The following is a 56,365-nucleotide window of genomic DNA, read 5'->3' on the forward strand; positions in this document are numbered from 1 at the left end:
AAGCCAAGCTGCAGTTACTGAATCGGGTGTGGGAGGCGGGCAGCAGCGACCGCTACTGGGCCGCACGCACCGCGCTGGCCGAACTGGAAACCCCGCGCCTGGGGCTGGACCACGACGCTGCCGCCTTCAAACAATGGCGCAAGCGGCTGGAGCGTGCCCAGGAGTCCGAAGAGCGCGCCTGGGAGGAGTTGTCGGGCACCTCGTTCTTCAGCCAGACCACGCGCAACGACCTGAGCGCCTTCGAGCTGGCCGAACTGCAGTCTGAACTGGCACGCTGCGCCCCCCTGGCCCGCTGCTGGCTGGTGCGCAAGAACCTGCGCGAGCACCCGCAGCGCAGGGCGTATCTGGTGTTTGTGGAACTGCCGGGCCTGGACGACGAAAGCCGCTACCACCTGTGCCGCGCGCTGGAGCGCAACCTGAGCCTGCCTGGCCCCGCGCTGGTGCTGTGGGCGGGCGAATCGCCCACGCTGCAAGAGATCCAGCGCTCGGCGTTCGAGCCCATCTATACGCGGTGAGGGGGCTCAGATCCGTGCGGTTGGGCGGAAGTCTGGGGTGTGTCCCCACGATGCTGGTCTTTGCAACTGGCGCGACCCAGGCCAGTGCCCCCGCGCAAGGGCCGCCCCGCCGCGCTGGGGGCGTCCCCCTCCGGGGGAAGGCGCCGAAGGCGACTCAGGGGGGCTTCAGGGTGGGACAATTGGGGGATGCATCCCAAAGTTCTTCTCGACGCCTGCGCCGAACTGGTCAGGCTCACCCTCACGTTTGAACACCCCGCCGACGCGGTGGTGTCACGATTTTTCCGCGACAACCGGGGCCTGGGGCCGCGCGAGCGCGCCACGCTGGCCGAGACGGTCTACACCGTGCTGCGCAAGAAGCTGCTGTTCGACCACATGGCACCCTCGGGGTCGGGCCCCAAGGAACGCCGTCTGGCCATCCTGGGCTTCTACGGCCCCCGCGATTTCCTCAAAGGCGCACTGACGGACCAGGAAAAGAACTGGCTGGACCAGTGTGACGCCGTCACGGTGGACGACCTGATGGAGCGCCATCGCCACAACCTGCCCGAATGGCTGGTCAAGCCCCTCAAGGACCAGCTGGGCGATGGTTTCTGGCCCCTGGTCGGCAGCCTGGCCCAGAGTGCGCCGCTGGATCTGCGTGTCAACGCCCTCAAGGACAAGCGCGCTGACGTGCAGAAAGAACTGGCCAAGGCGGGCATCAAGGCCCTGCCCACGCCGTATTCGCCCTGGGGGCTGCGCATTGATGACAAGCCCGCACTGACCAAGCTGGATGCCTTCACCCGTGGTGCCATCGAGGTGCAGGACGAGGGCTCGCAACTGCTGGCCCTGCTGCTGGATGCCAAGCGTGGCGAGATGGTGGTGGATTTTTGCGCCGGTGCGGGTGGCAAGACGCTGGCCATTGGCGCCAGCATGCGCAACACGGGTCGGCTGTATGCGTTTGACGTGTCGGGCCACCGGCTGGATGCGCTCAAGCCCCGCCTGGCGCGCAGTGGTTTGTCGAATGTGCACCCGGCCGCGATTGCGCACGAGCGCGACGAGCGCGTCAAGCGCCTGGCGGGCAAGATCGACCGCGTGCTGGTGGATGCGCCATGTTCCGGCCTGGGCACGCTGCGCCGCAACCCCGATCTCAAGTGGCGCCAGACGCCCAAGGCGGTCGAGGAACTGACGGTCAAACAGGCCTCCATCCTGGCCAGTGCGGCGCGCCTGCTCAAGCCCGGCGGTCGGCTGGTGTATGCCACCTGCAGCATCCTGCCCGAAGAAAACGAAGCGATTGCCGAAGCCTTCAGCGCCGCGCACCCGGATTTCGAACTGCTGGATGCGGGCGAACTGCTGGCGCAGCTCAAGGTCGAGGGTGCTACGGGGCTGTGCAGCGGGGGGGCATCGGGCAGTGGTTATCTGCGCCTGTGGCCCCACCTGCACCAGACGGATGGTTTTTTTGCTGCGGTCTGGAGCCGCAAGCGCTGAAAGCCGGGCGATCTGCACCAACTTTGGGATATGACCTGTTGGCGACAGATGGGCTGAGAACACGCTCTAAATCAGCGTAAATCCCATGGATACCCCCTGTTATTCAAGGGGGCGTCACTTTAAAATTGGAGACCTGCTTCGCTGGTGAGCGGGTTCTTTGTAGTAAGGCTTTTGTTGAATATGCTGTTACCCGATTGGGCTGTGCTTAACGCTGCCATTGACTGGCTGGGCCATGGGTTGTGGAACCTAGCCTGGTGGCAGATCGTGCTCTACACCCTGGCAACGACCCACATCACCATCGCGGCGGTCACGATCTTCCTGCACCGCGCCCAGGCCCACCGTGCGCTGGACCTGCATGCCATTCCCTCGCATTTCTTCCGTTTCTGGCTCTGGATCGGCACGGGCATGGTCACCAAGGAATGGGTGGCCATCCACCGCAAGCACCACGCCAAGTGCGAAACCGTGGACGACCCGCACAGCCCCCAGACGCGTGGGCTGGACACCGTGATGTGGCGTGGCGCTGAGCTGTACCGCGCCGAGTCCAAGAACATGGAAACCATGAAAAAATTCGGCCATGGCACGCCGGACGACTGGATAGAGCGCAACGTCTACACCCGGTTTGGCTGGCAAGGTGTGGGCCTGATGCTGGTGCTCGACCTGGCCTTGTTCGGCGCCTTGGGCGCTGCTGTGTGGGCCGTGCAGATGCTCTGGATTCCGTTCTGGGCCGCTGGCGTGGTCAATGGCGTGGGCCACTACTGGGGCTACCGCAATTTCGAGGCGCAGGATGCCAGTACCAACCTGTCGCCCTGGGGCATCATCATTGGTGGCGAAGAGCTGCACAACAACCACCACACCTACCCCACGTCGGCCAAGTTCTCGGTCAAGCCGTATGAATTTGACATTGGCTGGGTGTACATCAGCCTGATGAAAAAGGTGGGTTGGGCCACAGTGAAGAAGGTGCCGCCCAAGCTGCAACTGGGCGATGTGAAGCCGGTGGCCGACGAGAAAACGCTGGAGGCCCTGATCGCCAATCGCTACGAAGTCATGGCCGGTTATGCCCGTGGTGTGCGCCAGGCCTGCAAGGAAGAAATCGCTGCGCTCAAGGCCCGCCAGGCGGATGTCTCGGTGCTCCAGGCTGCCAAGCGCTGGCTGCCCCGTGATGCCGAGAAGGTGCCAGCCATCGCATTGCCGCAATTGGCCCAGGCGCGTGCTGCTCACCCCGCGCTCGACAAGATGGTCACCATGCGCGAGGAGCTGCGCCAGCTGTGGCTGAACACCTCCCAATCGCGCGAGCAGCTCACGGCCGACCTGCAGGCCTGGTGCCGCCGTGCGGAAGAAAGCGGGATTTCTGCATTGCGCGAGTTTTCGCTGCGGCTGCGGGCTGCGCAGGCCTGAGGCGGCGGCGCTCCGCACCGGATAAAAAAAGGCCTTGCCGCTTGGCAAGGCCTTTTTCTTTGGGGTCCATGCTCACCGCGCGGTGTGCCATGCGCCGTGATGCCCGGGGTTCTTCGCCGCTTTTTCAGGATGCCTGAGGGCCGCGCGCAGTCTCTGCAGGATTGTTGTCAGCCGCCCTGGTGCCTCGGATGTTGCTTCCACCAGCTGGAGGTGGGCGGGATGGTGCGAGGGGTTGTGCAGCTGGACCCAGGTGGCCTGTGTCCGTGCGTTCCATGGCAGGTGTTCGCCTGCCGTCAGCCGCGTGTGCGGCGGGGTGTGCAAGGCCCCACCACAGTCTGCCGGGGCCCAGCGCACGGCCACTTCCCCTTGAGATGCGTGCAGCGCGCTGCCAGGCGGCAAGCAGAGCCAGAGGCTCTGGCCAGGGCCCAGAGCAATTGGTGGCGGGGGTGTGGTGGGCGTGCGGGATGAAAACATGGTGCGGAGCTCCAGGAAAAAAGAGGACTGCGAGGAAGCCCAAGCGTAGAAAAAGCAGCCTGGATGCAACAGGTACACACACCGGAACAGAGAGGTAGAACAGCGTCGATTGCTGGGGTGCTGTTATGGTTGTGTGCGTGCTTTTCTGTATCTGTACCCGTCAGCGGCATTGGGGCACCATGTGCTGATCTGCCGCCGCGCCCGCGCTGTTGTGCGGCACCTACATCCCCTCCACGCCATGTCACAACATTCTTCCGATGCCCGGGACGCCCCGCTGTACCGCCGACTGGCGGCCTTGTACGAGCAGGCGATCGCTGCTGGCAGCCTCATGCCCGGTATGCGCATGCCATCGGTGCGCGAGCTGTGCCAGCGGCACCAGGTCAGCCTGACGACGGCGCTGCAGGTGCTGCGCCAGCTGGAATCCCAGGGCTGTGTGGAGGCGCGCGAGCGGGTGGGCTACTTTGTGCGCGAGTCGGGTGGCGTGGCGCTGCCCGGCGCCCGCGAGCCTGAGTTGCACGAGCCTCTGGGCCACGACCCACATGTGTTTGCAGGCATCAACGAGCGCATTTCCGGCTTTCTCGACAAGGCCCGCTGCGCTGGCCCCCTGCCGCTGGACCTGGGTAGCGCCATGCCTGCCCCCAGTCTGTTTGACGCGGCCGCGCTCAACCGCCTCGCCCACGGCCTGCTGCGCGAGCAGTCGGACATCCTGGTGTACGGCCCCTCGGCGCCCACCACCCACCCCGAGTTCCAGCAGGCCATGGCACGGCATGCGCTTACCTTTGGCGTGTGTGTGGCGCCTGCCGATATTGGTGCGACCCACGGCAATTCGGAGGCGGTGAACCTGGCGCTCGATGCGATTGCCGAGCCGGGCGACGTGATCGCGGTCGAATCGCCTACGTTCTTCGGCATCCTGCAGGCCATCGAGGTGCGCGGGCTGTGTGCGCTGGAAATTCCGAGTAGCCCGCACACTGGCATCTCGCTGGAGGCGCTGGAATTGGCTGCGCGCAACGAGCCGCGGCTCAAGGGCGTGGTGGTGGTGCCCCATCTGCAGATGCCTCTGGGCAGTGTGATGCCCGACACCCACAAGGAGCGCCTGGTGGCACTGTGTGTGGAGCATGGGCTGGCACTGATCGAGGACGACATCTACCGGGAGTTTGTGGAGTCCCCTCATGTGCTGCGGCCCGCCAAGGCCTGGGATCGCCAAGGCGATGCCGGCCAGGTGATCTACTGCGCGTCGCTCAGCAAGAGCTTTGCGCCGGGCCTGCGCCAGGGCTGGATGAGTGCGGGCCGCTGGCAGGCCCGTGTACAAATGATCAAGTTCGCCCGCACGCGCAACATGCAGACCTGGTCGCAGCTGCTGGCGGCGCGCAGTGTGGATTCGCCGGCCTACGAACGCCATATGCGCCGCATGCGGGCGCAGCTGCGCATCCAGCGTGAGCAGGCGGCGCGGGCGGTGTCGCGCTACTTTCCGGCAGGCACGCGCCTGAGCCTGCCGCCGGGTGGTCTGAGTCTGTGGCTGGAGCTGCCGGTCGGCATCTCTTCCACGCGCCTGTACGACGAAGCGCTGCAAAACGGCATCCGCGTGGCGCCAGGCCCCATGTTCTCCAACACGGGGCGGTATGAGCACTTTTTGCGCTTGAGCTGCGGCATGCCATTCACGGCCGAGGTGGAGGCGGGCTACCGCACGCTGGGCGCCCTGCTGGCGGTGCAGATGGCGGAGCTGCCCGTGCCGCGCAAGGCGGCCTGAGCATGTCTCATCGGAAGGTGGCCCTGCATTGCGTGCAGCGGGCATAAAAAAACCGCCCTGGAGGACGGTTTTTTTGAAGGCAAGGGGCCGAATTACTTCAGCTTCATTTCCTTGTACTCGACGTGCTTGCGAGCCTTGGGATCAAATTTCATGATCAGCATCTTCTCGGGCATCGTCTTCTTGTTCTTGGTCGTCGTGTAGAAGTGGCCGGTACCTGCAGTGGATTCCAGCTTGATCTTGTCGCGTCCGCCTTTGCTTGCCATGGTGCTACTCCTTAAGCCTGGCCACGGGCACGCAGGTCTGCGAGCACCGAGTCGATACCGTTCTTGTCGATCAAACGCAGGGCAGCGCTCGAAACACGCAGGCGCACCCAGCGGTTTTCGCTCTCGACCCAGAAACGGCGGTATTGCAGGTTCGGCAGGAACCGGCGCTTGGTTTTGTTGTTGGCGTGGGAAACATTGTTCCCAGTCATGGGCTTCTTGCCCGTTACGTCGCAGACGCGTGCCATGAGGACACTCCGATACTGATTAACGGCCGTTCGCTGGGCCCTGGGCAGTTGATTTGCCCAGGTTGGCTTGCGGCCTCACCTCGCCAGAAAGGGTGGCGGTAACCCGATTTGCCTGGTTTCAGGCGCCGCAAAAAACGGGCTGAATTCAGCAAAGCCGCAGATTATAGCCTGCAGCTTATTTTTTCATCAAGCTTCTTGTTCGAGGAAGCGCTGCGCGTCCAGGGCGGCCATGCAGCCCGTGCCCGCGCTGGTGATGGCCTGGCGGTACACATGGTCCTGCACATCGCCTGCGGCAAACACACCGGGCACGCTGGTCTGGGTGGCAAAACCCTTGAGCCCGCCCTGGGTGATGATGTAGCCGTTTTCCATCTCCAGCTGGCCCTGGAAGATCTCGGTGTTGGGTGCGTGGCCGATGGCAATGAAGCAGCCTTGCAGCTTGATGTCTTCCGTGCTGCCGTCCTTGGTGCTCTTGATGCGGATGCCCGTCACGCCCGTGTTGTCGCCCAGCACTTCATCCAGTGTGTTGAACAGCTTGAGTTCGATCTTGCCTGCGGCCACCTTTTCGTGGAGCTTGTCCACCAGGATGGGCTCGGCCTTGAACTTGTCGCGGCGGTGCACCAGCGTGACCTTGCGGGCGATGTTCGACAGGTACAGCGCTTCTTCCACGGCCGTGTTGCCGCCGCCCACCACGCACACATCCTGGTCGCGGTAGAAGAAACCATCGCAGGTGGCGCAGCCGGACACGCCCTTGCCCATGAACGCCTCTTCCGAGGGCAGGCCCAGGTACTTGGCCGATGCGCCGGTGGCCAGAATCAGCGCGTCGCAGGTGTAAGTGCCACTGTCACCGGTCAGGGTGAAGGGGCGCTTGCTGAAATCGACCTTGTTGATGTGGTCGAAGATGATCTGGGTCTTGAAGCGCTCGGCGTGCTCCAGAAAGCGCTGCATCAGGTCCGGGCCCTGCACGCCGTGCACGTCGGCGGGCCAGTTGTCCACCTCGGTCGTGGTCATCAGCTGGCCACCCTGGGCCATGCCGGTGATGAGCACCGGGTTCAGGTTGGCGCGGGCGGCGTACACCGCTGCGGTGTAGCCAGCGGGGCCAGAGCCCAGGATCAGAACTTTCGCGTGTTGGGTGGTGGACATGGTAAAAGCCTGTGTTTTGCGCCCGCTCCATGGGGCGCTGTTGGGGAAAGCTGGGGGCTGAGCCGCCGAGTATCAACCGGCGGATGCGGCTGCTCGCGGCCCCTTTTTCAATCACGGCGATTGTAAGAAGCGATTGATAACCCGTTGCGGCGCCGGTTGGGTCGCGCCCCTGAAAGGAGATGTCTGCATGTCCACGATGTTGTCCAACCTGGACCTGTTGCGCCGGGTGCCTTTGTTCTCGCTGCTGACGGTGGCGCAGGCGGAGGTGATCAGCGGCGCGGTGATCAAGCGCCGCTTCAAGCGCGGCGAGGCCCTGGTGGAGCAGGGGCAGAAGTCGAATGCCCTGTTCATCTTGCTCACGGGCCGTGCCCGGGTCATGACCTCGGACAGCCGGGGCCGCGAGGTGATCCTGGCCACGCTGGCCCAGGGCGACTACCTGGGCGAGATGAGCATCATTGACAACGAACCCCATTCGGCCACGGTGCGGGCCGAGGTGCAGACCGACGTGCTCATGCTGGGCCGCACCGAGTTTGCGCGCTGCCTGACCGAGAACGCGTCCATGTCGCTGGTGGTGATGCGCGGGCTGGTCAAGCGGCTGCGCCATGCCGATCGCAAGATTGAGTCACTGGCGTTACTGGATGTGTATGGGCGTGTCGCCCACGCGCTGCTGGACTTTGCGGTCTCCGACGCGCAGGGCCAGCTGGTGATCAAGGACAAAATCTCCCGGCAGGACCTGGCCAAGATGGTGGGCGCTTCCCGCGAGATGGTCAGCCGGGTCATGAAAGACCTGGAGGAGCGTGGCTTCATCGAGGCGCTGCCCAGCGGCGCCACCTTGCTCAAGGACCGGCTGAACGCGCTGGGCTGACAGCGGGGCGGGGCACCCGCGCCGGGCGCCTCGCCCGGCGCAATGCATGCGGTAAGCTCACCCCGCACGCTTATGACCTATTCCCTCAATACCCTGAATGCATCGGCAGCGGCCAAGTCGCCGCCGCGCACGGGCGCTGCCCGTTTTGGCCATGAGATTGGCCTTTTGGTGGGCTTGCTGGCCCTGGTTTTCTGGCTGCTGGCGCTGGTCAGCTATTCGGCCCAGGATGCGGCCTGGTCCACGTCGGGTGCGCAGGGCGCCCGTGGTGTGACCAACTGGGCGGGGCGCTTGGGGGCCTGGCTGGCAGATGGCAGCTATTTCGCGCTGGGCTTCTCGGTGTGGTGGTGCGTGGCGGCCGGCGTGTGTGCCTGGTTGTCCTCGCTGGCGCGCTGGATGCGGGGTGGCGAGTTAGTGGCGGGGGCGGCCAGCCCTCTGGTGCGTCGGGCCACTTTCTGGCTGGGCCTGGCGATGCTGATGGGGGCCAGCACTGCACTGGAGTGGTCGCGCCTGTACCGTTTTGAATCCTTCCTGCCCGGCCATGCCGGTGGGGTGCTGGGGTATCTGGTGGGGCCTGCCAGTGTGAAGTGGCTGGGTTTCACGGGGTCGGGCCTTCTGGCGATCGTGCTGGCAGTGGCCGGGGCGGCGCTGGTGTTCCGTTTCTCCTGGGGCCATGTGGCGGAGTTGCTGGGCGGTCGCATCGATGCCCTGGTGCAATCGCGCCTGGCCCAACGCGAAGTGGCCAAGGACGTGGCCGTGGGTCGCAAGGCAGCCCGCGAGCGCGAGGTGGTGGTGCTGGAAGAACGCACCGAGAGCGAGGTGCACCACCCCGAGCCCATCCAGATCATCGAGCCGGTGCTGGTGGACGTGCCCCAGAGCACCCGCGTGGTGAAGGAGCGCCAAAAGCCCTTGTTCACCGACATGCCCGACAGCAAGCTGCCCTTGGTGGATCTGCTCGACAGCGCCCAGCAGCGCCAGGAGACCGTGGCGCCCGAGACGCTGGAGATGACCAGCCGCCTGATCGAGAAAAAGCTCAAGGACTTTGGCGTGGAAGTGCGCGTGGTCGCGGCCATGCCCGGTCCGGTGATCACGCGCTACGAGATCGAGCCCGCCACGGGCGTGAAGGGCTCGCAGATTGTGGGCCTGGCCAAGGACCTGGCCCGCTCGCTCAGCTTGGTCTCGATCCGCGTGATCGAGACCATCCCTGGCAAGAACTTCATGGCGCTGGAGCTGCCCAACGCCAAGCGCCAGAGCATCAAGCTGTCGGAAATCCTCGGCTCGCAGGTCTACCACGAGGCCAAGAGCATGCTCACCATGGGCCTGGGCAAGGACATCGTGGGCAACCCGGTGGTGGCCGACCTGGCCAAGATGCCGCACGTGCTGGTGGCCGGTACCACGGGCTCGGGCAAGTCGGTGGGTATCAACGCGATGATCCTGTCACTGCTGTACAAGGCCGAGGCGCGCGACGTGCGCCTGCTGATGATCGACCCCAAGATGCTGGAAATGTCGGTCTACGAAGGCATCCCGCACCTGCTGGCGCCCGTGGTCACCGACATGAAGCAGGCGGCGCACGGCCTGAACTGGTGCGTGGCCGAGATGGAGCGCCGCTACAAGCTCATGTCCAAGCTGGGCGTGCGCAACCTGGCGGGCTACAACGTCAAGATCGACGAAGCCAAGGCGCGTGAGGAGTTCATCTACAACCCCTTCAGCCTGACGCCCGAGGAGCCCGAGCCGCTGCAGCGCCTGCCGCACATCGTGGTCATCATCGACGAGTTGGCCGACCTGATGATGGTGGTGGGCAAGAAGATCGAGGAGCTGATCGCGCGTCTGGCACAGAAGGCGCGGGCCGCGGGCATCCACCTGATCCTGGCCACCCAGCGTCCCAGCGTCGATGTGATCACAGGCCTGATCAAGGCCAACATCCCCACCCGCATTGCGTTCTCGGTGGGCTCCAAGATCGACAGCCGCACCATCCTGGACCAGATGGGCGCCGAAGCGCTGCTGGGCATGGGCGACATGCTCTACATGGCCAGCGGCACGGGCCTGCCGATCCGGGTGCATGGCGCCTTTGTGTCGGACGAAGAAGTACACCGTGTCGTCAGCTACCTCAAGCAACAAGGGGAGCCGGACTACATCGAGGGCGTGCTCGAAGGCGGAACTGTGGATGGCGACGGTGATCTGTCAGGGGACGGCGCTGGCGGCGAAGGGGGCGAGAAGGACCCCATGTACGACCAGGCCGTCGAGGTGGTGCTCAAGGACCGCAAGGCGAGCATCTCGTACGTGCAACGCAAGCTGCGCATTGGCTACAACCGCTCGGCGCGCCTGCTCGAAGACATGGAAAAAGCGGGCCTGGTCAGCGGCCTCACCGCCAGCGGCCAGCGCGAAGTGCTGGTCCCGAACCGCAGCGAATGACCGGCCGGGCCGCTGGATCCCCGGGCCGGCCGCACCCCACAGGAGTTTCTGTTGAAAAAGATCGCTACTGCAATTTTGATAGCTGTTGCCGCAGGCACAGCAAGCGCTGACGGCCTGAAAAGCCTGGAATCTTTCATGAAGGGCACGCAGACGGGCAAGGCCGACTTCACGCAGACCGTGACCTCGCCGCCGAAGGAAGGCCAGACCGCGCGCTCCAAGCAGTCGAGCGGCAGCTTTGAATTCCAGCGCCCCGGGCGTTTCAAGTTCGTCTACAAGAAGCCATTCGAGCAGACCATCGTGGCCGACGGGCAGACGCTGTGGCTGTACGACGTGGACCTGAACCAGGTCACGCAGCGCTCGCAGTCGCAGGCGCTGGGCAGCACGCCTGCTGCATTGCTGGCGTCGGCGCCCGACCTGTCGGCGCTCAAGGCTGAATTCACGCTCGAAGCGGCCCCCGACGCCGACGGCCTGCAGTGGGTGCTGGCCAGCCCCAAGGCCAAGGACGGCCAGCTCAAGAGTGTGCGCGTGGGTTTTTCGGGCGAGCAACTGGCCGCGCTCGACATCCTGGACAGCTTTGGCCAGCGGTCGCTGATCCGTTTCTCGGGCATGCAGGCCAATGCGGCGCTGCCCGCCAGCAGCTTCCAGTTCAAGCCTCCGGCAGGGGCGGATGTGGTGAAGCAGTGATTTGCTATAGATAATATAGCTACCAGCACATGCTGGTCAGGCGCAAAGGGCACTTTTGCTTGAAAAGCGTGATGTAGACAGGACCAACCCACCATGGCCACACGCAGTGCCTCCAGCCCCCCAGTGGCGCATGCCTCCACCCACCAACCCCTGGCCGAGCGTCTGCGGCCCCGCACGCTGGGTGAGGTGATTGGCCAGCAGCATGTGCTGGGCCCGGGCATGCCGCTGCGGCTGGCGTTTGAGTCCGGCAGGCCGCACAGCTGCATCCTCTGGGGCCCGCCGGGCGTGGGTAAGACCACCATTGCGCGGCTCATGGCCGACGCGTTCGATGCCCAGTTCATCAGCATCAGCGCCGTGCTGGGTGGGGTCAAGGACATCCGTGAGGCGGTAGAGAAGGCCCAGGCCGCGCGCGACGGGCTCATGCAACAACGCACCATCGTGTTCGTGGATGAAGTGCACCGCTTCAACAAAAGCCAACAGGACGCTTTCCTGCCGCATGTGGAATCTGGGCTGTTCACCTTCATCGGCGCCACCACCGAGAACCCGTCGTTCGAAGTCAACTCCGCGCTGCTTTCGCGTGCTGCCGTGTATGTGCTGCAGCCGCTGTCCGAAGAGGATTTGAAGCAAATTGTGGCCCTTGCGCGCGATGAGCAAGCCATTCCAGCTATCGAAAGCGTAGCAAGCGACCGCCTGGTGGCCTACGCCGATGGCGATGCACGCCGCCTGCTCAACACGCTGGAGACGCTGGCCATGGCGGCCGCGCAGGAAAAGCTCACCGAGATCACCGACGTGTGGCTGCTGCGGGTGCTGGGCGAGCGCATGCGCCGCTACGACAAGGGCGGCGAGCAGTTCTACGACACCATCAGCGCGCTGCACAAGTCCGTGCGGGGCTCTGACCCCGACGCCGCGCTGTACTGGCTGGTGCGCATGCTGGATGGCGGCGCCGACCCGCGCTACATGGCGCGCCGCCTGGTGCGCATGGCCAGCGAGGACATCGGCCTGGCCGACCCGCGTGCGCTGCGCCTGGCGCTGGACGCGAGCGAGGTGTACGAGCGCCTGGGCAGCCCCGAGGGCGAGCTGGCGCTGGCCGAGTGCGTGGTCTACCTGGCGGTGGCGCCCAAGTCCAACGCCGTTTACAAGGCCTACAACGCCGCGCGCGCCTGGGTGAAGCAGGACGGCACACGCCCGGTGCCCATGCACCTGCGCAATGCGCCCACCAAGTTGATGAAAGAGCTCGACTACGGCAAGGGCTACCGCTACGCGCACGACGAGGAGGGTGGGTTTGCGGCGGGCGAAAACTACCTGCCTGAGGGCATGCCGGCGCCCGGTTTCTATCAGCCGGTGGAGCGCGGGCTCGAAATCAAGATTGCACAGAAGTTGCGCGAGTTGCGTGTACGCAATGCGGCAGCTGGCGACGGCACGGACCCTGGCGACGGGGGGTGACGCAGGGGGCTCTGGAAGAGCAGATGCCCGGTTTTTTGGCTGCATTATGCTGATTTTGCATGAATGCGGTAATAAGTTTGCACATCAATGATCCTGCGTGGATCATTTTTACTTATGAAGTGCGTTGCGCGCTGATGGGACGAAAACCCGAGGGAAAACCCCGCCCGGCGCGGATAGGGGCAGAGAAGACTACTCGCTACAATCCGGTCCACAAACCCGCACAGTTGAATGCCTGGCGGGTTTTTTGCTAGATGGCAGTCGGGCCCACAAGGCTGTACCGATTCCGGTGCCTGAGCGGTGGGTGCGTCACAAACGAAGGACTTCTCTTATGGACATTTTGCTGCAACAGATCATCAACGGTCTGGTTCTCGGCAGCATGTACGCCTTGATAGCCTTGGGCTACACGATGGTGTACGGCATTATTCAACTCATCAATTTTGCCCACGGCGAGGTGCTCATGATCGGCGCCCTGACCAGTTGGAGTTGTATAGGAATGATGCAGGGCGCAATGCCCGGCGCCCCCGGCTGGGTCATCCTTCTGCTCGCGACCATCATTGCCTGCGTGGTCGCAGCCACCCTCAACTTCGTGATCGAAAAGGTGGCTTACCGCCCTCTGCGCAGCAGTCCACGCCTGGCGCCCCTGATCACGGCCATCGGCATGTCGATCCTGCTGCAGACGCTGGCCATGATCATCTGGAAGCCTAACTACAAACCATATCCGACGATGTTGCCCAGCTCGCCCTTCGAGATCGGCGGCGCGTTCATCACCCCCACCCAGATCCTGATCCTGGGCGTGACCGCCGTGGCCCTGGCCTCGCTGGTGTACCTGGTCAACCACACCAACCTGGGTCGCGCCATGCGTGCCACGGCAGAGAACCCCCGCGTGGCGTCTCTGATGGGTGTGAAGCCCGACATGGTGATCTCGGCCACCTTCATCATCGGCGCCGTGCTGGCGGCCATCGCCGGCATCATGTATGCGTCCAACTACGGCACGGCGCAGCACACCATGGGCTTCCTGCCCGGGCTCAAGGCCTTCACGGCGGCCGTGTTCGGCGGCATCGGCAACCTGGCTGGTGCGGTGGTCGGCGGCATCCTGCTGGGCCTCATCGAAGCCATCGGCTCGGGCTACATCGGCACGCTCACGGGAGGCCTGCTGGGCAGCCACTACACCGACATCTTTGCGTTCATCGTGCTCATCATCATCCTGACGCTGCGCCCCTCGGGCCTGCTGGGTGAACGTGTGGCGGATCGCGCCTGAGGAGCCTCACACCATGAAGAACACCAAAACCAACTGGATCATCGGCGCCGTGGCGCTGCTGGTGCTGCCGCTGATCCTGCAATCCTTCGGCAACGCCTGGGTGCGTATTGCCGACCTGGCCCTGCTGTATGTGCTGCTGGCCCTGGGCCTGAACATCGTGGTGGGCTACGCCGGCCTGCTGGACTTGGGCTACGTGGCGTTCTACGCCGTGGGCGCCTACCTGTTCGCCTTGATGGCTTCGCCGCACCTTGCGGACAACTTTGCGGCCTTTGCCGCCATGTTCCCCAACGGGTTGCACACCTCGCTGTGGATCGTGATACCGGTAGCGGCGTTGTTAGCGGCGTTCTTTGGCGCAATGCTGGGGGCGCCCACGCTCAAACTGCGTGGTGACTACCTGGCCATCGTCACGCTCGGCTTCGGCGAAATCATCCGCATCTTCCTGAACAACCTGGACCACCCCGTCAACCTGACCAACGGCCCCAAGGGCCTGGGCCAGATCGACTCGGTCAAGATCTTCGGCCTGGACCTGGGCAAGCGCTTGGAGGTGTTCGGCTTCGACATCAATTCCGTCACGCTGTACTACTACCTGTTCCTGGTGCTGGTCGTGGTCTCCGTGATCATCTGCTACCGCCTGCAGGATTCGCGCATCGGCCGCGCCTGGATGGCCATCCGCGAGGATGAAATCGCTGCCAAGGCCATGGGCATCAACACCCGCAACATGAAGCTGCTGGCCTTCGGCATGGGCGCTTCGTTCGGTGGTGTGTCGGGTGCGATGTTTGGTGCTTTCCAGGGCTTCGTGTCACCCGAGTCCTTCAGCCTGATGGAGTCGGTCATGATCGTTGCCATGGTGGTGCTGGGTGGTATCGGCCACATTCCTGGCGTGATCCTGGGTGCCGTGCTGCTGTCGGCCCTGCCCGAAGTGCTGCGCTATGTGGCGGGCCCGCTGCAGGCCATGACGGATGGCCGCCTCGACTCCGCCATCCTGCGCCAGCTGCTGATCGCCCTGGCCATGATCATCATCATGCTGCTGCGCCCCCGTGGCCTGTGGCCGTCGCCTGAGCATGGCAAGAGCCTGACGCAGAAGACCTGAAGAAGAACACCACCGAAAGTTAGCAATGACAGAGAAATCCAATGAAGTGGTGCTGAAGGTCGCCGGTATCTCCAAGCGCTTCGGCGGCCTGCAGGCCCTGTCCGACGTGGGCATCACCATCCAGCGTGGCCAGGTCTATGGCCTGATCGGCCCCAACGGCGCCGGCAAGACCACGTTCTTCAACGTGATCACTGGCCTGTACACCCCCGATGCCGGTACGTTCGAGCTGGCGGGCAAGCCCTACGAGCCCACGGCTGTGCACGAAGTGGCCAAGGCCGGTATTGCGCGCACCTTCCAGAACATCCGCCTGTTTGCCGAAATGACGGCGCTCGAAAACGTGATGGTCGGTCGCCACATCCGTACGGGCTCCGGCCTGTTTGGCGCGGTGTTCCGCACCAAGGGCTTCAAGGAAGAAGAAGCCGCCATCGCCAAGCGCGCGCAAGAGCTGCTCGACTATGTGGGCATTGGCAAGTTTGCCGACTACAAGGCGCGCACGCTGTCGTATGGCGACCAGCGTCGCCTCGAAATCGCCCGCGCCCTGGCCACCGACCCGCAGCTCATCGCGCTGGACGAGCCAGCCGCCGGTATGAATGCCACCGAGAAGGTGCAGCTGCGTGAGCTGATCGACCGCATCCGCAACGACAACCGCACCATCCTGCTCATCGAGCACGATGTGAAGCTGGTGATGGGCCTGTGCGACCGCGTGACGGTGCTTGACTACGGCAAGCAGATCGCCGAAGGCAACCCTGCCGAAGTGCAGAAGAACGAAAAAGTGATTGAGGCCTATCTGGGCACCGGAGGACATTGAGAATGGCCGAAAAATCCAATAAGGTACTGCTGCAGGTCAAGGGCCTGAAGGTGGCCTACGGCGGTATCCAGGCCGTCAAGGGCGTGGACTTCGAAGTGCGTGAAGGCGAGCTGGTCTCGCTGATTGGCTCCAACGGTGCCGGCAAGACCACCACCATGAAGGCCATCACCGGCACCCTGGGCATGAACGATGGCGACATCGAGTACCTAGGCAAGAGCATCAAGGGCAAGGGCGCCTGGGACCTGGTCAAGGAAGGCCTCGTGATGGTGCCGGAAGGCCGTGGCGTGTTCGCCCGCATGACCATCACCGAGAACCTGCAGATGGGCGCCTACATCCGCAAGGACAAGGCGGGCATCCTGGCCGACATCGAGAAGATGTTCACCATCTTCCCGCGCCTGCGCGAGCGCAAGGACCAGCTGGCCGGCACCATGTCCGGCGGCGAACAGCAGATGCTGGCCATGGGCCGCGCGCTGATGAGCCAGCCCAAGGTGCTGTTGCTGGACGAACCCTCCATGGGCCTGTCGCCCATCATGGTGGACAAGATCTTCGAAGTGGTGCGCGACGTGTACGCCCTGGGCGTGACCATCGTGCTGGTGGAGCAGAACGCGAGCCGTGCGCTGGCGATTGCCGACCGTGGCTACGTGATGGAATCGGGCCTGATCACCATGACCGGCCCCGGCCAGCAACTGCTGAACGACCCCAAGGTGCGCGCCGCCTACCTGGGCGAGTAACCTGCGCCGCAGGGCCCCGGCTGCTGCCCGATCCAAGGCGCAGGGCCTGGTGAGACAACAAGGCACTGTCCCCTCGGGCAGTGCCTTTTTTTTGGTCCATGCAGGCGGGTAAGCCGGTGTTTGCTATCGTACTTGTAGCTTGAAGTGCTTGCCTGCCGCGCGCAGAGTGCCATTTTTGTTCATAATCCAGCCCTTGTTCAGTCCCTCCTGACCAAGGCCGTTGATGTCCACTCTTCAATCCCTGCCCGTTTCGCTCCAGACCGTGTTGCTGCTCATTGCCAGCAACGTCTTCATGACCTTTGCGTGGTACGGGCACCTCAAGAGCCTGGCGTCCTCACCCTGGTACACGGCAGCTCTGGTGAGCTGGGGCATTGCGCTGTTCGAGTACCTGCTGCAGGTGCCTGCCAACCGCATCGGCTACACGCAGTTCAACGTGGGGCAGCTCAAGATCATGCAAGAGGTGATCACGCTGGGGGTGTTTGTGCCGTTTGCCGTGTTCTACATGGGCCAGCCGCTCAAGTGGGACTACCTCTGGGCGGGGCTGTGCCTGGTGGGGGCGGTGTATTTCATCTTCCGCAGTGCCTGAGCTGTTGGTGCGGGTCCAGGGGCGGCGCATGACCGCATGCTGCGCAGGCATCGGCCCGCCGGGGGCGCACGGTTAAACTCCCCTGGTCACGAAAAAGTCATGGTTTTGTCATGGCTTTGCCCTTTTTCCAAAATTCGATCCCGTTCCAGGAGCCTCCCCCATGCTGTTTGCCAAGCTGTTGCCACGCGAAGGCAATTTTTTCGAAATGTTCAACCAGCATGCGGACCGCATCGTGGAGGCGGCCCGGGCTTTCTCGCAACTGGTGGCGAACTACAACGATCCGCACCTGCGCGACAAGTACAACCAGGACGTGGACAACGCCGAGCGCGCTGCCGACCGCGTGACGCACGAGGTGAACAAGGCCATCCACAAGACCTTCATCACCCCCATCGACCGTGAGCAGATCCACACGCTCATCAACACGATGGACGATGTGGCCGACCTGATCCAGGACTCGGCCGAGACCATGGCGCTGTACGACGTGCGCCACATGACCGAAGAAATTACCCGCCTCACAGACCTGAGCCTCAAGTGCTGCGAGCGCCTGCGTGACGCTGTAAAGCTGCTCGACAAGATTGCCGACCCCGCTGTGGCCGAAGCGGCACTCAAGACCTGCGAGGAAATCGACCGGCTCGAATCCGACGCCGACCGCGTGATGCGCAGCGCCATGAGCAAGCTGTTCCGCGAAGAGCCCGATGTGCGCGAGGTGATCAAGCTCAAGGCCATCTACGAGCTGCTGGAGACGATCACCGACAAGTGCGAAGACGTGGCCAACTGCATCGAGGGCATCGTCCTCGAAAACTCCTGAACCCCGCAGGCTGACCAGTATGGAAACCGTACAGACGGCCCTCTGGGTTGTGGTTCTGCTTGTGGCCCTGGCAATCCTGTTCGACTTCATGAACGGGTTCCACGATGCGGCCAATTCGATCGCCACGGTGGTCTCCACCGGCGTGCTCAAGCCCGCGCAGGCGGTGCTGTTCGCCGCGTTCTTCAACTTTGTCGCGATCTTCGTCTTTCACCTGAGCGTGGCGGCGACGGTGGGCAAGGGCATCGTGCAGCCGGGCATTGTGGATACGCACGTGGTGTTCGGCGCCCTGGTGGGCGCCATCACGTGGAATGTGATCACCTGGTACTACGGCATCCCCAGCAGCTCCTCGCATGCGCTCATCGGCGGCATTGTGGGCGCGGTGATTGCCAAGGCCGGCGCTGGCGCGCTCATCTCCGCCGGCATCCTCAAGACCGTGGCGTTCATCTTCGTCTCGCCGCTGTTGGGCTTTGCGCTTGGCTCGCTGATGATGGTGGGCGTGGCCTGGATCTTCCGGCGCACGCGGCCGAGCAAGGTGGACAAGTGGTTCCGTCGCCTGCAGCTGGTGTCTGCCGGGGCCTACAGCCTGGGCCACGGCGGCAATGATGCGCAAAAGACCATCGGCATCATCTGGCTGCTGCTGATCGCCACCGGGTACTCGTCGGCCACCGATGCATCGCCGCCCACCTGGACCATCGTGAGCTGCTACGTGGCCATCGGCCTCGGCACCATGTTCGGCGGCTGGCGCATAGTGAAAACCATGGGCCAGAAGATCACCAAGCTCAAGCCCGTGGGCGGTTTCTGCGCCGAAACGGGTGGGGCGCTCACGCTGTTTCTGGCGACCACGCTGGGTATTCCGGTGTCCACCACCCACACCATCACCGGCGCCATCGTCGGTGTGGGCTCCACGCAGCGTGCCAGTGCGGTGCGCTGGGGCGTGGCGGGCAACATCGTGTGGGCGTGGATTCTGACCATCCCGGCCAGCGCGTTTGTGGCTGCCGTGGCCTACTGGATCAGCCTGCAGATATTCTGAAGGCCCGCCACCAACCGCTGGTTGCCAGTGGTTGGTGGATTGCTATATTTTTTATAACTTTTTGCGCTTGCCCATCAGGCGCAAAGCCCCGATTTCATTGGGAAATCTTGCGGGCTTCCTCGATCTGGTGCTCGAAGTAGCGCTGGAAGCTGAACGCAATGCTGGCCATTAGCACAGCCGTTCCAATCATCAGCGACGCCACGATGGCGGCAATGGTGATCCAGCCTGTGCGGCCGGGGGCGGCATCGGGTGCTGCTGCTGGGTTGTAGCGCGCGTTCCAGGCTTCGGGTGTCTTCAGCGCAAACAGGATCGCCTGCAGCGCACAGCCCGCGATGGTGAAGCCCAGCAGCGGGATCAGCATCCAGCTGGTGTGGTCGTCCTGGCCAAACTGCTGCACGCGCTGGATGCCGTAGACGCCCAGCGCTGTGGGCAAGGGCAGCAGCCAGCCGATCAGGTCCCACATGCCGTGCAGGTAAAAGCGGTGCAGGCCCAGCGGCCCGCCCAGAAAGGCGAGCCAGGCCGCCAGGGTCTTGTTCTTCATGCGGGTCATCGTGTCATTCGGGGGAGGTGGTGTCGCCCGCGCCCAAGGTCTTCTCCATGAGCACGATGTCGCGCCAGGCGCCAAACTTCCAGCCCACCGAGCGCATGATGCCTACGTCCGTAAAGCCCAGCGCCCGGTGCACGCCGATGGAGCCTGCGTTGGCGGAGTCGCCGATCACCGCCAGCAGCTTGCGCACACCCACGGCCTCGGCCTGCACGGCCAGCTCGGCCAGCAGCTTGCGGCCCAGGCCCATGCCACGGGCGCTGTCGGCCACGTAGATCGAATCCTCGGCCGAAAAGCGGTATGCCGGGCGGGGCTTGAACCAGTTGGCATAGGCAAAACCCAGCACCTGCCCGTCCTGCTCGGCCACCAGCCAGGGCAGGCCACGCGCCAGCACGTCGGCCCGGCGGCCCGCCATGTCGGCTTCGGAGGGAGGATCTATTTCGAAGGTGCCCGTGCCGTGGAGCACATGGTGTTGGTAAATGGCCGTGATGGCGGGAATATCGCTGTCGGTGCTGGGGCGGATAGAGGGCATTTTGGGGAAATGGATATAATCGCAGGCTTTGCAGCGTGTCGCTGGCCGGGTGGCCATGTCGCGTGTCTCAAGCGTTGCGAATATGGTTGCGAACACAGTGGCTTTCGGCAAATGTTGCCGGAGTTCACCACCCGAAGGATAAATCATGGTCGTCATTCGACTCTCCCGCGGCGGCTCCAAGGGCCGTCCTTTCTTCAACATCGTCGTTGCTGACAAGCGCGTGCGCCGTGACGGCCGCTTCATCGAGCGCATCGGCTTCTACAACCCCACCGCCAAGGAAACAGAAGAAGGCCTGCGCATCGTGCAAGACCGTCTGGCTTACTGGGTGGGCGTTGGTGCCCAGTCCTCCCCCACGGTGGACCGCCTGATCAAGCAAGCCGCCAAGAAGGCTGCTTAAAGCTCCCTGAAAAGGGCGGGTTCCGTCGGCTTGTCTGGCGGAACCCGCCCTTTTCCTATTCTGGAATCACTCCCCGCCATGGCCATCACCCTCCTGACCCTCGAACCCGCAGAACTGCCGCCCGATGCCGTTGAAGTGGGGCGCATTGCCGATGCCTGGGGCGTCAAGGGCTGGTTCAAGGTGCTGTCTCACAGCAGCAACCCTGAGGCGCTGTCGGCGTCCAAGCGCTGGTACCTGCAGCCCTCCGAGCGGGGCGCCAAGGCGTTTACTGGCACGGTGCTGCTGACCATCCGCCAGGCCAAAGACCATTCGGACACCCTGGTGGCCTGGGCGCAGGGCATTGACGACCGCAATGCGGCCGAGGCGCTGCGCGGTGCGCGCATCTTTGTGCCCCGGTCAAGTTTTCCCTCCACGTCGGAAGACGAGTTCTACTGGGTCGATCTGATTGGCCTCTCGGTCATCAACCGCGAAGGTGTGCTGCTGGGGCAGGTGCAAGAGCTGATGTCCACCGGCCCCCAGACGGTGCTGGTGCTGGCATATGAAGAAGATGGAAAGGTCCGCGAGCGCATGATCCCGTTCGTCTCCGCTTTTGTGGACAAGGTGGATCTGCCTGAAAAGCGCATCACCGTCGATTGGCAGCCCGACTACTGACCGGATTCCCCCCCGCTGCGCCAGCCACCATGCGCTTTGACATCATTACCCTGTTTCCTGAGCTGTTCGCGCCCTTCCTGGCGAGCGGCGTAACCCGTCGCGCCTACACCAGCGGCCAGGTGGATGTGCGCCTGTGGAATCCGCGCGACCATGCCGAAGGCAACTACCGCCGCGTGGACGACCGGCCCTTTGGCGGCGGCCCTGGCATGGTGATGATGGCCGAGCCGCTGCACAGGTGCCTTGCGGCAATCCGCACGGAACGCGCGGAATCCGAGGGCAGCCAGGCGCCGCTGGTTCTTTTTTCTCCGATCGGGGCACCGCTCAACCACACTGCTGTGGAGCGCTGGTCCGCCAGCGCGGGGGCGGTGCTGCTGTGTGGGCGTTACGAGGGCATCGACCAGCGCTTTATTGACGCGCATGTCGATGTGCAGATGAGTCTGGGTGATTTTGTGTTGTCGGGGGGCGAGATTGCCGCTATGGCCCTGCTGGATGCCGTGGCCCGCCTGCAGCCCGGTGTGCTCAACGATGAGGGCAGCCACCAGCTCGACAGCTTCAACCCCGCGCTCGACGGTCTGCTGGACTGCCCGCACTACACGCGGCCGGAGGAATGGGCCGGCCAGCAGGTGCCTGCGCCGCTGATGTCCGGGCACCACGCGCAGATCGAGCGCTGGCGGCGCGACCAGCGGCTGGCCATCACGGCCCGGCACCGTCCCGATCTCATCGATGCGGCGCGCCAGGCGGGGCGTCTGGCGCCCGCAGACGAAGCGGTATTGGCCAAGCTCGCCTGAGTTGTTATAATCAAAGGCTTTTCGATCCTCTGGCCGGCCGTTTTGACAGGGATTCCTCCCGCAAAACACTGAACCGTCAATCCCGACGCAGCCATTTTTGGCGCGGACAAGATCGTTGGACATCAAACATGAACCTGATCCAGACCCTGGAAGCGGAAGAAATTGCCCGCTTGAACAAGACCATCCCCGAATTCGCCCCTGGTGACACCGTCATCGTGAGCGTGAACGTGGTGGAAGGTACCCGCAAGCGCGTGCAGGCTTACGAAGGCGTGGTGATTGCCAAGCGCAATCGCGGCCTGAACAGCGGCTTCACCGTGCGCAAGATCTCCAGCGGCGAAGGCGTGGAACGCACGTTCCAGACCTACAGCCCGCTGATCGCTGGCATCGAAGTCAAGCGCCGTGGTGACGTGCGCCGTGCCAAGCTGTACTACCTGCGTGACCGCAGCGGCAAGTCGGCACGTATCAAGGAAAAGCTGCCACAACGCGTCAAGGTTGCTGCCGCCACCGCCGCTTAATCCAAGCAAGGCGAGGGCCTGCCCTGACAAGCCGCTACAGCATCTGCCTGTAGCGGCTTTTTGTTTTTTGGCTTGTTGAATCCGAATCTGTACCCGAACCCGAACCGAAATTTTTGAGTGAACGCCTCTTCTCCCACCCCCGCCGTTTCGTCCGTCGTTGCGCCGCTGTCCAGCCTGCCTGATTTCGACCCCCGCCTGGTTCCGGTGGTGGGCGTGGACACGCACCTGCCCGCTGTGCCTTTGGCGGCGCAAACGCCCGAGGCGCTGCGTGCGCGGTTTGCGCATCCGCCGCTCTGGGAGCCCGAGGTGCTGCTGGAGAAGAAGTTCATGAACCGCGAGCCAGCCCACGCATCCGTGCTGCTGGCGATCATGCTGCGCGAGCAGCCCACGGTGCTGCTGACCGAGCGCACGGCCCACCTGTCCACCCACTCGGGGCAGGTGGCTTTCCCCGGGGGGCGGGCCGACCCTGGCGACGCTACGCCCGCCGACACGGCGCTGCGGGAGGCGCAGGAAGAGGTGGGGCTGGAGCCCGAATTCGTCGAGGTGCTGGGCACCTTGCCAACCTATGTCACTGGCTCGTCCTTCATCATCACCCCGGTGGTGGCGCTGGTGCGACCGGACTGTGTGCTGCAGCCCAATCCCTACGAGGTGGCGGACCTGTTCGAGGTGCCGCTGGCGTTTCTGCTGGACCCGTCCAACCACCGGCGCCATGTGTTCGACCTGGATGGTGTGCACCGCGAGTGGTTCTCCATGCCGTACCAGGACACCCGCAAGAACCATTTCATCTGGGGCGCGACGGCAGGCATGCTGCGCAATTTCTACCGTTTCATGCAGGCCTGATCCTGCCTGCACATAAAGGGTGCATGGGGGCGAAGCCCCAGTATCATTGCCCCCCATGAGTTTCTTCGCCATCCTGTTCGCTCTGCTGATCGAGCAGGCCCGTCCCCTGGCACGCAGCAACCCCATCCATGCGGGTCTGCGGGCATGGGCACTGTCCGTGAGCCGCAACTTCGACGCGGGCAAGCCCCACCACGGCTGGGTCGCCTGGAGTCTCGCCGTGCTGGTCCCGGCCTTGATCACCCTGGCCATTCATTGGGCGCTGCTGTGGGGCTTGGGCTGGCCGTTTGCAGTGCTCTGGAGCGTGGCGGTGCTGTATGTCACGCTGGGCTTTCGGCAGTTCAGCCACCATTTCACGGGCATCCGCGATGCGCTGGAAGAGGGCGACGAAGATGCGGCCCGAGAGCGCCTCGCGCACTGGCAGCAGGTGGATGTGGGGGCCTTGCCGCGCAGCGAGATCGTGCGCCATGTGATCGAGTATTCGGTGCTGGCCGCCCACCGCCATGTGTTTGGTGTGCTGGCCTGGTTCTCGGTGCTGGCGGCTCTGGGGCTGGGGCCCACGGGGGCCGTGCTGTACCGCCTGGCCGAATTTGTCTCGCGCTACTGGCACTACAAGCAGCGGGCAGGCGCGCAGCCTGCCAGCGCCTCCCTGCAGCAGGCCTGTGCCCAGGCATGGACCGTGGTGGACTGGCTGCCAGCGCGGCTCACGGCACTCAGTTTTGCTGTGGTCGGGAGTTTCGAAGAAGCGATCGAAGGCTGGCGCTTTCATGCGCAGCGGTTCCCCAACGACAACGATGGCGTGGTGCTGGCCGCTACGGCCGGGGCGATCAATGTCCGCCTGGGGGGCGAGGCCCTGAAATCACGCACTGAAACGCAGCCCCCCCAAGGGCTGGAGATTGATGCCGACATGGGCGACAGCGATTCCACCCCCGGCCGTGAGCCCGAAGTGGGTCACCTGCGCAGCGTGGTCGGGCTGGTGTGGCGCTCTGTGGTGGTCTGGATGCTGCTGCTGGCGCTGCTGACGCTGGCCCGTCTGCTGGGGTGAGGCTCCGCGCCCGCCAGGGCCGCGCTCAGTAGCGCGTGTGGCTCAGCTCGTCAAATAAATCACTATAAATTTTATAGCGCGTCGGGCTTATCCCGTGCGCGGAGGGGCCGTTTTTTACCGCATCCAGCACACCACAACCAGGCTCATGCAGGTGGGTGCAGTTGTAGAACTTGCAGTCGGTGGCGTGTTCTGCGATGTCGGGCATGCAGGCCGCGAGCTGCATGGGCGCCACATGGTGCAGGCCGAATTCCTGGAACCCCGGTGAGTCGATGAGCGCCGTGGTGCGCTCCGCATCCATCCAGTACCAGTGCGTGCTGGTGGTCGTGTGTTTGCCGGAGTTCAGTGCCTGTGAGATCTCGCCGGTCTGCACGGCAGCGCCTGGCACCAACAGGTTGATCAGCGTGCTTTTGCCCGAGCCCGAGGGGCCCAGCACCAGCGTGGTTTTGCCCCGCAGGTGCTCCATCAGCAGCGCGCGGTCCACATCGCTGGAAAGCGCCAGCGACAAGGGCAGCACGCCATAGTGGGTGCCCGCCCCCATGTGGCGGTAGGGCAGCAGACGCTCCCAGGCGCGGGCGAAAGGCTCTACCAGATCGCTCTTGTTGAGGCCGATCAGGGGCTTGATGCCTTCGGCTTCGGCTGCGATCAGGGCGCGCGCGAGCTGGCTCTCTGAGAACACGGGCTCTGCCGCGATCAGGATCAGCACCTGGTCCAGGTTGGCTGCAAACGACTTGGTGCGGATCTCGTCCTGGCGGTAGAACAGGTTGCGCCGCTCCAGCACCTTCTCGATCGTGCCTTCGTCGCCCTGGCCAGGCGGGGGCGCCTGCCACAGCACCCGGTCGCCCACCACGGCCTGGCTCTTCTTTCCCCGGGGGTGGCAGATGCGGCGTTCGCCGTCAGCGGTTTCAACCATGCAGTGGCGCCCATGGCTGGCCACCACGGTGCCTTCCATGAGGGCGCTGCGTTCAGCCATGGTGTGTTTGTAGAGTCACGGGATCACGCCACGAGGGCATCAAATGCGGTCGCACACTCGAAGTCTGTCGAGGAGATGCCGTTCACATCGTGGGTGTTCAGGCGCACCACGCAGCGGTTGTAGTGCACCGAGAGGTCGGGGTGATGGTCCTGCGCATTGGCAATGAAGGCCAGCGCATTCACGAAAGAGATGGTTTCGTAGTAGTTGGCGAAGTGGTAGGTCTTCTCGATGGCGACGTTGGCGCCATCGCCGCTCAGGCTCCAGCCTTCGAGCTTGGCCAGATTTGCTACAACTTCAGTAGCGGTCAGCGCACGACGGGTAAGCGCAGACCAGTCTTTTTTCTTCAACATGGTGGTGGTCATGGGTGGGCAGAGGTGGGGTGCATGCGCGCCAGCCGCTCGGTGGCGGGCGGGTGCGAGTAGTAGAACTTCACGTACACCGGGTCGGGTGTGAGCGTGGAGGCATTGTCTTCATACAGCTTGAGCAGGGCCGATGCCAGATCGGCGCCGCTGGCCTGGGCTACGGCATAGGCGTCGGCCTGGAACTCATGGCGGCGCGACTGCTGCGAAAACAGCGGCGAGATGAAGAAGGTGAACACAGGCACCACCAGCATGAACAGCAGCAGCGCCAGGGCATCGTTGGGTGCGGCCGCCATGGCCGGGTCCAGCGAGATATTGGGGCGCACGCCCAGGCCGGTATAGAACCACACTTGGTTCGAGAGCCAGCCCAGCAGCGCAAAGCCGGCCAGGCTCAGCGCAAACAGGGTGACGATGCGCTGGATGATGTGGCGGTGCTTGAAGTGGCCCAGCTCATGCGCCAGCACAGCCTCGACCTCGCCCGGCGCCAGTTGCTTCAGCAGGGTGTCGTAAAACACCACGCGCTTGGCCGCGCCAAAGCCTGTGAAGTAGGCATTGGCATGGGCGCTGCGGCGGCTGCCATCCATCACGAACAAGCCCTTGGCCGAGAAGCCGCAGCGTTGCATGAGCGCCGTCACGCGGGCCTTGAGCGATTCGTCTTCGAGCGGCTGGAATTTGTTGAACAGCGGGGCGATAAAGGTGGGGTAGATCACCATCAAGAGCAGGTTGAACCCCATCCAGAAGCACCAGGCCCAGAGCCACCACAGCGGGCCCGCAGCACCCATGAGCCACAGGATGAGCGCAGCAATTGGCAGACCAATGATCGCGCCCACCAGCAGGCCCTTGATCGCGTCGGCCAGCCACAGCTGCCAGGTCATCTTGTTGAAGCCAAAGCGCTCTTCGATCACGAAGGTCTGGTACAGCGATAACGGCAGGTCGATCAGGCCGCCAATCGCGACAAACGCCACCAGCAGTGCCATCTGTTGCACCATGCCGGGCCCCATCGCGTCCAGCAGGGCGCGGTTCAGCACATCCAGGCCGCCCAGCAGCGTCCAGCCCAGCAGCACCACGCAGCCCAATGCCATCTCCAGCAGCCCCAGGCGGGCCTTGGTGATGGTGTAGTCAGCGGCCTTCTGGTGGGCGGCCAGGGGGAGGCGCTCGGCGAAGGGCGCGGGCACGGCGGCGCGGTGGCGTGCCACATGCCGCACCTGGCGGGTGGCCAGCCAGAACTTGAGCGCAAGGCCCAGGACCAGCGCAGTCGCAAAGGCCAGCGTGAGCAGCATGGAAGGGGAGAAGTCGTCAGGGGTGGGCATGTGCGGCGAGTTTAGGCCATCGGCGACAATGCGCGCCATGTCAGAAGCCAACAACCCCACCCCTGCCACGCTTGCCAAATCCGACCAGAACCTGGTCTGGCTCGATTGCGAAATGACCGGCCTGGAGCCCGATACGGACCGTCTTCTGGAAATCGCCGTGGTCGTGACCGGCCCGAGCCTGGAGCCCCGCGTCGAAGGCCCGGTGTTTGCCATCCACCAGTCGGACGAGTTGCTGAACAAAATGGATGCTTGGAACAAGGGAACCCACGGCCGCAGCGGTCTGATCGACAAGGTGAAGGCCTCAACGGTGACCGAGGAGGAGGCTGAGCAGCAGATCATTGCCTTCCTGGGCAAATATGTGCCCAAGGGCACCGCCCCCATGTGTGGCAACAGCATCGGGCAGGACCGCCGTTTTCTTGTGCGCTACATGCCCAAGCTGGAGAAGTTTTTCCACTACCGCAATGTGGACGTGAGCACCCTGAAGGAGCTGGCCAAACGCTGGAAGCCGGAGGCCTACACCAGTTTCAAAAAGGCCCAGAAGCACACCGCCCTGGCCGACGTGCACGAGTCCATCGACGAACTGGCGCACTACCGTCAACACCTGTTGTCCGTGGAAGTGAAAACCCCCTGACTCGCTTTGCGCCCTCGTGCGCCTGCTCGAAGCAGCCGCGCTTTGGGTTGCCGTCAAAACCAGCTTTAACAGGTCTGCTTTCTCTGCAATCGGCCTCTGGAAGGGAGGATGCACTCGGTGTGGGGCGCTGCGCCGGCGGAGACCTGGGTTGTGCGGGTGCCATTGCCAGCACAAGCGCTGCACCTTGGCCGGGTTTTGAGGGGTATTGCGGGGAAACCCTTAACCGTGCGATAATCGCTGGCTGCGCAGGGATACCACCTCGCAGTTTGTGCATCTCCCCTCACACACCGGGCTTGCCAGCCCACTGCCAAATGCAACCCGGCAGTGCAGGACTGGCGAATAACAGCCCACCCGCATCGGCCTGATCCTCCAGAGCCAGCGCAGGTTTCGTTTGATGGTTGATGTTTTTTAACCATTTGACGAAGCCAATCGTGGGCTGCGCCCGCGACCGTCTTCGTGAGAGAAAAATCATGACCGACACCTCTTTGGTGCAGGGCGAATTCGCGCCTGCCGATACTTCCTTTGCTGCCGACATTTCCGTGCAGTCTTCTCCTCTGGATGCCGTCGTGGCCGCTGCTGCTGAAGGCGATGCCGCTGTGACCGCAGAGCCCAACGGCTTTGTCGAACTGGGCTTGGCCCCTGAACTCGTGCAAGCCGTGGCTGACCTGGGCTACACCCAGCCCACCAGCGTGCAGCGCAAGGCCATTCCCCTGGCCATGGGCAGCGATGCCTCCAAGTTCATCGACCTGATGGTCTCCAGCCAGACCGGCAGCGGCAAGACCGCCGCCTTCCTGCTGCCCGTGCTGCATACATTGATTCAGCAGCAGGCTGTGGCGGAGGCCGAAGAGCGCGCTGCTTTCGAGCGCGCTGTGGCCGAGGCGGCCGCCCGTGGTGAGCCCGCTCCCAAGCGCGCCAAGCGCAAGGATCCCACCAGCTCGCGCAATTTCAAGGCAGCCACTCCCGGTGCCCTGATCCTGTGCCCCACACGTGAACTGGCCCAACAGGTGGCACATGACGCCATCGATCTGGTCAAGCACTGCCGTGGCCTGCGCGTGGCCAACGTGGTGGGCGGCATGCCTTACCAGCTGCAGATCGCCAAGCTGCAGAACGCCGACCTCGTGGTGGCCACGCCCGGCCGCCTGCTGGATCTGCAGCGCTCGATGCAGATCAAGCTCGACAAGGTGCAGTTCCTGGTGGTGGACGAAGCCGACCGCATGCTCGACCTGGGCTTCTCGGACGACCTGGCCGAGCTGAACCAGCTGACCAGCCAGCGCAAGCAGACCATGATGTTCAGCGCCACCTTCGCGCCCCGCATCCAGCAACTGGCCATGCGCGTGATGCACGACGGTGGTTCGTCCGTGCAGAAGGTGACCATCGATTCCCCGCAAGAGAAGCACTCCAACATCAAGCAGGTGCTTTACTGGGCCGACAACGCCCAGCACAAGCGCAAGCTGCTGGACCACTGGCTGCGTGACACCACGATCAACCAAGCCATCGTATTCGCCAGCACCCAGGTGGAGTGCGACGGCCTTGCCAACGACCTGCAGCAAGATGGTTTCTCGGCCGTGGCCCTGCACGGTGCCCTGAGCCAGGGCCTGCGCAACCGCCGCCTGATGGCGCTGCGCAGTGGCCAGGTGCAGATCTTGGTGGCGACCGATGTGGCCGCACGGGGCATCGACGTGCCCACGATCACCCACGTGTTCAACTTCGGCCTGCCCATGAAGGCCGAGGACTACACCCACCGCATCGGCCGCACCGGCCGTGCCGGCCGCGACGGCTTGGCCGTCACCTTCGCCGAGTTCCGCGACCGCCGCAAGATCTACGACATTGAGTCGTACAGCCGCCAGCAGTTCAAGGCCGAAGTGGTGCCTGGTATGGAGCCTACCCAGCGCGCACCCCAGGCGCCCCGTGGCGGTGACTTTGGTGGCCGTGGCCGCTCGGGTGGCTATGACCGCGACAGCCGTGGTGATCGCAAGTTTGGTGGTCCCGCCCGTGGCGGCAATGACCGTGGAGGCTTCGGCGGTGGTTTTGGTGGCGGTTTTGCAGGCCGTGGCGCCCCCGCCCGTGGTGAAGGCGGCGGTTTCGGCGGTCGTGACCGCGACGACCGTGGCGGTGACCGTGGTTTTGCGCCTCGCCGCGATGGTGAAGGTTATGGCCGCAAGCCTGGTTTTGGCGATGCAGGCCGTGGTGGCTTTGCCCCCCGTGGTGATGCGGGTGCACCGCGTGGCGACTTTGCGCCACGCAAACCAGCTTTCTCCAAGCCTGCTGGTGGCGGCGGCGGCAAGCCTTTTGTGGCCCATGATGCGCGCAAGCGTCCCGCACGTCCTGCACGCTGATTGTTGAGCCGAGACGGAGCGTGCTGTTGACGCTCTGACCGATCAAGGGCTGGTACCGCAAGGTGCCAGCCCTTTTTTGTGCCAGGAGCGCGCGCAGCCTGCTTTTTGCGGGTTGCGTCGTCAATAATTGCCCACGGAGGAATTTGTTGTGGTGTCTTCTCTCTCCTCGGGGGCTGATTACGAACACATGTTCGAGTTGGCGCCTGTGTCGCTCTGGCTGGAGGATTTCAGCGAACTCAAGCGCTTGTTTGATGGCTGGCGTGCGCAAGGGGTCACCGACATACGCTCCCACCTGGCCGCAGATCCAGACCGGTTACGCCAGTGCAGCGCATCACTGCGCGTGCTGCAGGTCAACCGCCGCACGCTGGAGCTGTTCTCGGCCGACAGCCAGCAGCATCTGGAAGCCAACCTCGACAAGGTTTTTCGAGACGACAGGCACGATACCGCAGCGCACGAACTGGCACAGCTGTGGGATGGGCAGATGGAGTTCTCCAACCAGACGGTGAACTATGCGCTGGATGGTCGGCGCTTGGACGTGCTGGTCCGAGCGCGCATCCTGCCGGGGCACGAGGCGGACTGGAGCCGTGTGCTTGTCTCTCTTGAGGACAACACCCAGCAGCTGGAGGCGGCGCGCCGCCTGCGGCGCAGCGAGCAGTACGCACGCGACCTGTTTGAGCATTCTCCGGTTTCGCTCTGGGTCGAGGATTTCAGCGTGGTCAAGAGCCTGCTCGATGGCGTGCGGGCCCAGGGCATCGGCGACTTCAAGACCTTTCTCAAGGTGCACCCGGATTTTGTGGCCCGCTGCATGCAGGAGATTCGCGTCATCGACGTGAACCAGCAGACGCTGCGCATGTTCGGTGCTGCCAGCAAAGACATGCTGCTCAACAACATTGGCCGTGTGTTCCGTGGCGAGATGCATGAATCCTTTGCTGAGCAGCTGCAGGACCTGTGGGAGGGCAAAACCTTTCAGCAGCGTGAGGTGGTCAACTACTCGCTCGCAGGCGATGCCGTGAACATCCACATGCAGTTCTCGGTACTCGATAGCCACCTGCATGATTGGGGCCTGGTGCTTTTGTCCCTGGTGGACATCTCAGCCCGCAAGAAGGCCGAGGCCTATCTTGAGTACCTGGGCAAACACGATGTGCTCACGCAGTTGCGCAACCGGGCCTTCTACGCCGAAGAGCTGAACCGGCTCACGCGCAAAGGGCCCTGGCCTTTGTCTGTCATGGCCATCGATCTGAACGGGCTGAAAGTGGTCAATGACGAGCAAGGCCACGCAGCTGGCGACTCGATGCTGCGCCGGGTGGGCGAGGTGCTCGCCAAGGCAGTGGATGCACCGGCCTGCGCTGCGCGCATTGGGGGTGATGAATTCACCGTCTTGCTGCCCGGCACGGAAGAGCGTGGTGCCTATGCGTTGCAGGAGCGCATCATCTCCATGCTGGAGCTGAACAACCAGTTCTATCCCGGCCAGCACCTGAGCCTGGCCATGGGCATCGCCAGTTGCAACTCCGGCGATGGGGTAGAGGCGGCGATCAATCGCGCCGACCAGGCCATGTATGCTGAGAAAAACCGCTACTACCAGCAGAAGAACATGGACCGTCGGCAGCCACACGACTCCTGAGACAGGAGTGCGTGCAGAGCCCGTTCCGTATGGGTGCCGCCTGCTGCAGTGTTGCCGCAGGGGCAAATCTGCGGGAGAGCGTCCGCAGGTTTTCAGAGCTGGACGGGTGTGCGCCCGATGTCTGGCCAGCGGCGGTGCAGATAAATCCAGGCCACCAGGCCAATGCCCATCATCAGCAGCGAGGCCAGTGCCAGCAGCACGGTGGAATGCATGACCATGGGGGCGATCAGGCCAGCCACCAGACCATTGGCGCTGGAGCCCACGAAGGCTTGCATGGACGAGGCCATGCCCCGGCGCTCGGGGTGGAGGTCCAGCACCAGCAGCGTGACCACCGGCACCATCAGCGCCCAGCCAAACGAGAAAATGGCAATCGGCAGCAATGCCCAGACGACATGGGGTGGGAACAGCAGGTTGGCTGCGAGGTTGAGCACGGCCACGGTGAACATGATCAGAAAGCCGTGGCGGATCTGCTGCTTGGGTGGAATTCGCCCCGCCAAGCGTCCGCTGAGCCAGGCGCCGCCCATGATGCCTGAAATGGTCAGGATGAAGAACCAGAAGAACTGCGTGGGCGCCAGGCCCAGGTGGTCGCCCAGGAAGGCGGGCGCCGACAGCACGTACAAGAACATGCCATTGAAGGGCACGCCACTGGCCAAGGCCAGCAACACGAACCGCGCACTTGACCCGAGTTGCACATAGCCGCGCATCAGGTGACGCACGTTGAACGGTTGCCGGTGCTCTTGGTGCAGGGTTTCGGGCAACAAGCGGTAGTTGGCTGCCCAGAGTGCCACTCCCACCAAAGTCAGGAACGAGAAGATGCTGTGCCAGCCCAGGTGCACGAACAGCCACCCGCCCACGATGGGGGCGATGGCCGGTGCCACTCCGAAGTAGATGGTGACCTGACTCATCACCTTCTGCGCCTGGGCGGGCGGAAACATGTCGCGGATCACCGCGCGCGAGACCACGATGCCAGCGCCTGTGGACAGACCTTGCAATGCCCGGAAGAACACCAATTGCCCGATGGTCTGCGATAGCGCACAGCCCGCTGATGCCAGCGTGAACACCGCAATGCCCCACAGGATCACCGGCCTGCGTCCGAAGCTGTCGGCCAATGCACCATGGAACAGGCTCATGAATGCAAAGCCGAACAGGTAGGCAGACAGTGTCTGCTGCATCTGCACCGGCGTAGCGCCCAGTGCAGTGGCAATGCCAGAGAACGCAGGGATGTAGGTGTCGATGGAGAACGGCCCCAGCATCCCCAGCACCGCCAGCAACACCGCCAAAGCCCAGCGGGGCGCTTTCCAGAGCAGATGGGCTTGTGGGTTCATTCGGATACTGGGAGTCGGAGGATTGCGCCGCAGGTGGGCGGGGAGGCGTCTGGCGCACAGCCAACCGTGGCGCATTATGCGGGATGCAGCATGTGCCTGTTGGCTCAACGCCAGCAATGCACGACTGAGGGCTTCGTGGGCCCGGAGGGGGGGGATTTACCGAATCCAACGCCATCCTAGACCCCTGCGATGTGTGCACAGCCCTCGCCTGTAACGCCGTGCAAGCCGCGAAATAGCCGTCCCACCGCGAGGGCGCCGCCCTCTTTGGGGGACGGTGTGAAGCAACTCAGGGGCTTAGTAGGAATACGGAATCCACTCTCCGTTGCCTGATTTCATGAGGTACTTGCCCGCAGCGTTGCGCATCACGATCACATCGGCGTTCTCCGACACGAACGACGTTGTTTCGGGTGTCTGAAGTCGTTCGGACAGGGGGCGCGCAGAATCTGCGTAAGGGCTGTCACTCAACATGTCTCCGAGCAGCGTGAACAGGCCCAGGTAGCTCATGGGCTGGTTCACCACCAGGGGGGCAGGGGGCTCGGCGCTGGCGGGCTTTTTCAGACCCACCAGTTTCACGGCGGCTGGCACCAGTGTGATCCGAGGCCCGGGAATCTCGCGCATGCCCGAGATTTGAATCTTGTCGCCACGCAGCGATGCGCCGTGCTCGGGCACCAGCACTACCACCACCGGTTTGCCCGCAGTTTCCAGCTCCGTTATGAACTTGTCGAAGTCAGCCATCAACTGGACCAGACGAGGCTTGTAGGTGTCCAGACTGCTGCGGGACGTCATACCCGGCACCCGGTTGCCGTCGTGCAGCGAGATGGTGTTGTAGTACAGCGCCACAGGGTTGTTCCCCCGCTCGCTGCTGCGCTTTTTCCACCATTGCGACAGCAGCGCATGGTCGTTGTAAATCGGCGATCCGTCGAAGTTCTGCATGTGGACTGGTGCACTCTGATTGGGTTGCAGCTTGCCAGTCAAACCGCCACGCTGCTCCAGCGCGTGGGCAAACTCCTCGTACACACCGTCGTGGTTGAGCAGTGCTGCAGTCTGGTAGCCCACTTTCTCCAGGTTGGGAAACACATAACACTGTGGGTCGATGCCTTCGTACAGCTTCTTGTGGGGCGTTTGCCCACAGGACCCGTGCAGTACGCGCAGCGACGCCGGTCCGCTGTAGCTGGCGGCGCTGTTGAAGTTGGTGAACAGCACGTCAAAGCGTTTGAGCAACGGGTTATCGCGTTGGCCCACAAACTCCATGTCGTCCCAGGAGAGTGAGCACACATGCAGCAGGATGATGTCGAACGGCGGCGACCCCGCCCCTGTGCTGAACTGCATCCGTTTCTGGCTTTCGCTGGCATAGAACTTCTGCAACAAGGCGTCGGGGTCCGCCGGGTCGGCTCCAGCCACGGGGGGGGCGTCGCCTGGATTGGCCTGCACGCGGCTGTCATTGCGGATCTGTGCTTCACGCTCCTGGAGGGTCGCCACCAGAGGAACGCTCAGGATGCCAGCCAGGGCAAAGGTGGCAAAGCGCACTCGACGCGCCAATGCTGCATACAGGAAGACACCGGCTACAGCCACCACCACCGCGGTAGGGTTCACCAGGCGTCCGGCCAACTCCATCCAGTAGTCAGCGCTGAAACCCGCAAGGGCCTTGACCTGTGAAAGCACACGCCCCAGGGTGGGCAGGTAGGAGTCGTAGTAGAGCAGGGCAATTGCCGCCGGCCAGGCCAGCACGGCGCGCGTGCGCCGCAGCAGTCGGTGCTTTATGGTCGGTAGCAGCGCTAGCCACAGTAACAGGTTTAGCCACCAGCTAAAACCGATGTAACCCGTGAAGTGCAGGCCGACTTTGACCAGGAAGTACAGGTTCCAGTAGCTCATGCGCCCAGCCCCTGCTGCCCGCGTTGGCGCCCCCGGTTCCAGCGGCTACGGGCAGCCTCCAGAAGCGATCCCCAGAACTTGCGGTAACCTAGCACACCGAGCTGGGCGATCTCTTGCAGGCCGTGCAAGGGGCGGTCGATGTCATGGCTGTCGTTCCATTGCCGCCAGGTGTCGGGGCGGGCAAAGGTGCATTGCACCAGGTCGATTTGTTGTTCGCGGGTCATGGGATCGAATTGCAGGCCCGTGGCGCCCTGGCCCCGGTGCAGCATGATAGTGGCCGGGAATGTGCATTCGGAATGACCGCGCCACAGGCCCACCTGGACTTTTTCGCCCACTGCCAGCCGGGTGCCCTCGGGCAGCTCCAGGCCCACACCCGTCATGGAGAAGTCGATGCAAACGGCCTGGAGCACCGTACCGTCATCCTGGTACAACGTGGCCTGCAACCGGGTGGCCACGCGGTGCATGCGGCGCACCTGGCGCGCCTCGGAGGCCACGCCCAGTGCGGCACCCAGCATGAGGATGCTGTAGACCGTCCACAGCAAGTTCAGCAGCACGGTGGCTGTTTCTTCCGTATTCCAGAAGAACAGGCGCACGATTCCCATGCCAAAGGCTGCAAAGTTCAGCAGCACCAACACGGTGTAGGGGCGTGAGATGGCCCAGTCGAAATAGGGCTCGTCCACCAGCCCGCCCTTTGCTGTGACGTTGAACTTGCCCAGGCGCGGGTTGATGAGCGCCACGGTGGTGGGCAGGGCTACGTACCAGGCCAACACCGTCTCGTAGACCTCTGCCCAGAAGGTGTGCCGGTGCTCGCCTTGTACGTGGGCGTTGGCGATGTTGGACTGCAGGATGTAGGGCAGCACGTACAGCGCGATCATGATGGCGCCCGCGTTGATGATGTGCCACTCGAAGAACAGGAAGGCCATGGGCGCAGTAAGGAACACCAGCCGGGGCAGCCCAAAGAAGAAGTGCACCATGGCATTGGCATAGCAGATGCGCTGCCACAGCGTGAGGCCTTTGCCCAGGAAGGGGTTGTCCACGCGGAAGATCTGCGCCATGCCGCGTGCCCAGCGGATGCGCTGGCCCACGTGGGCGGACAGGCTTTCCGTCGCCAGGCCGGCCGCCTGCGTTTCGTTGATGTAGGCCGTGGTGTAGCCGCGCCGGTGCAGCTTGAGCGCGGTGTGCGCATCCTCGGTCACGGTCTCCACTGCGATACCACCCACCTCCAGCAGCGGGCCGCGCCGTATCACCGCGCAGGAGCCGCAGAAGAAGGTGGCGTTCCAGAAATCGTTGCCGTCCTGGATCAAACCGTAGAACAGTGCGCCCTCGTTGGGCACGCGACGGAAAGTGCCCAGGTTGCGCTCGAATGGGTCGGGCGAGAAGAAGTGGTGCGGCGTCTGCAGCATGGCGCACTTCGGGTCGCGCTGGAACCAGCCCACGGCCGTGGTCAGGAAGGAGCGAGTGGGGATGTGGTCGCAGTCGAAGATGGCAATGAGTTCGCCGTCGGTCTTGGAGAGCGCGTGATTGAGGTTGCCAGCCTTGGCGTGGTTGTTGTCGGGGCGCACGATGTAGCCCACACCCATGGACTCTGCGAACTCACGGAATTCCTCGCGCCGACCGTCGTCCAGGATGAAGACCTTGACCTTGTCCCTGGGCCAGTCAAGTGCCATGGATGCGAGCACCGTGGTTCGCACCACGCTCAGGGGCTCGTTGTAGGTAGGAATATAGACATCGACCGTGGGCCAGGATGCGGGCTGCCCCTGCAGGTCGGCCGGGCGGCGGTGCAGGGGCCAGGCGGTCTGGATGAAACCGAGCACCACCACCAGCCAGGTATAGGCCTCGGCAGCCAGCAGACCGTAGCCCAGGAAGGATTCAATGGCCGATTCAAACTCGATGGACGAAGTGACCCGCCACCAGGCATAGCGCCCCATGGCCAGCAGGCTGATGGCTGCCAGCGCGAGCGAGGGGTAGCGCCCTGGCAGGCGGCGCAGTACCAGAGACAGCGCCCAGCAAAGCAACATGAACAGCGTCTGCCCGAACCAGTTGAACGGGGTAGTCATCACCACCAGCCCAGCCAGCAGGCCCACGGTGAGCACCACCCACCGCAGCCCAGGGATTTCCATGACAGGAGACAGCACCTGGTCGGCCAGGCGCATGCCTTTCTCCACGTTGACATGGGCGGCCAGCCTGTCCATCGCGCGCAGGAAGAGGCGGATGGGCCAGAACACACCCTTCAGCAGCAGTGTGAGGCCTTTCCAGCTCCGGCGCAGCACAAGCCCCAGCCCTGCGAGCAGCCAGGGCACCGGTTGCAGTAACCAAGCCAACAGGGCGCGCTCGGGCGTGGCCGGCAGCACGATGCAGCGCCACAACCACATCCACCACGGAGCACCAGGCGCCACTTCCAGCTGTTGTGCCAGCCAGTGTTTCCAGCGGCCGATCCAGCCTGGCCCGGAGCCCTCGTTTGCAGGCTCTGATGCGCCTGCGTGGGGTACTGCGCCCGTATCGTGCAGGTGGGTCATGGTTGGGTGACGCCAGGAATCAGCATGGACGGAGGGGCCGCATGCTGGCCCATCAGCCAGTTGCATACGCCCTGCAGGTCGTGGGCGGACTGTGCCTGGGGCGCCAGGTGGCCCACACACATTGCGCGGGCCAGCGCGCGCGCGATGTTCTCGTCCTCATGCAAGGTGTAGGGGATGAGGCGATCGCCCCATTGTTCGCGCAGGGTCTGCAAGGCCTCGCGGTGGGAAACCCGGCGTGGGTCAAAGCGTGTGACCAGCACACCTTGCTCACTGGGAGCTGCTGCTGTGCTGCGCAGCAGGGTCTGCACGCCGTTCAGGGCCGAGCAGGCACGGGCAGAGGCTTCCAGTGCAACCAGCACGGTGTCGGCGCAGTGCAGTGCGGCCTGGGCCCACGGAGAGGGCCACAAGGGGGTGTCCAGCAGCACAACGCAATCGGAGGCAATGTCCAGCAGTTCGATCTGGTCCTGCAGCCAGCGTGGCTGCACCTGCAGCATCTGGTGCAGGGTGTGGAGAGTTTCCAGGGACGACTCGCCAAAAGGCAGGACTCGCACGCCGTCCGAGTTGTCAAATCCGCCATCGGCCCACCACTGCCCATTGGCAGCAGCGCGCGCCCAGCCCGTAGCGCTGGCCTCGCGCATGCCAAGGTGCCTACCCAGCAGGTTCTGGGCGCACAGTTCCACCGCCAGACTGCGCTGTCCCTGGCGTGCCAGGAGCGTAGCCAGGTGGGCGGTCAGGGTGGTTCGCCCCGCTCCTCCGAGTGGCGATACAACGGCAATCACACGCATGCAAAGTCTCTGTTCATTCGTTCATTCAGGAGGCGGGCGGCGCCGTTGGCGTGTCGCTTGCACCCGTCTGCGGCAGTCCAGGCCGGTAGGGTTTTACGCAGCGCAGTGGCTGGCGTGCACGTTGTGCTCTGCGCAGCAGCAGCCAGCAGGGCCAGGCCAGCAGGGCGCCCAGCAGCATGTAGAGCAGCAACATCAACAGCGTCATGCGATGGACCTCGTGGAAGGGCGTGGCACGGCTCGCCGTGCAATGGGGCGGTGCTGCACGCTGGGGCCTACCGCGACATGCGCGCCGCCAGTGTCCGCAGGCAGTGTGGGTGAAGAAGAGGGCGGCGCGGAGGTTGGCGCTGTAATAGCGACGGCTGCTGCCGCCGGGGCATGGTCCAACAGCGCACTGTAGTCTGGCAGGCCTTTGCGCAGGGCTTCTTGCAGGTGCCCTGTCATGGCTCGGATGCCTGTGTCCGAGCAGTCGATGGCCTCAGAAGAGAACAACTGGGCCAAGGGCAAGGCAAAAAGACGGTGCAATGCCAAGCCCACATCGGGTTCGCGGCAGGCGAAAAGGAAGACATAAACCGATTCATGGTCTGCTGTGAACAGATCCCCGTCGCGTGCGGTGTGGCACGCGCGCAGCGCATCCAGGTGCGGGATCTGCGCCAGCACGTTCAGTCGCACCAGGCTGTGCGACAGGCCAATCGCCTGCGTACGGTCCAGCATGCTGCGCACCAGGGCGCAGAAATGTGCAGGGGGTTGGTAGCCCCGCTCGCGTGCCGGCATGAAGCTGTCCAGTGCCTGCTCGTAGTCGGGGTGCACCTTGCGACTGTGGCTTTGGGCGTTGATGTCCTGCAGCAATTGCAAGAGCCGTGAAAACCCGACTTCCTTGTAGACCACGGCACTGGCACCCAGTTGCAGCAGGGCCTGCTCGCTGTGTGTGCGCAGCTTTCCCAGGTTTTCCCGCATCACTATCTTGAGTGTGAGCGGGCGCGACAGGCGCAGGTGGTGCACCAGGCGCGCACGTGGCTCGAAGTCCGATGCCTGGCCTGCATCCAGAAGTACCGTGGCAGCCACGCTGGCGGCGGCCGCTATCTCCATGTCGGCCAGGCTTTCGACGATGCGCCAGTGTCCCGGCACGCCACGCTGGCCTTCGACTGAAGCGCGCGTGGCGATGACCTCGGACTGGTCCGCAGCTTCCACCAGTTCGCGCACAGCACCCCGGGTGCGCGTGCCGTCCGCTGCGAGGCGGCCCGATGCCTCGTTGCGCAGCAGCCCAAAGGCCGTCTGGAAGAGGGCGCCTGCGTCCGTGTTCCAGCGCTCCAGGCCTAGGCTCCAGCGGTCGGCATCGGTGCGCAAGGTGGCAATGTGCATGGACATCTGGCACAGGTTGCGCAAGGCAGGCAGAAGCACCTCGGGCTCCAGCGGCGGGAAGAATCCCAGCACCACAGGGCGTGCGCGTTCGCGGCACAGGGTGCTGAGCTGGCGGCTCACCCGGGCCAGCTCTGTCACGCTGAGTCCGGCAAGCAGGCCCTGGGCGTCGCAGACAAACAGCGCATGTGCATCGCTCAGGCCCGTGCGTTCCAGTTCCTGCATCAGGGACAGGAGCCCATGGCGCCGAACCTCGGCCTGCAGGCCGGGCGAGAGCACCCACAGCTGCAATCGGCCAGCATGGTAGGCGGCCCGCAGGGGGGGGCGGTGCAACAGACCGTCCACCCACGATGCATCGGACGCGATCAGCCCCACGGGGCCTGCGGCGAGGGCGTCCTCCAGCAGCGCGGGGAACCAAAGCGCTGCACTGGGCGCATCGGCCGCAACCAAGGAGACAGGGACGTGCACTGGCAATTGACCAACGCCATCGGGCAGGCCCTCGATGCCGATCTGTGTGGCGGTCGCGTCACCATCAGGCCCTCGGCTGGATGCCAGGCGCAAGCGCCGGAGCCAGGCGCGCGCTCCCCCAAGGGACGGAGTGCTTTTGCGCGTGGAGGAAGGGGCGGTGGACATCTCAAAAACTCGAATAGGACTGGACGGGGCGTGGGCGGTTTTCCAGCGGCGCCAGCACCGGGTCAAAGCGGTAGCGGCCATACACCATGAGATTGGTGGGCGCGTAGTAGGCGGAGCGGTCCAGCTCCAGCTGGGCTCCGAGCGAAAGATTGCGTGTGACCTGGTACTCCAGCACGCCCCGGAACGACCGGCCAAACCCCGAGCCTGAACTGCCTGGATACACCGGCACATTGCCGCTTTCCGCCAGGCGCGTACGCGCCAAAGCCTGCAGCAGCGCGCTCTGGGGGAAATAGTCGCTGTCGGCGCTGCTGCTGCGCGATACCGATACCGAACCCCGCGCCAGCCAGGTGAGGGCACCGCTGCGACCACTCCATTCCACAGGCAGCGCAATCGATGCGTAGCTGCGTGGACTGTAGTAGCCGCCGTGGCCGAAGCTGTACTCCGACAGGTCTTTGCCGTAGTGCCACGCCGAGAACGTTACGCCCATGTTGACCAGGCTGTGGCTGCCGCGCCAGATGTCGCGGTCCACGGCCACACGCAGTTGGGCGCGGGTGTTGTTTTCCACGTTCTTTCCGGTGAGGGCCGCGAGGTTCAGGGCCACCGAGCTGCTGTAGGGACCGAAGTCGGTGGACAGGCGCGCGGCGGCACCCGTGGCCACGACTCCACCCCAGATCTCACCGGACACCGGGTCGCGGGCACCTGCATAGGACAGCAGGCTGCCTGTGATGGGTCGCCGGAAGGCTTCGAGCTTGTAGCTGTAGCGGCCCAGATTGCCAGTTTGGGCCAGTCCCCCCACCACATTGGTCACCGGGAAGCCAACTCCAGTGGTGCCGATGTCCCATTGAACATCGTCGCCCACAAAACCGAAGCCCAGGTTGGTGCCCGAGCCACGCTGGCGGCGGTAGGGCAGGGGCGAGCCCGGGGGCAGAGCGGCCATCTGGCCAAAGTCCAGCAGGTCCGAGCCGTCGGCAGGCAAGTCGCCAGCATTGAGCTTGACCCGATCCACATGCAAAAAATAATGGCCGTCGTAGCCACGTGGCATCCAGGCGACGAGGGGGCGTTCCCAGCCCCGCAGACTGGAAATGCCCTCGGTGGAGTTCTTGCGCAGACCGGTGTGTGCGGCCTCGATCCATACCTGTCGCCGAGCCTCGATGGCATCGATTTCGCCCTGAATCTTGGCCACCACCACTGGATCCACGGGCAGCGAAAGCATGTAGCTCTTTTGCAGCGCCAGTGGGGACTCGCTATCCATCGCCTCGGTGGGCGTGGGTTCGGCGGTGGCAGGGGAGGCACCACGTGTCTCCAGCATCAAAGCGCTGCGGAAGAACACCAGCGCCTGAGCATAGTTGCGGCTGGCGCGCTCCAGCCGCGCTGCATGCAGCAGGACGTCGCTGTCCTGCGGAAAAGCCAGCAGCAAACGTGTGGAAAGGGCGCGGGCCTCTTCCATGCGGCCTGCGCGTTGCCAGATGCGCAGCAGCGCCAGCTGCTGGCTGGCGTTATCGGAGGGCAGATGGTCTTGCAGCCACAAGGCGTGCTCGGTGGTGCCGCGTGCATCGCCCAGGCGAGACAGCGCATCTGCCAGGGCCATGCGCAGGTCCAGGCCATCGGGCTGCGCTTGGACCAGCGGCGCAAGCAGCCCGGCTGCGTCGGCATACTCACCCGCAGCCATCAGCAGGCGGGCCTGCGTCTGTGCACGCTGTTGGGCCGCACTGGGAGAGGCTGCAGTGGCTGGCAGCTGCAGGGGTTGGCGCGCCATGCGCACGGCCTCGCGGAGGTTGCCAGACTGGCGCTGTTGTTCGATGAGCCGCTCGCGGTGGGCGGTGTAGAGGGCCACGAGGCGCGCTTCTTGTTCGATGCTCCAGCCCGGTGATTGCAATAGTCGGGTCAGGTGTTCGGCCAGTGTTGCATCGTCCTGCGCGCGGTTGAGCAACTGGGCATGGTCGAGCTGCGCCTGCAGCTCCATGCGGGACACTCGGGCTGCCAAGCGGTTGAAGACAGCCACCCCTTGCTGGGGCTGCGCCCGGCGGAACCAGGCATTGGCCACGGTGTAGAGCAGCTCGGCATCGTTGCCTGCGGTTTGCTCGGCCTGGGCGAGTAGGGCCCGTGCCTCGGCGGGCTGGCCGCTGGCGGTGGCCTGCGCCACCAGCGACTTGACGGTGGCACGCTGGGTCAGCGCCTGCATCGATTCGGTGCGGTCGCCGGATGGAATCTGCGCCAGATCGGCCAACGCCCCTCGGTCGTCATCCACCGCAGAGCGGATCAATGCCCGCGCGTACAGCATGGAACTGCGGTCCGTTCCCGGTGGCGTGGCTGCGGAGCGCGCCATGCCCTCGTCCATGACATTGAGTGCTTCCTTGGGCAGGTTCAGCCGCAGGTACAACCGTGCCAGGCGATGCCGCACCCAGGCGTCGCCAGGGGTCAGTACCACGGCGGATTCGAGGGCGCGCAACGCAGCGCTGAGACGCTGGGCCTGCAGGTGCTCGTCGGCCTGGGCCACCAAGATGTCGGCCTGCGTGCCAGCCAGCTTTTCTCCCAGGGCTGTGTCACGGGTGGTGGCCTCGGTCAGCAAGGCCAGTGCTTTGGCCGATCGTTGGGTGCGGGCATACAGGCCAGCCAGCCCCTTGATGGCAGCGCTGCTGCTGGCTTCATGCCGCAAAGCGTCCAGATACAGGTTTTCGGCCAGCGCATGGTCACCTTGCAGGTCGCGGATGCTGGCCAGCGTGGTCAGTGCCTCTGCGCTGCTGGGTTGCAGGGCCAACGCCCGTTCCGCGAGGCTCGCTGCCGTGGACAGCTCGTTCTTCTCGATGGCCCGATCAGCCTGCCGCAGAAAGCCCCAGAACCGGGCTGTCTCCTGCAGCTCTTTCCATTTGCCCTGGCGGGTCAGCCCATAGGCCTGGCCAAAAAGTTCCTGCGCCTGGGCATGTTCGCCCTGGCGCAGGCGAATGAGCCCGAGGTTGCCCAGGCTGTCTCCGTCGCTGGGGCGCAATGCCAGTGCGGCCTGCAGCTGTTCTTCTGCCAACTCGGTGTTGCCCTGGTCCAGGGCTGTCCGTGCAGCATTGCGTGCCAGGTTGGCGGGGTCGCGGGCAGCTCGGGCAGCCCGCTCCGCGGCCTGTTGCATGGCGGCCAGGCGGTCTTCCATCGCCTGGTCGCCGGGGTAACGCTGCAGGAAGGCGCGTACGCGGGGCAGGTTGGCGGAGGTGTTGGCCAGCCGGTCCATGGCACGGCGCCACAGGTCCTGCAATTGCTGGGCGTTGATGTCGGGTTGCTTGGCCAGCGATTCGATTTCCTGTACCACGGTGGTGGGGTTCTCTCCCTGGTACATGCGCATTTCGAGCTGCGCCAGGCGGTAGCGCGATTCCCCGGTTTCCTGGTACAGCTTGCCCAGCTGGCGCTGTGAGTCTGCATTGCGTTTGGTGCTGGACCCGAGGATCTGGTGGTACTCCAACGCCAGCCCACCCAGGGTGGGAGGGCCTTGGGGGAACAGCTCACGTGCCAGGTCGGCAGCCTCGGCCTTGCGGCCCGCGCGCGCCATGAGGCGCATTTGCGAAAGCTTCTCGCGGTCGCTGCCATAAACCCGCACGAGGGTTTCCAGCTCCTGGGTCACGGGATGGCCAGGATGGCGCGCACGCAAGGTGTCGAGGACGCGCTTGGCGTCGTCCATCTTTTTCTCGCGCAGTGCAAGGTCACCGAGCACACCCAGTCCCTGCGGAGAGTAAGGGTCCATGGCCAGCACCTTGTCAACCAGCTGGCGGGCCATGTCAGGGCGGTTCTTGGAGGCCCACATGCGCGCACCGCTGAGCAGTTCGGCTTCGACGGCCGACGGCGTGCTGGCGTGCACCCCCTGGGCAGGGGGAAGGCAGGCTGCTGCCAGCAGGGTGATGGAGGGCAACCAATAGCGGGAGCGGCGGGGGGCTCGGGTCACGGCTTCCACCGCGCCATGAGCTGGCCTGCCGCCGTAAAGCGGTACTGTCCGTCGAATGCACCCTGGCCGAACAGGGCCAGTACTTGTTCGTAGTAAGCCTTGGGCCGCAGGGGGCGTGCTTCCAGGCGCATGCGCTGCGATTGCAGCGCCTTGTCGTCGCCCGCCGCGCGCAGAAAAGGCAGCAGGGCCACCGAGAAACCCGAGGGCGCAGGGCCTGAAGCCTGCCCGGTCAGGATGTCGATCGACTCGGGGGGGTAGCCCTGGTCGCGCACGTAGCGGGCCATGGGAGCCAGGGTGTCGAGCAGCACCTTGCGGCCCGGGGCTTCGGCATGCATCACACCCGCCCAGAGGTAGACGCGGATGGCGTTGTAGGTGCCTTGCCCCTTCTCTTTGCCCTCGGTATCGACCAGAAAGCCCTGCTTGGCGTCGTACACCGTCCAGTCGGCGGTAAACCCCTTGGGCGAGGAGCCCTGAATCACCTTGATCGAGCTGTCCACCAGCTTCTTCCACTGCGGGTCCAGATCGCTGGCGGCCAGCCAGTGCATCAGGTGCATGGGCATGTAGCTTGCGTTCAGGCGCCAGCGGCCATTGGGCTGCACAAAGCCCTTGGGGGCAGGAAGCAGCGTAGGGCCCAGGCCCGGGATGTCGGCGGTTTCCTCGCGCAGCACCCGTGCGGCCAGCAGGGCTGCGAGTGCGCGGTAACTGCGCTCGTTCCACAGTCGGCCGGCCTCGCCCAGTGCGTAGGCGATCCACAGGTCGGCATCTGAGGCCGCGTTGCTGTCGATCACGCCCCAGTTGCCGTCGGGGCGCTTACCCCAGAGCCATGCGGGAAGGCGCGCGGTCATGTCGCCATCACAAAGGTTGTTTTCGGTCCAGCGCAGCAGCTTGTCGAACATGGGCCGGTCGTTGGCCACAAGAGCAAAGAAGAGTGCGTAGGCCTGGCCTTCCGAATAGGTTTGCCCCCCTCCATCATCGTCGGACACCACACGGCCGCCCTCGTTGATGAACTGGACCTTGAACGTGTCCCAGGCGGGCCAGGCGGAGCGGCCTGTGCTGGTGGGTTGGGCTTGTGCTCCCGCGAGGCAGGACAGGAGGGCGGCACCGGCGCCTGCTTGCAGGGCCGTGCGGCGGCGGATGGAATCAGTCATGGTGTGCAGCCAATCTGCGCCGTGCCATGCTGCGCAGCGCGGCATAAACAATGAAAGTCAGCAGCAGGCCGGTACCAATGCCCACCAGGGCCAGCAGCAGCGGATGGCTGTGCATGTGGAACCACAGGCGCTGCCACCAGGGCAGGTCACCCACGTAGTACACGGGCTTAATGCGGAAGCTTTCGATGGCATCCCCGCGCATCAGGCCCAGGTCGCCACGCAGGCTCTTGATTTTGCCCGCGTCGTTCAGGCCCAGGCTCAGCAGGGACATGGCGTCTTTGTCAGTGGCCGTGAGGGCCACCACCGTGCGCCCGCTGCTCAGGGGTGACTCAAATCCCGTGACAGCTGCCAGCGGGCCCTTGCCCTGCAGGATGGCCTGGCCGCCCGAGGCCGACAGGCGCTGGTGGGGTTCGAGGTTGAAGAGGTCAATGAAAGAACCCATCGCGCGCTCCAGCGGCTGCACTGAACGGGCTCCCGCCGCAAGCAGGGCCGGCAAGTGGCTTTTCCACTTTTCGAGCAGGCCATCGCTGTCACCCTGTGAGATCACAAGGATGTCGGTATCGGCCGCCTTGTCGGCCTCGGCTGCGTGCAGCAGTGTGAAGCGCGTGCCAGGGTAGCCGGTAGAGGCGCTCATGCGGCCCATGGCCGTGAGGAACACTTCCACATCGGCGGGGGTGGGCTGGTTGGGCAGGATGACGGAGGTTTGCGCCAGATCGGCCACCCGGGTGAAGGGGAAACCGCTGTTGGCATAGGCCGCCAGGTTGGGCATGGCCAGGTAGTGGCGGAAGGCCGTAAGGTCGATGGTGGACTGGGGGTCGATGGCGGCAAACAGCTCGGTGGGCGGGGCAGAGCGGCAGCGGCCCAGGTCGTTGGGTGGGATCTGGAAGGCGAACTGCAGCTGGTTGTCGCCGCCGATCATGAACGCCGGAATCTTCAAGTCCGAACGGGTCTGGGCACTGCCATCGTCGAACAGCGGCAGCATGATGGTGCTCTTGCCGCTGGTGCGGTCCTCGCGCGACTGCAGCGGGTAGGACTGGATGAACTGGTTGTTGATCGAGATGTTCAGCGCGCCGTGGTCCGACACGCTGTTGGGTGTGTAGCGGTAGGTCAGGTCCAGTGGCACGCCCTTGGCATTCCAGGTGAACAGGTCGGGCGCCATGCGTGTGTAGACGTTCACCGTGTCGTTGAGCACCGAGCCGCGCAATTGCAGGTCGCCCGCGCCGGAAACCAGTTCGGCCAGCTTCACGGGCCGCTCGGTCGTGATCCAGCGGGGGGCATCGTACGGTTTGGCCAGGGCCGGGTACTCCAGCGACTTGACCGCGATGCTCTGCCCGGAGAGCACCGCCTTGCCCAGGGCCAATGCGTCGGCCGCCATTTGCAGCTGGGCATCGTCCTTGCCCAGCACCAGCAGCAGCTTGGCTCCTGGCACATCGGGGTGGGGCACGACAGACAGCGTGGGGTCTTCCACAGGGGGCTGGTTCTGCAGGAAGGCCGGGCGGTTGTCGTTCGTGGCCAGTACCACGGCGTGTTGGCGTGGCAACTGGTTTTCGAACACCGGGAACTGGTTGCCACGGTAACCCGCCAGCATGCCGATCCAGCTGGCGATGGAGCCCGAGGCCTTGAGTGTTCCTTTGCTTGGCTTGTTGCCGTACACGAAGGGCAGGTTCACTGGCCGGTTGTCGCGCGGGTCGAAAAACGGAGCGGGTAGCAGTGCCAGGTCGTCGCGCAGAGGAATTTGACGCAGCGACAGCTCGATCTGGCTTTCGTTGCTGATCGTGGCCCAGAGGCTCGAATGGTTGGGTGTCTCGCATTCCATCGTGTAGTGGCCGATGAACTGGAAACGGAAGCGGTTGTAGTCGGTGAAGTAGCGCGGGTCGATGTTGAGCTCAACCGTTTGTGGTGTGCCCAGGCGCTCCTTGTCGAGCACCAGGGTTTGCAGTGTCTCGTCGTTGAGCATCACCTTGAGGTGCGAAAGCGCAGGGATCAATGCAGGAGACAGGGTGAAAGTCAGGCGCAACCGGGCTGTCTCCACCGCTTCATCGCGCCGCACACCCACACCCACACTGGCTTCGCTGTCCACGCCACGCAAGGCGATAGGGCGTGCCATGCCCAGGTCCTTGAGGCTGACCTTCCATTGCCGGGATGGCAGCGGCGGGAGCGTGGCCACTGCAGCTGCAATGGCACCGGGCTCAGCTGACGCCGCCTTGTTGCGCGTCCCGTCGCGCTCTGGCCTGGCCTGTGCCCTCTCCTTGGTCGCTGCGTCACGTGACTTGGAGGGCTGTGCGTTGGCAACGGGGGCGGGCAGCGAGATCAGACCGACGGCGATCAATGCAAGCAGGATGGAGGGGGCGCCGGTTGTTTTTGGGCTGGATGTCACGGTGTTCTGTGTGTCTCGTTCCGGGTGGGTGGGGCGTTGTGGGCCTATCTCACCGGTGTGTCAGGCGTTTGACAAAGTGTAGCCATACGTTTCTGCTGCAAATTGTGGGGAGACATTTGTTTGCAATTGCCGCAAAGCTTTGTTTGGCGCGTTCTTGCCATGGGTACGAGGCGGCGGCGCGCATGGATTCAAAGGTTGAAAAATAGCCGCCCGAACCCGCGCCACACGAGGCCGCAACCTTTTGCTGCGGCAGTGTGGAGAGCGGGGAGGTGGGCCGTCTCGGGGGAGACGCATTCGTTGCCGCCTGGGGAAGGCGGACACCAAGGCCGTGTGGCCCGGAGGTCAGAGCATGCACCTGCAGGTGTCCGGGCGGTGCGCGCGGACTGGCTGCGAGACTGGGGGCAGTCGTTCTGAAAACAAAAAAGCCTGCTACTTATAGGTAGCAGGCTTTATGTGCCTTGCGGCTTAGATTTGGTGGGTCCTGAGTGACTCGAACACTCGACCTACGGATTAAGAGTCCGCTGCTCTACCAACTGAGCTAAGAACCCAAATCTTTTTAAAATTTGTCTGCGTTGCTGCAGAGCCTCGAATTATGCACTAATTTTTTGGCTCTTGGCAAGTCGCGCCAAAAAATTTCACGGCATCGCGTTGCGGCTGGCGAGTTCGACGAAGAGACCGCTGTGGTCCAGATCGCCCAGGCCATGCTCGACACCGTCGGCATAGAGCGCCTCGAACAGTGCGGTGATGGGGGCATCGAAGCCTGTCTCGTGGGCCGTGGCCATGGCGTTGCGCATGTCCTTGAGCTGTACGGCCATGCGGCCCCGGGGGGCGAAGTCGCGCTCCACCATGCGCTGGCCATGCAACTGCAGGATGCGGCTGTCGGCAAAGCCGCCGCTGATGGCCTCACGGACCTTGGCCATATCGGCCCCGCCTTTGGCTGCAAACAGCAGCGCCTCGGCCACGGCGCCAATCGTGATGCCCACGATCATCTGGTTGGCCAGTTTGGCCAGTTGCCCCGCACCATGGGGGCCCACATGGGTGGCACGACCCAGGGGAGTGAACACTGCCCGGGCCCGCTGGAAGTCTTCGGGGCGGCCGCCCACCATGATGGCCAGGGTGCCCGCTTCGGCACCCACGGTGCCGCCGGAGACCGGGGCATCCAGGTGCGCCACACCCAACTCCCCCAGGCGCGCGGCATGGTCGCGCGCTTCGCTGGGCTGGATGGAGGCCATGTCGATGAACAGGCTGCCTTTGCGCATGGCCCGGGCAGCGCCCAGGTCAAACAGCACCTGGCCGACCACGGGGCCGTTTTCGAGCAGGCTGATCACGATGTCGGCGCCTTGTACTGCTTCAGCCGGGGTATTGAGCACGGCGATGCCGTGGGAGGCCAGGGGTTCGGCCTTGGCGCGAGTGCGGTTCCAGGCCCGCACCTGGTGGCCCGCTTCGCTCAGGCGGCGGGCCATGGGCAGTCCCATCATGCCAATGCCGAGAACGGCGATGTGCAGGGGTGTAGTGGTCATGGCGTGCTTCTTTTTTGCTGGGATAAAAAGATGTCTCTGCTGCCATCATGTGCCTTTTTGGTGCATCAGCCTGTCACGGAGCTTGCAGCCTGGGGCGAATGCAAAGATGATGACCCAAGCTGCTTTTGCCCCAAGGAGACACAGCCCATGACCTTGCCCCTGAACGACCCGGCCTGGCTGGAGCGCATGTACAACAACCGTGCGTTGGTTCCTGATCACATGGACTACCTCCAGCGCTGGGCCCGCGATTCTGCGCAGGTCCGCGCGCAGGCGCCATGTGTGCTGGATGTGGCGTATGGCACGGGCGCTGGGGAAACCCTGGATATCTTCCCATCCACGCGGGCAGCGGGTGCCCCGGTGCCTGTGCTGGTGTTCATCCACGGTGGCTATTGGCGGGCTCTGGACAAATCCGACCATTCCTTCATCGCTCCGCCGTTCACCCAGGCGGGCTTCTGTGTGGCGGTGGTCAACTACGCCCTGTGCCCGGGCACGCCCGAGGCGCCGGTCACGATTCCCCACATCGTGCGGCAGATGGAAAAAGCCGTGGCCTGGGTGGCGCGCCATATCGAGGCCCATGGCGGGGATGCGCGGCGCATCACGGTGGCCGGGCACTCGGCGGGCGGGCACCTGGCGGCCATGCTGCTGACCAGTGTGTGGCCACTGATCGGCGCGGGTTTGCCGGATGGGCTGGTGCGCAATGCGCTGTCGATCTCGGGGCTGCATGACCTGGATCCTTTGATGCACACCCCTTTTCTGCAGGAGGCGCTGCACCTGACCGACCAGCATGTGCTGCAGGACAGTCCCGCGCGCCTGCTGGCGCCCGAGCACGGCATTCTTTACTGCGTGGCGGGCGGGGATGAGAGCGAGGAATTCCACCGCCAGAATGGCCTGGTGCAGCAGGCCTGGGGTGTGCATTCGGTGCCGCGCTGCCAGGTGCTGCCGGGGCTGCACCATTTCAGCATCCTCGACACCCTGGCGCAGCCCGGCAAGGACCTGCACCACATGGCGCAGAACCTGCTGCGCATGTAGCCCCTGCCGGCTGCGCGGGCCGTGGCGCGGCGCACGGCCCCGGCTGGCGCAGGCTTTACATCAGCAGGTGCTCGCCCGCGTTGTCGCCGCCCAGGATCACGTAGTTCACCTTGCGGATGTCCATCAGCTTCTTGCCCCCGGCGTAGCTGATGGAGCTTTGCACGTCCTGCTCCATCTCGATGAGCGTGTTGGCGAGCTGGCCCTTGATCGGCTCCAGGATGCGCTTGCCTTCGACATGCTTGTACTCGCCCTTGTTGAAGTCGCTGGCCGAGCCGTAGTACTCCTTGTAGAGCGCCCCATCCACCTCCACCGTCTGGCCGGGCGATTCCTCGTGGCCTGCAAACAGCGAGCCGATCATCACCATGCTGGCGCCAAAGCGGATGCTCTTGGCGATGTCGCCATGGCTGCGGATGCCGCCGTCGGCAATGATGGGTTTAGTCGCCACGCGGGCGCACCACTTCAGGGCCGACAGTTGCCAGCCGCCGGTGCCAAAACCGGTCTTGAGCTTGGTGATGCACACTTTGCCCGGGCCCACGCCCACCTTGGTGGCGTCTGCGCCCCAGTTCTCCAGGTCGATGACGGCCTCGGGCGTGGCCACGTTGCCCGCGATCACGAAGGATTGGGGCAGCTTCTCCTTGAGATAGCCGATCATGTTCTTCACGCTGTCGGCATGGCCGTGGGCGATATCGATGGTGATGTACTCGGGCGTGAGGCCCAGCGCCACCAGTTGGTCCACCGTGTCGTAGTCGGGCTGCTTCACGCCCAGCGAGATGGAGGCGTAGCAGCCTTGTGCATGCATGTCCTTCACGAACTGGACGTTGTCCAGGTCAAAGCGGTGCATCACGTAGAAGTAGCCGTTCTTCGCCATCCAGGTGCAGATTTTTTCGTCCACCACCGTTTTCATGTTGGACGGCACCACGGGCAGGCGGAACGAGCGCCCGCCCAGCTCCACGCTGGCGTCGCATTCCGAGCGGCTTTCCACCCGGCACTTGCGCGGCAGCAAAAGGATGTTGTCGTAGTCGAAGATTTCCATGAGATTCCAAGCTCCTTTGAAAGGCGCTGCCAAACCATTTCAGCAGCGTGGGGCGCTTGGCTTGGGACCGGCTTGGTTTGTGGGCGGGGCCGTGGTGGCCGCTCCGAACCCCGCAATGCGCGGGCACAAAAAACCGGGCGACAAGAAACTTGGGCCCGGTGATTGATTCTACCCGCCTGTGCGCCAGACCCTATAACACTGGTGGTATGTGCGGTATCACGGGCACCACCGACGCTACCTGCGTCATTGGCAGCGAGACTGCGCAGCGGCCACCACGCGGCCCTGGGCGTCCTGCACCCAGCCCACCAGGCGCAGGCGTTCTGGCTTCGCGCTCTCGGGGATGCGCATTGGGCGCATCTCCTGGTGTTTGAAATGCTCTGCTTTTGATAGCTTCGAGGTGTTTTCCCATGCGCCGTGAAGCATGTTTCTGACCACATTTCTGGGCGCTGCAGTGCCATCGGTCCCGGCGGGCACGGATTCGACCAGCACCAGGTGAAAGCGCCAGGGGCCCTGCTGCCGGGTGCCGCGCGCCGGGGTGAAGGTGATGGCTGCGCCCGCATAGTCGTTGAACGTCGGGCCTTGGGCCACGCGCAGCTTCGCAGGGGCCGCTGATTCAAGGGCTGCGATGTGCACGTCGGTGCGCGCAGGCACGGGGCGGGCCAGCGTGTCCAGGCGCGCCAGGGCATCGGTGGTGGCGGCGGCCGACAGGGGTGCATCGTCGCCCAGGGCGCCAGGCACGATCCAGTCCAGCACCACGGCCTGGCCCTGGGCGGAAGGAGCGGGGGCGGCCGGGTCGGTCCAGCAGGCCTCGCAGTCGGCGTTGATGAAACGCTCGAACACCACCACGGGCCGGGGCACGCCGTCGCTGCTGCAACTGGCCTGGGCCCAGGCGCCGGGGGCGGAAGAAAGGGCCAGCAGCAGGCTGGTCAGGGCGGGGGCAATGTTTTTCATGGGCAGAAGGGGCAGGGGTGGGGGGGCGCTTTCTACAATGTCCGGATGTTCCCACAAGACCTGTTTCCGGGTGCGCCGTCGCCTTCCCCCGCCGGTGCCGGCCCGGCCCCTTCGCATTTGTCCCCCCTGCTGCAGAACCTGAACGACGAGCAACTCGCCGCCGTCACGCTGCCCGCAGGCCACGCGCTCATCCTGGCGGGCGCAGGCTCGGGCAAGACCCGGGTGCTCACCACCCGCATTGCCTGGCTGCTGCAAAACGGCCACGCCACGCCCGGCGGCATCCTGGCCGTGACGTTTACCAACAAGGCCGCCAAGGAGATGGTGGCCCGCCTGTCGGCCATGCTGCCGGTGAATGTGCGCGGCATGTGGATCGGCACTTTCCACGGCCTGTGCAACCGCCTGCTGCGCGCGCACCACAAGGCGGCGGGGCTGGCGCAGACCTTTCAGATTCTCGACACGCAAGACCAGCTCTCGGCCATCAAGCGCCTGTGCAAGCAGCACAACGTGGACGATGAGCGCTTTCCGCCCAAGCAGCTTGCTTACTTCATTGCCAACTGCAAGGAAGAGGGCCTGCGCCCCGCCAACGTGGAGACCCATGACAGCGATGCGCGCAAGAAGGTCGAGATCTACCAGCTGTACGAAGAGCAATGCCAGCGCGAAGGTGTGGTGGACTTTGGCGAGCTGATGCTGCGCAGCTATGAACTGTTGCGCGACAACGACCCTATCCGCGAGCATTACCAGCGCCGCTTTGCCCACATCCTGGTGGACGAGTTCCAGGACACCAACAAGCTGCAGTACGCCTGGCTCAAGCAACTGGCGGGCAACGATGTGGGCGGGCGCTACGAGGCGCGCGGCAGCGTGATCGCCGTGGGCGACGACGACCAGAGCATCTACGCCTTCCGGGGTGCGCGCGTGGGCAACATGACCGACTTTGTGCGCGAGTTTGATGTGCAGCGCCAGATCAAGCTGGAGCAGAACTACCGTAGCTACAGCAACATCCTCGACTCGGCCAACCACCTCATCAGCCACAACAGCCGCCGCCTGGGCAAGAACCTGCGCACCACGCAGGGCGCGGGCGAGCCCGTGCGTGTGTACGAGGCCAGCTCCGACCTGGCCGAGGCGCAGTGGATGGTGGACGAGATCAAGCAGCTGGTGCGCAGCGATGGCTTTGAGCGCAAAGAGATTGCCGTGCTCTACCGCAGCAATGCGCAAAGCCGGGTGATCGAATCGGCGCTGTTCAATGCCAGCGTGCCCTACCGCGTGTACGGCGGCCTGCGCTTTTTTGAGCGTGCCGAAATCAAGCACGCGCTGGCGTATTTGCGCCTCTTGGAGAACCCACACGACGACACCAGCTTCATGCGCGTCGTCAACTTCCCGCCACGCGGCATCGGCGCGCGCAGCATCGAGGTGCTGCAAGACGCCGCCCGCGCCGCAGGCTGCTCGCTGCACGACGCGGTGAGCGCTGTGCCCGGCAAGGCGGGAGCCAACCTGGGCGCGTTTGTGGCCATGGTTGATGTGCTGCGCGAGCAGACCCAAGGGCTGAACCTGCGCGGCATCATCGAGCAGATGCTCGAATCCACGGGGCTGGTGGAGCACTTCCGCACGGAAAAAGAAGGCGCCGACCGCATCGAGAACTTGCAAGAACTCGTCAACGCTGCCGAGAGCTTTGTCACGCAAGAAGGCTTTGGCCGCGACGCCGTGGCCCTGCCGCTGGATGAGCACGGCACGCCGCTCACCCAAAGTTCCGTCAGCCAGGGGCTGGACCCCAACGCGCCGGTGCTCGACGAACCTCTCAAGCCAGCCACCCCCGGCATCGTGGACGCCGATACCGGCGAAACCCTCTCGCCGCTGGCCGCGTTCCTCACCCACGCCGCGCTGGAGGCGGGCGACAACCAGGCCCAGGCCGGGCAGGACGCCGTGCAGCTCATGACCGTGCACGCCAGCAAGGGCCTGGAGTTTGACGGCGTGTTCATCGGCGGCATGGAAGAGGGCCTGTTCCCGCACGAAAACTCGGCCAACGACCGCGACGGCCTGGAGGAAGAGCGCCGCCTGATGTACGTGGCCATCACCCGCGCGCGCAAGCGCTTGTATTTGAGCCATTCGCAAACGCGAATGCTGCACGGCCAGACGCGCTACAACATCAAGAGCCGGTTCTTCGACGAGCTGCCCGAAGCGGCGCTCAAGTGGATCACGCCCAAGCAGCAGGGGTTTGGCTCGTATGCTCCTAATATGGGAGCTTTAAACCCATATGCAGCAGGCGGAAGAGGCAGTTTTGGCTTGAAGTCAGAGACCTTTGCTAGCCCCCCAGTGCCCGTGCAGAAGGCCGCGCCCTCGCATGGCCTGCGCGTGGGCATCGCCGTGTTCCACACCAAGTTTGGTGAAGGCAAGGTGCTGGCGATCGAAGGGCAGGGCGACGATGCGCGCGCGCAGGTCAGCTTTCCGCGCCACGGCACGAAGTGGCTGGCGCTGTCGGTGGCCAAGTTGACGGTGGTGGACTGAATGGGCGGGCCCAGCGCACCGGCCTTGGTGGTGCTGGGCGGATTGCCCGGCGTGGGCAAGAGCACCGTGGCCCGCGCGCTGCTGGCGCAGTGGCAGGCGGTGTACCTGCGCATCGACACCATCGAACAGGCGCTGCGGGATTCCGGCGTCGAGGTTGGCACCGCTGGCTACCGGGTGGCCTATGCGTTGGCGCGGACCCAGTTGGCGCAAGGCCTGCCGGTGCTGGTGGACGGTGTGAACCCCTTGCCGGTGACGCGCGAGGCCTGGCACAGCGTGGCCCGTGGCGTGCCGGTGCCGTGGCTGGATGTGGAGGTGGTCTGCTCGGACCTGGCAGAGCACCAGCGCCGCGTCGAGACCCGCAGCAGCGACATTCCCGGGCTCACGTCGCCCCGCTGGCACGCCGTGCAGCAGCATGACTACGCGCCCTGGCCTGCATCGCAGGCCGCGCGTTGTGTGATGGACACCGCGCGCATGGCGCCGGAGCAGATTGCTGCCGAGGTGCTGGCTGCGTTGCGGCGGCGCCAGCTGGATCCGTCCGGTGAATAGGTCGCCCGTAGCTCGGGTTCGCTCACGAGGGCCTGACCTGGCGGAGCACCACGTGGCGTGTGGGCGGTGGTGTCGGGTCACGCTGCGCCAACCCGACCTGCGGGTGCGCAGTACCTGGGTGGGGCTTGTTTGCTTCTCTTTTGATAGCTAATAGCGCTTGTCCATAGCGCGGAGAAGCCTGTTTTTCCTTGAAGTTTCAGCCTTGCAGCACCACCCAGTGGTTGTCCAGCCGCGCCCCTTGCAACTCCGCTCCATGCGGATGCGCCAGCGGTGCCGCAACCTGCGCGTTCTGCAGACTGCTTGCCAGGCCGCCTGCCCACAGCGCGCCGCCGCGCACTGCCAGCGGGCACACCTCGGGCAGCGGGACCAGGCCTTGCCAGTCGCCCTGCAAGGAAAACGTGGCGATGCCATGGGCGCGCGGGCAGCTCACGGCCCAGCCGGTGGGGGTGGCGGCCATGCTGCCGCCGTAGCCGCGCAGGCTCGGGGCCGCAGGTTCTGGTGCGGTCACCCTGCGCAGCGCGGTGCCGTCGAACAGTGCGAGCACGGGCGCCGCATTCTTGACCGCAGGGTTGTCGTGTTCGGCCTGGAGGGCGATGCCCAGGGCGGTGCCGTCGGGGCTCCAGGCCAGGTGGCGCAGGCTCAGGCGCGGGTCCTGCAGGCGCCATTGGCCCAGCAGGCTGCCGGTGCGGGCATCGAGCCGCACGAGTGACGGGTCCATGCGGCCCAGGTCGCGTTTGACGCGGCCGGTTTCGGGGGCTGTGGGCACGCCGCCGTTGGCGACGATGAGGGTGGGCGCGCCGCCGTGTGGAGTGCGCAGGTCCCAGATCAGCTCGTGCGCGTCGATGCCGTGGGTGGGCCAGGCGGCGGCGGTGGCGAGCGTGCGGGCGTCGCGCACCACGATCCAGCTCGCACCCGTCTCGGCATCGGTTTCGGTGGTGTACAGCCGCTGGCCGTCGGCACTGGCCAGCACATGGCCGTTGAAGGAACGCCCGCCGTCTTGCCACAGCCATTGCGGCTTGGCGCGGCGGTCGGGATTCCAGCGCACCAGCCAGTCGCCAGGGCGGCGGGCCGTGGCAATCACCGACCCGTCGGGCAACACACACAGGCCATGTGCGCGGGTCGGCACTTCCAGCACAGCGTGGATCTGCAGCGCCTGCCCGGCGCCGTCTTGCGTGGACAGCACACCGATGTGGAAACTGCCCTGGTGTTCCCACGCGGCCGCCAGGTGCACACGATCACCAGTGTTGGCGAAGGCTGCTCTGGGGGCGATCACGCAGGCGCCCAGGCCCGCGAGAGCGGCCAACGCTTGGCGGCGGTACAGGTCAGTCGCCATCGGCGTCCGAGAACCCAATGCTCACCTGCAGC

At 64.5% G+C, this 56,365-nt stretch carries 50 protein-coding genes and 1 tRNA gene (2 of these 51 only partly in view); 27 read left to right on the forward strand and 24 right to left on the reverse strand.

From position 1 onward, the window contains the following. From AvAM_RS05030 to AvAM_RS05045, 4 genes are all read left to right on the forward strand, one after another. Nucleotides 1-515: the final stretch of a M48 family metallopeptidase gene (locus tag AvAM_RS05030; RefSeq protein ID WP_137746063.1), read on the forward strand. Its footprint begins 1,339 nt before the window's first position; only the last 515 of its 1,854 coding nucleotides appear in the window; the start codon falls outside the window, past its left edge; it ends in the stop codon at nucleotides 513-515. A 186-nt stretch (nucleotides 516-701) separates the two neighbouring features. Further along, the gene (locus AvAM_RS05035) at nucleotides 702-1,976 is read left to right on the forward strand and encodes an RsmB/NOP family class I SAM-dependent RNA methyltransferase (RefSeq protein WP_137746064.1); all 1,275 of its coding nucleotides are present in this window, start codon (nucleotides 702-704) and stop codon (nucleotides 1,974-1,976) included. Between the two features lie 180 nt (nucleotides 1,977-2,156). Beyond that, complete coding sequence (locus AvAM_RS05040; protein ID WP_137746065.1) at nucleotides 2,157-3,371, forward strand: fatty acid desaturase; 1,215 nt, start codon at nucleotides 2,157-2,159, stop codon at nucleotides 3,369-3,371. Nucleotides 3,372-4,083: 712 nt separating this feature from the next. Then, the gene (locus AvAM_RS05045) at nucleotides 4,084-5,592 is read left to right on the forward strand and encodes a PLP-dependent aminotransferase family protein (protein WP_137746066.1); all 1,509 of its coding nucleotides are present in this window, start codon (nucleotides 4,084-4,086) and stop codon (nucleotides 5,590-5,592) included. A gap of 92 nt (nucleotides 5,593-5,684) precedes the next feature. Here the strand turns inward: AvAM_RS05045 and rpmG are convergent, their stop codons facing one another. From rpmG to trxB, 3 genes are all read right to left on the reverse strand, one after another. Then, nucleotides 5,685-5,855, reverse strand: a complete 171-nt coding sequence (rpmG, locus tag AvAM_RS05050; protein ID WP_008904999.1) for a 50S ribosomal protein L33 — start codon at nucleotides 5,853-5,855, stop codon at nucleotides 5,685-5,687. 11 nt (nucleotides 5,856-5,866) lie between these two features. Continuing rightward, nucleotides 5,867-6,100, reverse strand: a complete 234-nt coding sequence (gene rpmB / locus AvAM_RS05055; protein ID WP_015013086.1) for a 50S ribosomal protein L28 — start codon at nucleotides 6,098-6,100, stop codon at nucleotides 5,867-5,869. A gap of 186 nt (nucleotides 6,101-6,286) precedes the next feature. Further along, a complete protein-coding gene (trxB, locus tag AvAM_RS05060) occupies nucleotides 6,287-7,240 on the reverse strand; it encodes a thioredoxin-disulfide reductase (protein WP_137746067.1) in 954 nt (317 codons plus the stop codon). 187 nt (nucleotides 7,241-7,427) lie between these two features. Between trxB and AvAM_RS05065 the strand changes: the two genes are divergently transcribed. From AvAM_RS05065 to AvAM_RS05115, 11 genes are all read left to right on the forward strand, one after another. Further along, on the forward strand, nucleotides 7,428-8,105 hold the full coding sequence (locus tag AvAM_RS05065; protein ID WP_137746068.1) for a Crp/Fnr family transcriptional regulator: 678 nt from the start codon (nucleotides 7,428-7,430) through the stop codon (nucleotides 8,103-8,105). A gap of 72 nt (nucleotides 8,106-8,177) precedes the next feature. Then, nucleotides 8,178-10,514, forward strand: coding sequence for a DNA translocase FtsK (locus AvAM_RS26015; RefSeq protein WP_137746069.1), 2,337 nt, complete (start codon nucleotides 8,178-8,180; stop codon nucleotides 10,512-10,514). Nucleotides 10,515-10,565: 51 nt separating this feature from the next. Further along, complete coding sequence (lolA, locus tag AvAM_RS05075) at nucleotides 10,566-11,198, forward strand: outer membrane lipoprotein chaperone LolA (RefSeq protein ID WP_137746070.1); 633 nt, start codon at nucleotides 10,566-10,568, stop codon at nucleotides 11,196-11,198. A 93-nt stretch (nucleotides 11,199-11,291) separates the two neighbouring features. Continuing rightward, entirely contained in the window at nucleotides 11,292-12,641 is a 1,350-nt protein-coding gene (locus AvAM_RS05080; RefSeq protein ID WP_137746071.1) for a replication-associated recombination protein A, read from the forward strand. Nucleotides 12,642-12,969: 328 nt separating this feature from the next. After that, a complete protein-coding gene (locus AvAM_RS05085) occupies nucleotides 12,970-13,899 on the forward strand; it encodes a branched-chain amino acid ABC transporter permease (RefSeq protein WP_063461309.1) in 930 nt (309 codons plus the stop codon). Between the two features lie 13 nt (nucleotides 13,900-13,912). Next, complete coding sequence (locus AvAM_RS05090; RefSeq protein WP_137746072.1) at nucleotides 13,913-14,989, forward strand: ABC transporter ATP-binding protein; 1,077 nt, start codon at nucleotides 13,913-13,915, stop codon at nucleotides 14,987-14,989. A 25-nt stretch (nucleotides 14,990-15,014) separates the two neighbouring features. Further along, nucleotides 15,015-15,797, forward strand: a complete 783-nt coding sequence (locus AvAM_RS05095; protein ID WP_137746073.1) for an ABC transporter ATP-binding protein — start codon at nucleotides 15,015-15,017, stop codon at nucleotides 15,795-15,797. Between the two features lie 2 nt (nucleotides 15,798-15,799). Continuing rightward, a complete protein-coding gene (locus AvAM_RS05100) occupies nucleotides 15,800-16,528 on the forward strand; it encodes an ABC transporter ATP-binding protein (RefSeq protein ID WP_094285393.1) in 729 nt (242 codons plus the stop codon). A 223-nt stretch (nucleotides 16,529-16,751) separates the two neighbouring features. Continuing rightward, nucleotides 16,752-17,114, forward strand: a complete 363-nt coding sequence (locus AvAM_RS05105) for a DMT family protein (RefSeq protein WP_063461306.1) — start codon at nucleotides 16,752-16,754, stop codon at nucleotides 17,112-17,114. Nucleotides 17,115-17,274: 160 nt separating this feature from the next. Continuing rightward, complete coding sequence (locus AvAM_RS05110; RefSeq protein ID WP_137746074.1) at nucleotides 17,275-17,922, forward strand: DUF47 domain-containing protein; 648 nt, start codon at nucleotides 17,275-17,277, stop codon at nucleotides 17,920-17,922. Between the two features lie 19 nt (nucleotides 17,923-17,941). Continuing rightward, nucleotides 17,942-18,952, forward strand: coding sequence for an inorganic phosphate transporter (locus AvAM_RS05115; RefSeq protein WP_137746075.1), 1,011 nt, complete (start codon nucleotides 17,942-17,944; stop codon nucleotides 18,950-18,952). 94 nt (nucleotides 18,953-19,046) lie between these two features. Here the strand turns inward: AvAM_RS05115 and AvAM_RS05120 are convergent, their stop codons facing one another. Together AvAM_RS05120 and AvAM_RS05125 are read right to left on the reverse strand one after the other, a co-directional pair. Further along, on the reverse strand, nucleotides 19,047-19,493 hold the full coding sequence (locus AvAM_RS05120) for a TM2 domain-containing protein (RefSeq protein ID WP_137746342.1): 447 nt from the start codon (nucleotides 19,491-19,493) through the stop codon (nucleotides 19,047-19,049). Nucleotides 19,494-19,506: 13 nt separating this feature from the next. After that, on the reverse strand, nucleotides 19,507-20,028 hold the full coding sequence (locus AvAM_RS05125) for a GNAT family N-acetyltransferase (protein ID WP_137746076.1): 522 nt from the start codon (nucleotides 20,026-20,028) through the stop codon (nucleotides 19,507-19,509). 145 nt (nucleotides 20,029-20,173) lie between these two features. Here AvAM_RS05125 and rpsP point away from each other — a divergent pair, with 145 nt between their 5' ends. From rpsP to AvAM_RS05155, 6 genes are all read left to right on the forward strand, one after another. Next, nucleotides 20,174-20,425 carry a 30S ribosomal protein S16 gene (gene rpsP / locus AvAM_RS05130; protein WP_063461301.1) on the forward strand — a complete coding sequence of 84 codons (252 nt, stop codon included), beginning with the start codon at nucleotides 20,174-20,176 and terminating at the stop codon, nucleotides 20,423-20,425. Between the two features lie 78 nt (nucleotides 20,426-20,503). After that, a complete protein-coding gene (gene rimM, locus AvAM_RS05135; protein WP_137746077.1) occupies nucleotides 20,504-21,076 on the forward strand; it encodes a ribosome maturation factor RimM in 573 nt (190 codons plus the stop codon). A 29-nt stretch (nucleotides 21,077-21,105) separates the two neighbouring features. Continuing rightward, nucleotides 21,106-21,864, forward strand: a complete 759-nt coding sequence (gene trmD, locus AvAM_RS05140; RefSeq protein ID WP_137746078.1) for a tRNA (guanosine(37)-N1)-methyltransferase TrmD — start codon at nucleotides 21,106-21,108, stop codon at nucleotides 21,862-21,864. Between the two features lie 128 nt (nucleotides 21,865-21,992). Then, nucleotides 21,993-22,379, forward strand: coding sequence for a 50S ribosomal protein L19 (gene rplS, locus AvAM_RS05145; RefSeq protein WP_099729610.1), 387 nt, complete (start codon nucleotides 21,993-21,995; stop codon nucleotides 22,377-22,379). 117 nt (nucleotides 22,380-22,496) lie between these two features. Continuing rightward, nucleotides 22,497-23,219: a CoA pyrophosphatase gene (locus AvAM_RS05150; RefSeq protein WP_249367947.1), complete on the forward strand. Its 723-nt coding sequence runs from the start codon at nucleotides 22,497-22,499 to the stop codon at nucleotides 23,217-23,219. 55 nt (nucleotides 23,220-23,274) lie between these two features. Further along, nucleotides 23,275-24,261, forward strand: a complete 987-nt coding sequence (locus tag AvAM_RS05155) for a CobD/CbiB family protein (RefSeq protein ID WP_137746079.1) — start codon at nucleotides 23,275-23,277, stop codon at nucleotides 24,259-24,261. A 25-nt stretch (nucleotides 24,262-24,286) separates the two neighbouring features. Here AvAM_RS05155 and rsgA read toward each other — a convergent pair whose 3' ends face one another. From rsgA to AvAM_RS05170, 3 genes are read right to left on the reverse strand one after another with little or no spacing between them, the layout of a single operon-like run. Beyond that, nucleotides 24,287-25,231, reverse strand: coding sequence for a ribosome small subunit-dependent GTPase A (gene rsgA, locus AvAM_RS05160; protein WP_137746080.1), 945 nt, complete (start codon nucleotides 25,229-25,231; stop codon nucleotides 24,287-24,289). 23 nt (nucleotides 25,232-25,254) lie between these two features. Further along, complete coding sequence (locus AvAM_RS05165; RefSeq protein WP_137746081.1) at nucleotides 25,255-25,593, reverse strand: 4a-hydroxytetrahydrobiopterin dehydratase; 339 nt, start codon at nucleotides 25,591-25,593, stop codon at nucleotides 25,255-25,257. After that, nucleotides 25,590-26,900, reverse strand: coding sequence for a M48 family metallopeptidase (locus AvAM_RS05170; RefSeq protein WP_137746082.1), 1,311 nt, complete (start codon nucleotides 26,898-26,900; stop codon nucleotides 25,590-25,592). Before AvAM_RS05170 ends, AvAM_RS05165 begins: the two co-directional genes overlap by 4 nt. Nucleotides 26,901-26,937: 37 nt before the next feature. On the opposite strand from AvAM_RS05170, the gene orn reads away from it, so the two are divergent. After that, complete coding sequence (orn, locus tag AvAM_RS05175) at nucleotides 26,938-27,531, forward strand: oligoribonuclease (RefSeq protein ID WP_137746083.1); 594 nt, start codon at nucleotides 26,938-26,940, stop codon at nucleotides 27,529-27,531. A gap of 280 nt (nucleotides 27,532-27,811) precedes the next feature. Here the strand turns inward: orn and AvAM_RS05180 are convergent, their stop codons facing one another. Next, nucleotides 27,812-28,003: a hypothetical protein gene (locus AvAM_RS05180; RefSeq protein WP_137746084.1), complete on the reverse strand. Its 192-nt coding sequence runs from the start codon at nucleotides 28,001-28,003 to the stop codon at nucleotides 27,812-27,814. Between AvAM_RS05180 and AvAM_RS05185 the strand changes: the two genes are divergently transcribed. Both AvAM_RS05185 and AvAM_RS05190 read left to right on the forward strand, forming a co-directional pair. Continuing rightward, nucleotides 28,002-29,867 (forward strand): DEAD/DEAH box helicase, encoded by a 1,866-nt coding sequence (locus AvAM_RS05185; RefSeq protein WP_137746085.1) that lies wholly within the window; start codon nucleotides 28,002-28,004, stop codon nucleotides 29,865-29,867. The two genes, AvAM_RS05180 and AvAM_RS05185, sit on opposite strands and share 2 nt — an antisense overlap. A 148-nt stretch (nucleotides 29,868-30,015) precedes the next feature. Beyond that, nucleotides 30,016-31,488: a GGDEF domain-containing protein gene (locus AvAM_RS05190; protein WP_212742256.1), complete on the forward strand. Its 1,473-nt coding sequence runs from the start codon at nucleotides 30,016-30,018 to the stop codon at nucleotides 31,486-31,488. Between the two features lie 92 nt (nucleotides 31,489-31,580). Here AvAM_RS05190 and AvAM_RS05195 read toward each other — a convergent pair whose 3' ends face one another. From AvAM_RS05195 to AvAM_RS05245, 11 genes are all read right to left on the reverse strand, one after another. Next, a complete protein-coding gene (locus AvAM_RS05195) occupies nucleotides 31,581-32,813 on the reverse strand; it encodes a multidrug effflux MFS transporter (RefSeq protein ID WP_137746086.1) in 1,233 nt (410 codons plus the stop codon). 294 nt (nucleotides 32,814-33,107) lie between these two features. Next, nucleotides 33,108-34,685 carry a cellulose biosynthesis protein BcsG gene (bcsG, locus tag AvAM_RS05200; RefSeq protein ID WP_137746087.1) on the reverse strand — a complete coding sequence of 526 codons (1,578 nt, stop codon included), beginning with the start codon at nucleotides 34,683-34,685 and terminating at the stop codon, nucleotides 33,108-33,110. After that, nucleotides 34,682-37,201 (reverse strand): UDP-forming cellulose synthase catalytic subunit, encoded by a 2,520-nt coding sequence (gene bcsA / locus AvAM_RS05205; protein ID WP_137746088.1) that lies wholly within the window; start codon nucleotides 37,199-37,201, stop codon nucleotides 34,682-34,684. The genes bcsG and bcsA overlap by 4 nt, the downstream gene beginning before the upstream one ends. Then, nucleotides 37,198-37,986: a cellulose biosynthesis protein BcsQ gene (gene bcsQ / locus AvAM_RS05210; protein ID WP_137746089.1), complete on the reverse strand. Its 789-nt coding sequence runs from the start codon at nucleotides 37,984-37,986 to the stop codon at nucleotides 37,198-37,200. The genes bcsA and bcsQ overlap by 4 nt, the downstream gene beginning before the upstream one ends. A 25-nt stretch (nucleotides 37,987-38,011) precedes the next feature. Continuing rightward, nucleotides 38,012-38,191, reverse strand: coding sequence for a hypothetical protein (locus AvAM_RS05215; protein ID WP_137746090.1), 180 nt, complete (start codon nucleotides 38,189-38,191; stop codon nucleotides 38,012-38,014). Further along, entirely contained in the window at nucleotides 38,188-39,975 is a 1,788-nt protein-coding gene (gene bcsE, locus AvAM_RS05220) for a cellulose biosynthesis protein BcsE (RefSeq protein WP_171012141.1), read from the reverse strand. Before bcsE ends, AvAM_RS05215 begins: the two co-directional genes overlap by 4 nt. A gap of 1 nt (nucleotide 39,976) precedes the next feature. Continuing rightward, on the reverse strand, nucleotides 39,977-43,897 hold the full coding sequence (locus tag AvAM_RS05225) for a cellulose synthase subunit BcsC-related outer membrane protein (protein WP_137746092.1): 3,921 nt from the start codon (nucleotides 43,895-43,897) through the stop codon (nucleotides 39,977-39,979). Then, the gene (bcsZ, locus tag AvAM_RS05230) at nucleotides 43,894-45,045 is read right to left on the reverse strand and encodes a cellulose synthase complex periplasmic endoglucanase BcsZ (protein WP_137746093.1); all 1,152 of its coding nucleotides are present in this window, start codon (nucleotides 45,043-45,045) and stop codon (nucleotides 43,894-43,896) included. Before bcsZ ends, AvAM_RS05225 begins: the two co-directional genes overlap by 4 nt. Further along, nucleotides 45,038-47,422: a cellulose biosynthesis cyclic di-GMP-binding regulatory protein BcsB gene (gene bcsB, locus AvAM_RS05235; RefSeq protein ID WP_249367949.1), complete on the reverse strand. Its 2,385-nt coding sequence runs from the start codon at nucleotides 47,420-47,422 to the stop codon at nucleotides 45,038-45,040. The genes bcsZ and bcsB overlap by 8 nt, the downstream gene beginning before the upstream one ends. Before the next feature lie 472 nt (nucleotides 47,423-47,894). Beyond that, a tRNA-Lys gene (locus AvAM_RS05240) sits at nucleotides 47,895-47,970 on the reverse strand. An 87-nt stretch (nucleotides 47,971-48,057) separates the two neighbouring features. Beyond that, nucleotides 48,058-48,942, reverse strand: coding sequence for an NAD(P)-dependent oxidoreductase (locus tag AvAM_RS05245; protein WP_137746094.1), 885 nt, complete (start codon nucleotides 48,940-48,942; stop codon nucleotides 48,058-48,060). A gap of 147 nt (nucleotides 48,943-49,089) precedes the next feature. On the opposite strand from AvAM_RS05245, the gene AvAM_RS05250 reads away from it, so the two are divergent. Then, nucleotides 49,090-49,971, forward strand: coding sequence for an alpha/beta hydrolase (locus AvAM_RS05250; RefSeq protein ID WP_137746095.1), 882 nt, complete (start codon nucleotides 49,090-49,092; stop codon nucleotides 49,969-49,971). A 55-nt stretch (nucleotides 49,972-50,026) separates the two neighbouring features. Here AvAM_RS05250 and AvAM_RS05255 read toward each other — a convergent pair whose 3' ends face one another. Together AvAM_RS05255 and AvAM_RS05260 are read right to left on the reverse strand one after the other, a co-directional pair. Further along, nucleotides 50,027-51,004, reverse strand: coding sequence for a GMP reductase (locus AvAM_RS05255; protein ID WP_137746096.1), 978 nt, complete (start codon nucleotides 51,002-51,004; stop codon nucleotides 50,027-50,029). Between the two features lie 243 nt (nucleotides 51,005-51,247). Beyond that, the gene (locus tag AvAM_RS05260) at nucleotides 51,248-51,955 is read right to left on the reverse strand and encodes a hypothetical protein (RefSeq protein WP_137746097.1); all 708 of its coding nucleotides are present in this window, start codon (nucleotides 51,953-51,955) and stop codon (nucleotides 51,248-51,250) included. A gap of 45 nt (nucleotides 51,956-52,000) precedes the next feature. Between AvAM_RS05260 and AvAM_RS05265 the strand changes: the two genes are divergently transcribed. Together AvAM_RS05265 and AvAM_RS05270 are read left to right on the forward strand one after the other, a co-directional pair. Then, a complete protein-coding gene (locus tag AvAM_RS05265) occupies nucleotides 52,001-54,454 on the forward strand; it encodes a UvrD-helicase domain-containing protein (RefSeq protein WP_137746098.1) in 2,454 nt (817 codons plus the stop codon). After that, on the forward strand, nucleotides 54,455-55,000 hold the full coding sequence (locus tag AvAM_RS05270) for an AAA family ATPase (protein WP_137746099.1): 546 nt from the start codon (nucleotides 54,455-54,457) through the stop codon (nucleotides 54,998-55,000). It begins immediately after the preceding gene. A gap of 196 nt (nucleotides 55,001-55,196) precedes the next feature. Here AvAM_RS05270 and AvAM_RS05275 read toward each other — a convergent pair whose 3' ends face one another. Both AvAM_RS05275 and AvAM_RS05280 read right to left on the reverse strand, forming a co-directional pair. Beyond that, nucleotides 55,197-56,333, reverse strand: coding sequence for a DUF1513 domain-containing protein (locus AvAM_RS05275; protein WP_137746100.1), 1,137 nt, complete (start codon nucleotides 56,331-56,333; stop codon nucleotides 55,197-55,199). Next, nucleotides 56,323-56,365, reverse strand: the end of a protein-coding gene (locus AvAM_RS05280; protein ID WP_137746101.1) for an imelysin family protein. Its footprint extends 1,070 nt past the window's final position; only the last 43 of its 1,113 coding nucleotides appear in the window; its start codon lies off the right edge, out of view; the stop codon is at nucleotides 56,323-56,325. Before AvAM_RS05280 ends, AvAM_RS05275 begins: the two co-directional genes overlap by 11 nt.

This window comes from Acidovorax sp. NB1 (assembly GCF_005405905.1).
Taxonomy (GTDB): Bacteria; Pseudomonadota; Gammaproteobacteria; order Burkholderiales; family Burkholderiaceae_C; genus Acidovorax.

What these genes read in the sequence shown, in the direction of transcription:
- AvAM_RS05035 (WP_137746064.1), top strand. Translation starts at nt 702, where the DNA reads ATGCATCCCAAAGTTCTTCTCGACGCCTGCGCCGAACTGGTCAGGCTC.
- AvAM_RS05040 (WP_137746065.1), top strand. Translation starts at nt 2,157, where the DNA reads ATGCTGTTACCCGATTGGGCTGTGCTTAACGCTGCCATTGACTGGCTG.
- AvAM_RS05045 (WP_137746066.1), top strand. Translation starts at nt 4,084, where the DNA reads ATGTCACAACATTCTTCCGATGCCCGGGACGCCCCGCTGTACCGCCGA.
- rpmG (WP_008904999.1), bottom strand. Translation starts at nt 5,855, where the DNA reads ATGGCAAGCAAAGGCGGACGCGACAAGATCAAGCTGGAATCCACTGCA.
- rpmB (WP_015013086.1), bottom strand. Translation starts at nt 6,100, where the DNA reads ATGGCACGCGTCTGCGACGTAACGGGCAAGAAGCCCATGACTGGGAAC.
- trxB (WP_137746067.1), bottom strand. Translation starts at nt 7,240, where the DNA reads ATGTCCACCACCCAACACGCGAAAGTTCTGATCCTGGGCTCTGGCCCC.
- AvAM_RS05065 (WP_137746068.1), top strand. Translation starts at nt 7,428, where the DNA reads ATGTCCACGATGTTGTCCAACCTGGACCTGTTGCGCCGGGTGCCTTTG.
- AvAM_RS26015 (WP_137746069.1), top strand. Translation starts at nt 8,178, where the DNA reads ATGACCTATTCCCTCAATACCCTGAATGCATCGGCAGCGGCCAAGTCG.
- AvAM_RS05080 (WP_137746071.1), top strand. Translation starts at nt 11,292, where the DNA reads ATGGCCACACGCAGTGCCTCCAGCCCCCCAGTGGCGCATGCCTCCACC.
- AvAM_RS05085 (WP_063461309.1), top strand. Translation starts at nt 12,970, where the DNA reads ATGGACATTTTGCTGCAACAGATCATCAACGGTCTGGTTCTCGGCAGC.
- AvAM_RS05090 (WP_137746072.1), top strand. Translation starts at nt 13,913, where the DNA reads ATGAAGAACACCAAAACCAACTGGATCATCGGCGCCGTGGCGCTGCTG.
- AvAM_RS05095 (WP_137746073.1), top strand. Translation starts at nt 15,015, where the DNA reads ATGACAGAGAAATCCAATGAAGTGGTGCTGAAGGTCGCCGGTATCTCC.
- AvAM_RS05100 (WP_094285393.1), top strand. Translation starts at nt 15,800, where the DNA reads ATGGCCGAAAAATCCAATAAGGTACTGCTGCAGGTCAAGGGCCTGAAG.
- AvAM_RS05105 (WP_063461306.1), top strand. Translation starts at nt 16,752, where the DNA reads ATGTCCACTCTTCAATCCCTGCCCGTTTCGCTCCAGACCGTGTTGCTG.
- AvAM_RS05110 (WP_137746074.1), top strand. Translation starts at nt 17,275, where the DNA reads ATGCTGTTTGCCAAGCTGTTGCCACGCGAAGGCAATTTTTTCGAAATG.
- AvAM_RS05115 (WP_137746075.1), top strand. Translation starts at nt 17,942, where the DNA reads ATGGAAACCGTACAGACGGCCCTCTGGGTTGTGGTTCTGCTTGTGGCC.
- AvAM_RS05120 (WP_137746342.1), bottom strand. Translation starts at nt 19,493, where the DNA reads ATGAAGAACAAGACCCTGGCGGCCTGGCTCGCCTTTCTGGGCGGGCCG.
- AvAM_RS05125 (WP_137746076.1), bottom strand. Translation starts at nt 20,028, where the DNA reads ATGCCCTCTATCCGCCCCAGCACCGACAGCGATATTCCCGCCATCACG.
- rpsP (WP_063461301.1), top strand. Translation starts at nt 20,174, where the DNA reads ATGGTCGTCATTCGACTCTCCCGCGGCGGCTCCAAGGGCCGTCCTTTC.
- rimM (WP_137746077.1), top strand. Translation starts at nt 20,504, where the DNA reads ATGGCCATCACCCTCCTGACCCTCGAACCCGCAGAACTGCCGCCCGAT.
- trmD (WP_137746078.1), top strand. Translation starts at nt 21,106, where the DNA reads ATGCGCTTTGACATCATTACCCTGTTTCCTGAGCTGTTCGCGCCCTTC.
- rplS (WP_099729610.1), top strand. Translation starts at nt 21,993, where the DNA reads ATGAACCTGATCCAGACCCTGGAAGCGGAAGAAATTGCCCGCTTGAAC.
- AvAM_RS05155 (WP_137746079.1), top strand. Translation starts at nt 23,275, where the DNA reads ATGAGTTTCTTCGCCATCCTGTTCGCTCTGCTGATCGAGCAGGCCCGT.
- rsgA (WP_137746080.1), bottom strand. Translation starts at nt 25,231, where the DNA reads ATGGCTGAACGCAGCGCCCTCATGGAAGGCACCGTGGTGGCCAGCCAT.
- AvAM_RS05165 (WP_137746081.1), bottom strand. Translation starts at nt 25,593, where the DNA reads ATGACCACCACCATGTTGAAGAAAAAAGACTGGTCTGCGCTTACCCGT.
- AvAM_RS05170 (WP_137746082.1), bottom strand. Translation starts at nt 26,900, where the DNA reads ATGCCCACCCCTGACGACTTCTCCCCTTCCATGCTGCTCACGCTGGCC.
- orn (WP_137746083.1), top strand. Translation starts at nt 26,938, where the DNA reads ATGTCAGAAGCCAACAACCCCACCCCTGCCACGCTTGCCAAATCCGAC.
- AvAM_RS05185 (WP_137746085.1), top strand. Translation starts at nt 28,002, where the DNA reads ATGACCGACACCTCTTTGGTGCAGGGCGAATTCGCGCCTGCCGATACT.
- AvAM_RS05180 (WP_137746084.1), bottom strand. Translation starts at nt 28,003, where the DNA reads ATGATTTTTCTCTCACGAAGACGGTCGCGGGCGCAGCCCACGATTGGC.
- AvAM_RS05195 (WP_137746086.1), bottom strand. Translation starts at nt 32,813, where the DNA reads ATGAACCCACAAGCCCATCTGCTCTGGAAAGCGCCCCGCTGGGCTTTG.
- bcsG (WP_137746087.1), bottom strand. Translation starts at nt 34,685, where the DNA reads ATGAGCTACTGGAACCTGTACTTCCTGGTCAAAGTCGGCCTGCACTTC.
- bcsA (WP_137746088.1), bottom strand. Translation starts at nt 37,201, where the DNA reads ATGACCCACCTGCACGATACGGGCGCAGTACCCCACGCAGGCGCATCA.
- bcsQ (WP_137746089.1), bottom strand. Translation starts at nt 37,986, where the DNA reads ATGCGTGTGATTGCCGTTGTATCGCCACTCGGAGGAGCGGGGCGAACC.
- AvAM_RS05215 (WP_137746090.1), bottom strand. Translation starts at nt 38,191, where the DNA reads ATGACGCTGTTGATGTTGCTGCTCTACATGCTGCTGGGCGCCCTGCTG.
- bcsE (WP_171012141.1), bottom strand. Translation starts at nt 39,975, where the DNA reads ATGTCCACCGCCCCTTCCTCCACGCGCAAAAGCACTCCGTCCCTTGGG.
- bcsZ (WP_137746093.1), bottom strand. Translation starts at nt 45,045, where the DNA reads ATGACTGATTCCATCCGCCGCCGCACGGCCCTGCAAGCAGGCGCCGGT.
- AvAM_RS05245 (WP_137746094.1), bottom strand. Translation starts at nt 48,942, where the DNA reads ATGACCACTACACCCCTGCACATCGCCGTTCTCGGCATTGGCATGATG.
- AvAM_RS05250 (WP_137746095.1), top strand. Translation starts at nt 49,090, where the DNA reads ATGACCTTGCCCCTGAACGACCCGGCCTGGCTGGAGCGCATGTACAAC.
- AvAM_RS05255 (WP_137746096.1), bottom strand. Translation starts at nt 51,004, where the DNA reads ATGGAAATCTTCGACTACGACAACATCCTTTTGCTGCCGCGCAAGTGC.
- AvAM_RS05260 (WP_137746097.1), bottom strand. Translation starts at nt 51,955, where the DNA reads ATGAAAAACATTGCCCCCGCCCTGACCAGCCTGCTGCTGGCCCTTTCT.
- AvAM_RS05265 (WP_137746098.1), top strand. Translation starts at nt 52,001, where the DNA reads ATGTTCCCACAAGACCTGTTTCCGGGTGCGCCGTCGCCTTCCCCCGCC.
- AvAM_RS05270 (WP_137746099.1), top strand. Translation starts at nt 54,455, where the DNA reads ATGGGCGGGCCCAGCGCACCGGCCTTGGTGGTGCTGGGCGGATTGCCC.
- AvAM_RS05275 (WP_137746100.1), bottom strand. Translation starts at nt 56,333, where the DNA reads ATGGCGACTGACCTGTACCGCCGCCAAGCGTTGGCCGCTCTCGCGGGC.